The 53,493-nt window shown below is 62.2% G+C and carries 64 protein-coding genes, 3 tRNA genes and 3 pseudogenes (2 of these 70 running past the window's edge); 46 read left to right on the forward strand and 24 right to left on the reverse strand.

What is annotated here, in order from left to right; translation table 11 throughout:
* On the forward strand, window positions 1–53 hold the end of the coding sequence (locus tag K8U54_RS19015; RefSeq protein WP_249907276.1) for a short-chain fatty acid transporter. 1,288 nt of this gene lie to the left of the window's left edge; 53 of the gene's 1,341 nt are visible here — the last part of the coding sequence; the start codon falls outside the window, past its left edge; its stop codon occupies window positions 51–53.
* A gap of 38 nt (window positions 54–91) precedes the next feature.
* Here the strand turns inward: K8U54_RS19015 and K8U54_RS19020 are convergent, their stop codons facing one another.
* From K8U54_RS19020 to K8U54_RS25400, 7 genes and pseudogenes are all read right to left on the reverse strand, one after another.
* A complete protein-coding gene (locus K8U54_RS19020) occupies window positions 92–1,357 on the reverse strand; it encodes a virulence factor family protein (RefSeq protein ID WP_249907277.1) in 1,266 nt (421 codons plus the stop codon).
* Window positions 1,357–3,987: a bifunctional lysylphosphatidylglycerol flippase/synthetase MprF gene (mprF, locus tag K8U54_RS19025; protein ID WP_249907278.1), complete on the reverse strand. Its 2,631-nt coding sequence runs from the start codon at window positions 3,985–3,987 to the stop codon at window positions 1,357–1,359. The genes K8U54_RS19020 and mprF overlap by 1 nt, the downstream gene beginning before the upstream one ends.
* A gap of 293 nt (window positions 3,988–4,280) precedes the next feature.
* Window positions 4,281–4,357: transfer RNA gene (locus K8U54_RS19030), tRNA-Met, on the reverse strand.
* Window positions 4,358–4,478: 121 nt separating this feature from the next.
* Window positions 4,479–4,555, reverse strand: a tRNA-Met gene (locus K8U54_RS19035).
* A gap of 120 nt (window positions 4,556–4,675) precedes the next feature.
* A tRNA-Met gene (locus K8U54_RS19040) sits at window positions 4,676–4,752 on the reverse strand.
* Between the two features lie 221 nt (window positions 4,753–4,973).
* A complete protein-coding gene (locus K8U54_RS25395) occupies window positions 4,974–5,858 on the reverse strand; it encodes a methyl-accepting chemotaxis protein (protein WP_434060034.1) in 885 nt (294 codons plus the stop codon).
* Window positions 5,859–5,876: 18 nt separating this feature from the next.
* Window positions 5,877–6,599: pseudogene (locus K8U54_RS25400) on the reverse strand (MCP four helix bundle domain-containing protein); the annotation flags it as partial.
* A 480-nt stretch (window positions 6,600–7,079) separates the two neighbouring features.
* Between K8U54_RS25400 and K8U54_RS19050 the strand changes: the two are divergent.
* Both K8U54_RS19050 and K8U54_RS19055 read left to right on the forward strand, forming a co-directional pair.
* A complete protein-coding gene (locus K8U54_RS19050; protein WP_249907280.1) occupies window positions 7,080–8,252 on the forward strand; it encodes a tyrosine-type recombinase/integrase in 1,173 nt (390 codons plus the stop codon).
* Window positions 8,219–9,559: a hypothetical protein gene (locus K8U54_RS19055; RefSeq protein WP_249907281.1), complete on the forward strand. Its 1,341-nt coding sequence runs from the start codon at window positions 8,219–8,221 to the stop codon at window positions 9,557–9,559. Before K8U54_RS19050 ends, K8U54_RS19055 begins: the two co-directional genes overlap by 34 nt.
* Before the next feature lie 14 nt (window positions 9,560–9,573).
* Here the strand turns inward: K8U54_RS19055 and K8U54_RS19060 are convergent, their stop codons facing one another.
* From K8U54_RS19060 to K8U54_RS19135, 16 genes are all read right to left on the reverse strand, one after another.
* Complete coding sequence (locus tag K8U54_RS19060) at window positions 9,574–9,771, reverse strand: helix-turn-helix transcriptional regulator (RefSeq protein WP_249907282.1); 198 nt, start codon at window positions 9,769–9,771, stop codon at window positions 9,574–9,576.
* The gene (locus K8U54_RS19065; RefSeq protein WP_249907283.1) at window positions 9,768–10,076 is read right to left on the reverse strand and encodes a hypothetical protein; all 309 of its coding nucleotides are present in this window, start codon (window positions 10,074–10,076) and stop codon (window positions 9,768–9,770) included. Before K8U54_RS19065 ends, K8U54_RS19060 begins: the two co-directional genes overlap by 4 nt.
* Window positions 10,073–10,630: a phage protein NinX family protein gene (locus K8U54_RS19070; RefSeq protein ID WP_249907284.1), complete on the reverse strand. Its 558-nt coding sequence runs from the start codon at window positions 10,628–10,630 to the stop codon at window positions 10,073–10,075. Before K8U54_RS19070 ends, K8U54_RS19065 begins: the two co-directional genes overlap by 4 nt.
* Window positions 10,627–12,369, reverse strand: coding sequence for a DNA cytosine methyltransferase (locus tag K8U54_RS19075; RefSeq protein ID WP_249907285.1), 1,743 nt, complete (start codon window positions 12,367–12,369; stop codon window positions 10,627–10,629). Before K8U54_RS19075 ends, K8U54_RS19070 begins: the two co-directional genes overlap by 4 nt.
* Window positions 12,366–12,890: a hypothetical protein gene (locus tag K8U54_RS19080; RefSeq protein ID WP_249907286.1), complete on the reverse strand. Its 525-nt coding sequence runs from the start codon at window positions 12,888–12,890 to the stop codon at window positions 12,366–12,368. Before K8U54_RS19080 ends, K8U54_RS19075 begins: the two co-directional genes overlap by 4 nt.
* 62 nt (window positions 12,891–12,952) lie before the next feature.
* Window positions 12,953–13,528 (reverse strand): phosphohydrolase, encoded by a 576-nt coding sequence (locus K8U54_RS19085; protein ID WP_249907287.1) that lies wholly within the window; start codon window positions 13,526–13,528, stop codon window positions 12,953–12,955.
* On the reverse strand, window positions 13,525–14,550 hold the full coding sequence (locus tag K8U54_RS19090) for a DHHA1 domain-containing protein (RefSeq protein WP_249907288.1): 1,026 nt from the start codon (window positions 14,548–14,550) through the stop codon (window positions 13,525–13,527). Before K8U54_RS19090 ends, K8U54_RS19085 begins: the two co-directional genes overlap by 4 nt.
* Window positions 14,547–15,263 carry a hypothetical protein gene (locus K8U54_RS19095; RefSeq protein WP_249907289.1) on the reverse strand — a complete coding sequence of 239 codons (717 nt, stop codon included), beginning with the start codon at window positions 15,261–15,263 and terminating at the stop codon, window positions 14,547–14,549. The genes K8U54_RS19090 and K8U54_RS19095 overlap by 4 nt, the downstream gene beginning before the upstream one ends.
* 62 nt (window positions 15,264–15,325) lie before the next feature.
* A complete protein-coding gene (locus K8U54_RS19100; protein ID WP_249907290.1) occupies window positions 15,326–16,156 on the reverse strand; it encodes a YfdQ family protein in 831 nt (276 codons plus the stop codon).
* 41 nt (window positions 16,157–16,197) lie between these two features.
* Window positions 16,198–16,542, reverse strand: coding sequence for a hypothetical protein (locus K8U54_RS19105; protein ID WP_249907291.1), 345 nt, complete (start codon window positions 16,540–16,542; stop codon window positions 16,198–16,200).
* A gap of 37 nt (window positions 16,543–16,579) precedes the next feature.
* A complete protein-coding gene (locus tag K8U54_RS19110) occupies window positions 16,580–16,846 on the reverse strand; it encodes a pyocin activator PrtN family protein (RefSeq protein WP_249907292.1) in 267 nt (88 codons plus the stop codon).
* The gene (locus K8U54_RS19115) at window positions 16,843–17,199 is read right to left on the reverse strand and encodes a hypothetical protein (protein WP_249907293.1); all 357 of its coding nucleotides are present in this window, start codon (window positions 17,197–17,199) and stop codon (window positions 16,843–16,845) included. The genes K8U54_RS19110 and K8U54_RS19115 overlap by 4 nt, the downstream gene beginning before the upstream one ends.
* Window positions 17,196–17,486 carry a hypothetical protein gene (locus K8U54_RS19120; protein WP_249907294.1) on the reverse strand — a complete coding sequence of 97 codons (291 nt, stop codon included), beginning with the start codon at window positions 17,484–17,486 and terminating at the stop codon, window positions 17,196–17,198. Before K8U54_RS19120 ends, K8U54_RS19115 begins: the two co-directional genes overlap by 4 nt.
* 10 nt (window positions 17,487–17,496) lie before the next feature.
* The gene (locus K8U54_RS19125; protein ID WP_249907295.1) at window positions 17,497–18,033 is read right to left on the reverse strand and encodes a hypothetical protein; all 537 of its coding nucleotides are present in this window, start codon (window positions 18,031–18,033) and stop codon (window positions 17,497–17,499) included.
* Window positions 18,030–18,227: a hypothetical protein gene (locus K8U54_RS19130; RefSeq protein WP_249907296.1), complete on the reverse strand. Its 198-nt coding sequence runs from the start codon at window positions 18,225–18,227 to the stop codon at window positions 18,030–18,032. The genes K8U54_RS19125 and K8U54_RS19130 overlap by 4 nt, the downstream gene beginning before the upstream one ends.
* Before the next feature lie 78 nt (window positions 18,228–18,305).
* The gene (locus K8U54_RS19135; protein ID WP_249907297.1) at window positions 18,306–18,989 is read right to left on the reverse strand and encodes a S24 family peptidase; all 684 of its coding nucleotides are present in this window, start codon (window positions 18,987–18,989) and stop codon (window positions 18,306–18,308) included.
* Window positions 18,990–19,086: 97 nt separating this feature from the next.
* Here K8U54_RS19135 and K8U54_RS19140 point away from each other — a divergent pair, with 97 nt between their 5' ends.
* The 42 genes and pseudogenes from K8U54_RS19140 (at window position 19,087) to K8U54_RS19345 (ending at window position 52,425) form a co-directional block, all read left to right on the forward strand.
* Window positions 19,087–19,347 (forward strand): squalene/phytoene synthase family protein, encoded by a 261-nt coding sequence (locus K8U54_RS19140; protein ID WP_249907298.1) that lies wholly within the window; start codon window positions 19,087–19,089, stop codon window positions 19,345–19,347.
* Between the two features lie 484 nt (window positions 19,348–19,831).
* The gene (locus K8U54_RS19145) at window positions 19,832–20,149 is read left to right on the forward strand and encodes a hypothetical protein (RefSeq protein ID WP_249907299.1); all 318 of its coding nucleotides are present in this window, start codon (window positions 19,832–19,834) and stop codon (window positions 20,147–20,149) included.
* On the forward strand, window positions 20,142–20,345 hold the full coding sequence (locus K8U54_RS19150; RefSeq protein WP_249907300.1) for a TraR/DksA C4-type zinc finger protein: 204 nt from the start codon (window positions 20,142–20,144) through the stop codon (window positions 20,343–20,345). The genes K8U54_RS19145 and K8U54_RS19150 overlap by 8 nt, the downstream gene beginning before the upstream one ends.
* Window positions 20,342–21,106 carry a DNA-methyltransferase gene (locus K8U54_RS19155; RefSeq protein WP_249907301.1) on the forward strand — a complete coding sequence of 255 codons (765 nt, stop codon included), beginning with the start codon at window positions 20,342–20,344 and terminating at the stop codon, window positions 21,104–21,106. The genes K8U54_RS19150 and K8U54_RS19155 overlap by 4 nt, the downstream gene beginning before the upstream one ends.
* On the forward strand, window positions 21,099–23,855 hold the full coding sequence (locus K8U54_RS19160) for a bifunctional DNA primase/polymerase (protein WP_249907302.1): 2,757 nt from the start codon (window positions 21,099–21,101) through the stop codon (window positions 23,853–23,855). The genes K8U54_RS19155 and K8U54_RS19160 overlap by 8 nt, the downstream gene beginning before the upstream one ends.
* A gap of 348 nt (window positions 23,856–24,203) precedes the next feature.
* On the forward strand, window positions 24,204–24,779 hold the full coding sequence (locus K8U54_RS19165) for a hypothetical protein (RefSeq protein WP_249907303.1): 576 nt from the start codon (window positions 24,204–24,206) through the stop codon (window positions 24,777–24,779).
* A gap of 283 nt (window positions 24,780–25,062) precedes the next feature.
* Entirely contained in the window at window positions 25,063–25,422 is a 360-nt protein-coding gene (locus tag K8U54_RS19170) for a putative holin (protein WP_249907304.1), read from the forward strand.
* Window positions 25,415–25,744, forward strand: coding sequence for a phage holin family protein (locus K8U54_RS19175; RefSeq protein ID WP_249907305.1), 330 nt, complete (start codon window positions 25,415–25,417; stop codon window positions 25,742–25,744). The genes K8U54_RS19170 and K8U54_RS19175 overlap by 8 nt, the downstream gene beginning before the upstream one ends.
* A 125-nt stretch (window positions 25,745–25,869) precedes the next feature.
* The gene (locus tag K8U54_RS19180; RefSeq protein WP_249907306.1) at window positions 25,870–26,379 is read left to right on the forward strand and encodes a hypothetical protein; all 510 of its coding nucleotides are present in this window, start codon (window positions 25,870–25,872) and stop codon (window positions 26,377–26,379) included.
* Entirely contained in the window at window positions 26,315–28,348 is a 2,034-nt protein-coding gene (locus K8U54_RS19185) for a phage terminase large subunit family protein (protein WP_249907307.1), read from the forward strand. The genes K8U54_RS19180 and K8U54_RS19185 overlap by 65 nt, the downstream gene beginning before the upstream one ends.
* Window positions 28,348–28,560, forward strand: coding sequence for a gpW family head-tail joining protein (gpW, locus tag K8U54_RS19190; protein WP_083652157.1), 213 nt, complete (start codon window positions 28,348–28,350; stop codon window positions 28,558–28,560). The genes K8U54_RS19185 and gpW overlap by 1 nt, the downstream gene beginning before the upstream one ends.
* Complete coding sequence (locus K8U54_RS19195; RefSeq protein ID WP_249907308.1) at window positions 28,557–30,137, forward strand: phage portal protein; 1,581 nt, start codon at window positions 28,557–28,559, stop codon at window positions 30,135–30,137. Before gpW ends, K8U54_RS19195 begins: the two co-directional genes overlap by 4 nt.
* Window positions 30,138–30,145: 8 nt before the next feature.
* Window positions 30,146–31,465, forward strand: coding sequence for a S49 family peptidase (locus K8U54_RS19200; RefSeq protein WP_249907309.1), 1,320 nt, complete (start codon window positions 30,146–30,148; stop codon window positions 31,463–31,465).
* Window positions 31,465–31,815, forward strand: a complete 351-nt coding sequence (locus tag K8U54_RS19205) for a head decoration protein (protein WP_249907310.1) — start codon at window positions 31,465–31,467, stop codon at window positions 31,813–31,815. The genes K8U54_RS19200 and K8U54_RS19205 overlap by 1 nt, the downstream gene beginning before the upstream one ends.
* Window positions 31,816–31,877: 62 nt before the next feature.
* A complete protein-coding gene (locus K8U54_RS19210; RefSeq protein ID WP_249907311.1) occupies window positions 31,878–32,903 on the forward strand; it encodes a major capsid protein in 1,026 nt (341 codons plus the stop codon).
* A 51-nt stretch (window positions 32,904–32,954) separates the two neighbouring features.
* Window positions 32,955–33,212 carry a hypothetical protein gene (locus tag K8U54_RS19215; RefSeq protein ID WP_249907312.1) on the forward strand — a complete coding sequence of 86 codons (258 nt, stop codon included), beginning with the start codon at window positions 32,955–32,957 and terminating at the stop codon, window positions 33,210–33,212.
* A 2-nt stretch (window positions 33,213–33,214) separates the two neighbouring features.
* Window positions 33,215–33,541 carry a hypothetical protein gene (locus K8U54_RS19220; protein WP_249907313.1) on the forward strand — a complete coding sequence of 109 codons (327 nt, stop codon included), beginning with the start codon at window positions 33,215–33,217 and terminating at the stop codon, window positions 33,539–33,541.
* Window positions 33,541–34,110: a phage tail protein gene (locus K8U54_RS19225; protein WP_249907314.1), complete on the forward strand. Its 570-nt coding sequence runs from the start codon at window positions 33,541–33,543 to the stop codon at window positions 34,108–34,110. The genes K8U54_RS19220 and K8U54_RS19225 overlap by 1 nt, the downstream gene beginning before the upstream one ends.
* A complete protein-coding gene (locus K8U54_RS19230; RefSeq protein ID WP_249907315.1) occupies window positions 34,107–34,574 on the forward strand; it encodes a hypothetical protein in 468 nt (155 codons plus the stop codon). Before K8U54_RS19225 ends, K8U54_RS19230 begins: the two co-directional genes overlap by 4 nt.
* A gap of 4 nt (window positions 34,575–34,578) precedes the next feature.
* Window positions 34,579–34,785 (forward strand): DUF7210 family protein, encoded by a 207-nt coding sequence (locus K8U54_RS19235; protein ID WP_249907316.1) that lies wholly within the window; start codon window positions 34,579–34,581, stop codon window positions 34,783–34,785.
* Complete coding sequence (locus tag K8U54_RS19240) at window positions 34,778–35,521, forward strand: hypothetical protein (RefSeq protein WP_249907317.1); 744 nt, start codon at window positions 34,778–34,780, stop codon at window positions 35,519–35,521. Before K8U54_RS19235 ends, K8U54_RS19240 begins: the two co-directional genes overlap by 8 nt.
* A 357-nt stretch (window positions 35,522–35,878) precedes the next feature.
* The gene (locus tag K8U54_RS19245) at window positions 35,879–36,226 is read left to right on the forward strand and encodes a hypothetical protein (RefSeq protein WP_249907318.1); all 348 of its coding nucleotides are present in this window, start codon (window positions 35,879–35,881) and stop codon (window positions 36,224–36,226) included.
* A 101-nt stretch (window positions 36,227–36,327) separates the two neighbouring features.
* A complete protein-coding gene (locus K8U54_RS19250; protein WP_249907319.1) occupies window positions 36,328–39,495 on the forward strand; it encodes a tape measure protein in 3,168 nt (1,055 codons plus the stop codon).
* A 38-nt stretch (window positions 39,496–39,533) separates the two neighbouring features.
* The gene (locus tag K8U54_RS19255; RefSeq protein WP_249907320.1) at window positions 39,534–39,929 is read left to right on the forward strand and encodes a hypothetical protein; all 396 of its coding nucleotides are present in this window, start codon (window positions 39,534–39,536) and stop codon (window positions 39,927–39,929) included.
* Between the two features lie 61 nt (window positions 39,930–39,990).
* A complete protein-coding gene (locus K8U54_RS19260; protein WP_249907321.1) occupies window positions 39,991–40,518 on the forward strand; it encodes a hypothetical protein in 528 nt (175 codons plus the stop codon).
* Between the two features lies 1 nt (window position 40,519).
* The gene (locus K8U54_RS19265) at window positions 40,520–42,256 is read left to right on the forward strand and encodes a hypothetical protein (protein WP_249907322.1); all 1,737 of its coding nucleotides are present in this window, start codon (window positions 40,520–40,522) and stop codon (window positions 42,254–42,256) included.
* Between the two features lie 2 nt (window positions 42,257–42,258).
* A complete protein-coding gene (locus K8U54_RS19270) occupies window positions 42,259–42,738 on the forward strand; it encodes a hypothetical protein (protein WP_249907323.1) in 480 nt (159 codons plus the stop codon).
* Entirely contained in the window at window positions 42,728–44,317 is a 1,590-nt protein-coding gene (locus tag K8U54_RS19275) for a hypothetical protein (protein WP_249907324.1), read from the forward strand. The genes K8U54_RS19270 and K8U54_RS19275 overlap by 11 nt, the downstream gene beginning before the upstream one ends.
* Window positions 44,314–45,180, forward strand: coding sequence for a hypothetical protein (locus K8U54_RS19280; RefSeq protein ID WP_249907325.1), 867 nt, complete (start codon window positions 44,314–44,316; stop codon window positions 45,178–45,180). Before K8U54_RS19275 ends, K8U54_RS19280 begins: the two co-directional genes overlap by 4 nt.
* Before the next feature lie 6 nt (window positions 45,181–45,186).
* A complete protein-coding gene (locus K8U54_RS19285; protein WP_249907326.1) occupies window positions 45,187–45,765 on the forward strand; it encodes a hypothetical protein in 579 nt (192 codons plus the stop codon).
* Window positions 45,758–45,979, forward strand: a complete 222-nt coding sequence (locus K8U54_RS19290) for a hypothetical protein (RefSeq protein ID WP_249907327.1) — start codon at window positions 45,758–45,760, stop codon at window positions 45,977–45,979. Before K8U54_RS19285 ends, K8U54_RS19290 begins: the two co-directional genes overlap by 8 nt.
* An 11-nt stretch (window positions 45,980–45,990) precedes the next feature.
* Window positions 45,991–46,590 (forward strand): hypothetical protein, encoded by a 600-nt coding sequence (locus tag K8U54_RS19295; RefSeq protein WP_249907328.1) that lies wholly within the window; start codon window positions 45,991–45,993, stop codon window positions 46,588–46,590.
* Between the two features lie 10 nt (window positions 46,591–46,600).
* On the forward strand, window positions 46,601–47,632 hold the full coding sequence (locus K8U54_RS19300) for a hypothetical protein (RefSeq protein WP_249907329.1): 1,032 nt from the start codon (window positions 46,601–46,603) through the stop codon (window positions 47,630–47,632).
* Complete coding sequence (locus tag K8U54_RS19305; RefSeq protein WP_249907330.1) at window positions 47,629–47,976, forward strand: hypothetical protein; 348 nt, start codon at window positions 47,629–47,631, stop codon at window positions 47,974–47,976. The genes K8U54_RS19300 and K8U54_RS19305 overlap by 4 nt, the downstream gene beginning before the upstream one ends.
* Window positions 47,966–48,298, forward strand: coding sequence for a hypothetical protein (locus K8U54_RS19310; RefSeq protein WP_249907331.1), 333 nt, complete (start codon window positions 47,966–47,968; stop codon window positions 48,296–48,298). The genes K8U54_RS19305 and K8U54_RS19310 overlap by 11 nt, the downstream gene beginning before the upstream one ends.
* Window positions 48,299–48,360: 62 nt before the next feature.
* The gene (locus K8U54_RS19315) at window positions 48,361–48,903 is read left to right on the forward strand and encodes a glycoside hydrolase family 24 protein (RefSeq protein WP_249907332.1); all 543 of its coding nucleotides are present in this window, start codon (window positions 48,361–48,363) and stop codon (window positions 48,901–48,903) included.
* Window positions 48,900–49,370, forward strand: a complete 471-nt coding sequence (locus K8U54_RS19320) for a hypothetical protein (protein WP_249907333.1) — start codon at window positions 48,900–48,902, stop codon at window positions 49,368–49,370. The genes K8U54_RS19315 and K8U54_RS19320 overlap by 4 nt, the downstream gene beginning before the upstream one ends.
* Window positions 49,294–49,473, forward strand: a pseudogene (locus K8U54_RS19325) (hypothetical protein); the annotation flags it as partial. The gene K8U54_RS19320 and the pseudogene K8U54_RS19325, both read left to right, overlap by 77 nt.
* A 150-nt stretch (window positions 49,474–49,623) precedes the next feature.
* Window positions 49,624–50,417: pseudogene (locus K8U54_RS19330) on the forward strand (DNA adenine methylase).
* Between the two features lie 123 nt (window positions 50,418–50,540).
* The gene (locus K8U54_RS19335; protein WP_249907334.1) at window positions 50,541–51,623 is read left to right on the forward strand and encodes a hypothetical protein; all 1,083 of its coding nucleotides are present in this window, start codon (window positions 50,541–50,543) and stop codon (window positions 51,621–51,623) included.
* Complete coding sequence (locus K8U54_RS19340) at window positions 51,620–51,940, forward strand: STAS-like domain-containing protein (protein ID WP_249907335.1); 321 nt, start codon at window positions 51,620–51,622, stop codon at window positions 51,938–51,940. Before K8U54_RS19335 ends, K8U54_RS19340 begins: the two co-directional genes overlap by 4 nt.
* Window positions 51,941–51,942: 2 nt before the next feature.
* On the forward strand, window positions 51,943–52,425 hold the full coding sequence (locus tag K8U54_RS19345; protein WP_249907336.1) for a hypothetical protein: 483 nt from the start codon (window positions 51,943–51,945) through the stop codon (window positions 52,423–52,425).
* A 49-nt stretch (window positions 52,426–52,474) separates the two neighbouring features.
* Here the strand turns inward: K8U54_RS19345 and K8U54_RS19350 are convergent, their stop codons facing one another.
* The gene (locus K8U54_RS19350) at window positions 52,475–53,170 is read right to left on the reverse strand and encodes an SOS response-associated peptidase family protein (protein ID WP_249907337.1); all 696 of its coding nucleotides are present in this window, start codon (window positions 53,168–53,170) and stop codon (window positions 52,475–52,477) included.
* Between the two features lie 100 nt (window positions 53,171–53,270).
* Here K8U54_RS19350 and K8U54_RS19355 point away from each other — a divergent pair, with 100 nt between their 5' ends.
* On the forward strand, window positions 53,271–53,493 hold the 5' portion of the coding sequence (locus K8U54_RS19355) for a LexA family protein (protein ID WP_027904501.1). The gene runs 215 nt beyond the window's last position; the window shows 223 of its 438 coding nt (coding positions 1–223); it begins with the start codon at window positions 53,271–53,273; its stop codon lies off the right edge, out of view.

Here is a 53,493-nt window from a genome sequence, read left to right on the forward strand (position 1 = left end):
TGCTGCTGTATTCAGGCGTGGTGATCGGCGGGGCGTTCTACTTTCTGGTATGAGCGAGGCGTGCTGCCGGCGGGCGCCGGCAGCACCGGAGTCACTGCGCCGCAGGCTGGCGCTTCTTGATCGCAGCGATGAGGCGTTCGGCAAGCGCCGGGTAATCCTTGTCGTAGTGGTGGCCGCCCGGCAGCTCCAGCTTCTCGCCGACGTTCTGCGGCTGGGTACAACCGCTCTCCGGCGCCTCTTCGCTGCCGTACACGCACAGCACCTTCGCGGCGGGCAGCCTGACCAGCTCGGGGCCGGTAGCGGCTTCGTCGGCGTCCTTGCCCAGCCAGCCTTCTACCTGGATCTCGAAGGCGCCACTGCGCGCCAGCGCCAGCAGCAGCACGGCATCGACCTGCTGCTTGTCGCTGTCGGGCAGGCGGTTGTAGAGCGCCGGCATCACGTCGGCGCCGAAGGAGTAGCCGATCAGCACGAACCGCTTGGCGTGCCACTTCTCGCGGTACTGGCGCATCATCTCGGACAGGTCGCTGGCGGCCTGATCCGGGCTCTTGCGCTGCCAGAAGTAACGCAGGGTATCGACGCCGACCACCGGGTAGCCACGCTCGGCCATCTGCTCGGCCACGGCCTTGTCCAGGTCGCGCCAGCCGCCGTCGCCGGAGTAGAACAGGCTCACCGTATCGCCCGGCGGCGTGGACGGCACCTCGACCACCGGCAGGTCGTCGCTGGCGCCTTGCAGCAGGCGGCGCAACTGGGCGATCAGCAGCACCTTGGGCGCGGTGTCGTAGTCACCGATCAGGGTCTCGGCCTTGGCCTGCTCGCGCACGAAGCGGGCGCTGGCGTCGTCCGGGTTGTCGTTCCAGGCGGCCAGCCAGTGCCCATGGCCGCTGCTCGTCGGCGGCGGGGCATCGCAGTCGGGTTTTTCCAGCGAGAAACCGACCGACAGCGCCTGGGCCTTGTCGTCTTGCTGGGTGGCGAGCCAGCGCCAGGCGAGCATGGCGGTGTTCTCGCTGCCGGCGACCAGGTTCAGCTTGCCGTCCAGTTGTGCGGCGGCGTCCTGCAGGTTCTTGCCTTGCGCCTCGCAGCTTTGCGCGGTGGCCGGGTACTGGCCGATCAGCGCGTGGTTGGATTGGGCCAGTTCCAGCAGCTCTTCATCACCGAGCAGTTGATCCTTCGGCAGCACCAGCAGCACGCGACGCTGGACCTTGCCGCCCGGGGTGGCGATCTGCAGGTCGCCGCCGGAGGCCAGCGCGTGGTGCGCCAGGCTCGCGGCAGCCGGTGGGCGCAGCCACAGGTAGAGGCCACCGGCAATCACCAGCAGCAGGACGAGGATCGGTAGCAGACGTTTGGCAGTACGGGTCATCAGCGTTTCACCAGTCCGGTAAAGCCGCCAGCAATCAGCGCGGCGGTATCGGTCAGCGCCACCAGCGGGTCGAGCCCGGCGGGTACGGCCATGTAGCGCGGCTCCCAGTCGGGCTGGAACTTGTCCTTGAAGCGGCGCAGGCCCTGGAAGTTGTAGAACGCTTCGCCACGCTTGAATACCAGCGCGCCAAGGCGCTGTGCCAGCGGCGCGCCGCGGCGTGGTTGCAGGCCGGAGAGCGGCACCATGCCCAGGCTGAAGCGGGCGAAGCCGGCGGCCTTGAAGTGCAGGATCAGGCCAAGCATGAGGAATTCCATGGTCAGCTTCGGCGCATCGGGCAGCACCCGCATCAGGTCCAGGGTGGCCAGGCCGCGGCTGTCGGTTTCCAGCAGGTTGGCGAAGGCCACGGCACGGCCCTCGACCCGGGCGATGACGATGCGAAAACGGTTCAGGTAGGCCGGATCGAAACGGCCCAGGGAGAAGCCTTTCTCGCGCATCTGCTTGCCGCCCAGCCAGGCATCGGAGATGGCGCGCAGCTCGTCGAACGGCGCCTGACCGGGTTCGTGGAACTCCAGCACCAGGCCGTCACGCTGGCCGCGGTTCCAGGTGTAGCGCAAGTCCTTCATGGCCTTGCCGGTGCTCTCCAGGTCGAAGCGGTTGAGGTCCACCCGCGCTTCTTCGCCAAGCTTGATGGCGGTCAGGCCGATGTCCATGTACAGCGGCAGGTTTTCGGCGCGCACCTGGTAGAACACCGGGCGGGTGTGATGACGGTCGCACAGGTCGCGGAACTGCCAGACCAGTTCGGCGCGGCGCTGGGCGGTGCCGATGGGGTCGAACAGCGCGACCATGCTGCGGGCGCGCCGCGAATACATCAGAAAGGCGTCGCCCTCCGGGTGCACCAGCAGGGCCTTGTCGCCGGTCAGGGCGAGGCCGCCATCGGCCTGGTCGGAGGCCTTGATGATCTGCGCGGCACGGTCCAGCTCCTCGCTGCTTGGCAAGGTGATGGCCGGCGGTGCGGCGCGCAGCAGCCAGGCCAGGAACACCACGCCAAGCACCAGCACGCAGCCCAGCGCGGCGCGCAGGCCCCGTGGCGCATCGGCGTTCACCGCGAATTGCCACCATAGCTGGTTTTCGTAAGGCACGTCCTGGTAGGCGAAGAACAGCAGCCAGATCGACGCACCGAGCACGCAGGCGCTGGCCGCCAGGTGCCAGGGTGAGAGGGGCAGCTCCATCAGCCGGCTGGGGCGATAGAAGTAGGGGCGAAACAGGGCCAGCAGCCCAGCCGTGATGCTCAGCAGCAGCGCCTCTTCCCAGTCGAAGCCCTTGAGCAGCGACAGGATTGCGCCGGTCACCAGCAGGCCCAGGGTCATCGCCCAGGCCGCGGACAGGCGCCGACGCAGCCCCTGGGCGAGCAGCAGGCAGAGCAGGCCGATCAGGCTGGCGCCAAAGTGCGAAGCGTCGATCAGCCGGTGGGGGATGAGGAAGTCGAGAATCTCCAGGCGCTCGTCCAGGCTCGGCGTCGCGCCGGAGAACAGCAGCACCATGCCGGAAATGAACACCAGCAGCGCGAGGATCGGCGCGGCCAGGCCGCTGGCTGCGCGGATGGCCTGGCGGGCGTTGACCAGCCGGCGCAGCTCCATGCCGAGCAGCAGCAGGCAGGCCACCAGCAGCGGCAGCACGATATAGATGAGGCGATAGAGCAGCAGCGCCGCCGCCAGGGGGGCGGCGCCCAGCTCGCTGGCGAAGGCGGCCAGCAGCACCGCCTCGAACACCCCGACGCCGCCCGGCACGTGGCTGAGCACACCGGCGGCCAGGGCCAGCAGGTAGACGAGCAGGAAGGTGGTGAAGGGCGGAGCTTCGGGCAGCAGCAGATACAACACGCCGGCCGCGGCACTGACGTCGACCAGGGTGATCAGCACCTGCAGCAGGGTCAGGCGGGCACCCGGCATGCGCAGCAGGTGGCGGCTCACGCGAACGGTCACGCAATCGGCGTTCGGCCGTTCGGCCAGACGCGCGCGGTGCAGCACCAGCAGCAAGGCCGCGCCCAGTGCCAGCAGCGCCATGGCGATGACTATCAATAACGCTTGTGGCAAGCGTAGCGCAGCGGCCGCGGCAGTCGGGTCGGCCAGTGCGGCGAGGGCGGCGAGAATGGGCAACGCGCAGCCCAGGGACAGGCTGGCGAACACCGTCATGCGGGCGATTTCGACGCCGCCGATACCATGGCGGGCATACAGCCGGTAGCGGATCGAGCCGCCGGAGAGCATCGACAGGCCCACCGCGTTGCCGATCGCGAACGCGCAGAAGCCACCGGTGGCCAGGGTACGGCCAGGCAGGCTGACACCGGCATAGCGGCTGGCCGACCACTCGTAGCCGAGCAGGGCGATGAAGCCAATGACGGTCAGGCCGAGGGCGCCGAACAGGTTGAGCGTGGGCACCGCCAGAATGGAGGCGTGCAGGGCGCTGGGGTCCAGCTCATCGAGCAAGTGCCGACAGGCCAGCAGGGCGATGACGAACAGTGCCAGGGCGACACTCAGCCCCAGCGGCTGACGGTATCGATCCAGGCGTTGGCGCCAGAGCAGCAGTTTGGATTTGGGCAGAGAAGGTGGGGCAGTAGCGTCGGAGCTGGCGCGCATCGGATACCTCTTGGGCAGTGCGGCTCAGATTGAAGGGTGGAAGCCAAGTTCCATTTTGTATCAAGCAATGTATGAGCTTGAGCGAAGCGCTTCAAGGTGTCTACGGCAGACGCCTGGAAGATTAGTCGATCAGCGTGGAGCGTGTGCGGGAGCGAGTTTTTTACGGCCCGGCATCCCTGGCGGCCGCCCTTCGGGCCGTCGGCTGCGCCGACGTCAAAAAACGCTCCGGGCGTTTTTTGGCGCCCATAAACAAAAGCCCCGACAGCGAACTGTCGGGGCTTTTGTTTCGAAGGTGGTTGCGGGAGCCGGATTTGAACCGACGACCTTCGGGTTATGAGCCCGACGAGCTACCAGACTGCTCCATCCCGCGGCGGCCATTATATGGATAGAGCGAATACTGTCAACCGACTTTTGCGTTTTCAATCAATCGGTTAAATCAGCGGGGCGGAAAAACAAAAAGGCCACTCGATTGAGTGGCCTTTTTGAGTATCTGGTTGCGGGAGCCGGATTTGAACCGACGACCTTCGGGTTATGAGCCCGACGAGCTACCAGACTGCTCCATCCCGCGGCCGCCATTCTATCCAAGATGAGGCTTCTGTCAATCGATTTCTGCTTTTTAATCAATTGGTTAAATCGAAGATGCAGAAAAACAGAAAGGCCACTCGATTGAGTGGCCTTTCTGGGTATCTGGTTGCGGGAGCCGGATTTGAACCGACGACCTTCGGGTTATGAGCCCGACGAGCTACCAGACTGCTCCATCCCGCGGTCGCCATTCTATTCATCTGAGGGCTGTTGTCAACGCTAATCGAGGAAAAATCTGTTTTCCGTTCAAATGGTTAGCGCAGGGAAGGGCATATCCATGCGGCTCAAGAGCGCGTCTTGCGGGCGATCCAGGCGTGCTGTTCGTGGACCGTAGAGGACGCCGTGCAGCCCAGGGAATGCGGCCTGGCACCGATTCCTCGATGCCAGGTTGCAGATCCAGTCGGTCAAATCACGAACTCGCCTACCACCCGGTTCAACCCGACCGCCAGTTTCGAGACTTCCCCACTGGCCATGGCGGTCTGGCTGGCGCCATCGGCGCTTTGCGTCGACAGCTCCCTGATACTGATGATGTTGCGATCGATTTCGCGAGCCACCTGGGCTTGTTCTTCGGCTGCGGTGGCAATGAGGATGTTGCGCTCGTTGATCAGGGTGATGGCCTCGGCAATCTGTTGCAGCGAGCTGTCGGCGTTCTGCGCGACCGCGGTGGAGTCGCTGGCCATCTGCTGGCTGTGCTCCATGGCGCGGACGGCCTGCACCGAATCGTTCTGTATGCCGCCGATCATCTGCTCGATTTCCTGGGTGGACTGCTGAGTGCGATGGGCCAGTGCACGTACCTCATCGGCGACCACGGCGAAGCCACGGCCTTGTTCGCCGGCGCGAGCCGCTTCGATGGCGGCGTTGAGGGCCAGCAGATTGGTCTGTTCGGCAATGGCGCGAATCACCTCGACCACCTTGCTGATGTCCTGGGCGCGTGCCGACAGTTGCTGCACCTGGCCGCTGGTATTGCCCACGTTCTGAGTCAGGTCCTGAATGGCCTTGAGCGTGCGTGCCACGTTGTCGATGCCGGCGCTGGCGAGTGCATGGGTGCGCTGCGAGGCATCGGCGGCTTCGGCCGCATTGCGGGCGACCTCATCGACGGCGGCGCTCATTTCGGTTACCGCCGTCGCGGCCTGGTTGACCTCGTCGTTCTGGCGAACCAGGCCGCGGCTGGATTCTTCGGTCACCGAGGCCATTTCTTCCGCGGCCGAGGCCAGTTGGTTCGAACTGTCGGCAATATGGCCGATGGTCTGGCGAAGATTCTCCTGCATCTGGTGCAGGGCGCTCAACATGGCAGCCGCTTCGTCCTTGCCGATCACCACGATTCTTTCCGTCAAGTCCTTCTTGGCGATGCGCTGGGCGATCTGCACCGCTTCGCCGATCGGCACGGTAATGCTGCGGGTCAACAGGTAGGCCAGCAGAATGGTGGCACCGATGGCGATGGCGATCAGGGTGCCGACCAGCGTCAACCCGGTGGAATAGGCTTGGCTGGCGCGAGCGCCCGCCGCTTCGGCGCCCCGGTCGTTGTAGTCGCGCAAGGCGTTGATCTGTTCCTGCATGGCATTGGTCACCGGCCTGATCGTGGTGTTGATCAATGCCACGGCCGCAGCGCTGTCGCCGCTGCGCATCATGGGTTCGAACTGATCCAGAAGCCGAGCGTAGGCCTGGGCACTGGTACGGACATCAGCGTAGAGCTTGCGCTCGTCCTCGCTTGCCACCAGCTTCTCGTAGCTGTTCACCGCATCGAAGAAGGCCGCCCGGTATCCCGCGAAATCATCAAGGGTTTGCTGGCGAATCTGTGGGTCCGTGGTGGTGGTGCCCCGCAGGCTTTCCAGTCTTAGCCGCAACACGCCAGCATTCATCAACCCGGCCATGCGCACGCTGGCCATCCAGTTGGTTTCCACGTCCTGCTCGACCTCGCGCAAGGTCTTCATCTGGGTGATCGCCACTGCGCCCAGCAACACGACGATCAATACGATCAAGGAGAAAAACAAAGCTGCTCGCGGAGCCACGTTTATACGTCGTAGAAGCATGATGATCGCCTTTCGCTGGATGGACGCAGATACTCAGGCTATCGGCCATGGCTGTAGCGGCTTCACCCCATATCCGACGTGAGGTCGGCAACTTCCTGGGATGGCAGGGAACTTTCCGATGGCCGGTATCAAGGCAATGGAACCCCTGCCGCCCGGTGCATTCAGCTTAGCCAAGCCCGCGCAATCCGCTGGCCGTGTTGGCATGGAGGGAGGACAATGACGGCCCTGGGGCGTCGCCTGAATGGCCGTAAACCCCTTTAATCTGGGAGCACTCGATAGATCTACATGGATAGGCGGCAGAGAAAGATCATCCACATTGAATGTGATGGTCGTTCGCGGGGCTTTTTTTGCGTTCGCTTGAGGCGCTAAACCCGCGCTGCGTGGGGCTTTAGCGTTCGCCACCGGTCGCTGACGTGCTGTCAAACGCGCCCAATATGCGGGTATTAAAGCGGGGTTTTTACTCGGAAGAGCGATACCCGCATGCCTTTGACAGACCTTTCCATTCGCCAGGCGAAGCCAGGGGACAAACCCCGCAAGCTATCGGACTCCCGAGGCTTGTACATCGAGATCCGGCCGACCGGGGCGAAGCTCTGGCGTTATCGGTACCGCATCGATGGCAAGGAAAACGTGTTCGCGATCGGCGAATACCCAGAGCTCAGCTTGGCCGATGCACGTATCGAGCATGACAAGGCTCGTGCCTTGGTCAAGCAAGGTAAGCACCCAGCCCGGGAGCGCAGCCTGGCGCGGGCGGAGCAGATTCTGAGTGATCAGCAGACTTTCAAGTCGGTTTCGCTGGAGTGGTTGGCGACCAAGCGACATGCCAGCGAGTCCTACCAAGCCCAAGTGCTGCGCGCCTTCACCAAGAACCTGTTCCCTTATATAGGCAAGATGCCGATCCGCGACGTCACGTCAGCCCAGCTGCTGGAGTGTATGAGGCGGATGGAAGCTCGTGGCGCCATCTACTTCGCTATCTCTTTGCGCAACTGGATCTCGCAGATGTACCGGTTCGCGATCCGCACTCTGCGCGCTGATTCAGACCCGGCCGCCGCGTTGGTTGGTGCGTTTGATCGAGAGCCGGTCGAGCACAGCCGGGCCATGACCCTTGAGGAGATCGCTGATTTTCGCCGGCGGCTTGCCGCCTACAGAGGTTTTCGTAGCAATGCGATCGGCCTCGAGCTGCTGCAGTTGCTGTTCCTTCGCACCGTAGAGCTGCGACGAGGACGCTGGGAGGATGTCGACCTCGATGCCGCGCTGTGGGATATTCCGCCGGAAATGATGAAAAAGAAGCGGCGTCACTTGGTGCCTCTGCCTCCTCGAGCGGTGGAGTTGCTGCGCGAGCTGCATACCATCACTGGCGGCAGGGAGCTTATGTTTCCTGGCCTCAAGCACGCGCACCAGCCGGTTGATGGCTCTACTTTTAACCGTGCGCTGATGTACATGGGCATGCGGGGCTGGACATGCCACGATTTCAGGGCGACGGCGTCAACCCATCTCTACGAATCTGGCTTGTTTCGTAGCGAGGTGATTGAAATGCAGCTTGCTCACAAAGAGCCTAACCAAACGAAAGCTGCCTACAACCACGCCCAATATTTTGATGAGCGTAAGAATATGATGGCGTGGTGGGAAAAAATCTGCTTGGATCAGCAGATATAGGAAGCTCGAGAATTGGTGCGGCAATGGAAATACATGATGTATTTGGGATTCGTCCTGAGCTTAGTGATCATTCGTACGTAGACCGTGGAGAGCTCGACGAAATTTTTGGACGGCTTATTCGTCGGAAGCAGCAGCATATAGCAATTCGTGGGGCTTCGAAGTCTGGCAAATCATGGCTGCGCCAGAAGGTGCTGAACAATCCAATCATCGTTCAGTGCCGCTGGGGGTACGATGTAAATAATATTTATACCGATGCTTTAGCCCGGCTGGATATCGAACTTACTGTTGAGAAAACCACCGGGCGTGGGTTCTCCGGAAGCGTGAAAGCTACAGGAGAGGCTGGTTTCAAACTAATAGCAAAGGTGTGTGGAGAACTCGAAGTTGAAGGTGAATTCTCTCAAGAAATCGTACGTCAATCAGTTGGCAAGGATATTAAAGACTTAGAGTTCGTTGCGACACTCATTCGAGAGTCTGGCCGTACATTGGTGATTGAAGACTTTCACTATATGGGTGTTGAAGAGCAGAGAAAGTTTGCTTTCGACTTGAAGACTCTATGGGATTACCGCACCTTAGTGGTTGTGGTTGGAGTATGGACTAGCGAAAACATGCTCATTTCGCTAAATACAGACCTGGCGGATCGTATTCAAGAGATTAAAATTTCTTGGTCCAAGAACGATCTTAAAAGCGTTTTGGCAAAAGGCTGTGGCAATTTAAATTTTAGGTTGAAAGATTCAAATGCCGAGAAGTTGGCTGTCAATTCTTATGAGAGCGTTGGACTACTGCAATCGCTGGCTTTGCGCTTTTTGGAAGATGAACTGAAGTTGGACTCAGCCGCGCCTCGTGGTGAGGAATTGTTGATCGATGACTTGGCCGCGATTGATGCGGCGGCTATGCATGTGGCTGATCAACTTAATGAGGTTTATCAAACTTTCGCTAAGCGTGTATGTGAGGGAATTCGCACCAGGCAGAATGCGACGGGCATTTATGCCCATGCCATGGCAGCTGTGATGGAATCGTCTGAGGACGAACTCAATTCAGGTGTTTCTGCGCGAAAGATACATGAGGTTGCACACGCTCGTGAGTCAAGGATAGTTCTCGGGAACTTGAAGCGCGCGTTGGTAAAATTTCCAGAGCTACAAGTCGATGAAGATGGTCGCGGCTTGGTTTTAGCTTACGACTCGCGAAATGAGATGGTTTCCGTTGTTGATAAACGACTGTTGCTGTACCGCAAATATTTAACTGTAAAGTGGCCTTGGGAAGATTTGATCGCAGAAGTCTCGAGTAAGGCGCAGGCCTTTGAAGAATGATAAGTGAGGGCGGCCTAGGCCGCCCGCTTTGATTTTTGTATATCGATCCATTCTTGGATTTCGATCTGTGACCAGCGCGAGAAGCGGCCCAGCTTCACAGGTTGCGGAAACTCCTCAAACTGTAGCAGTTCGTAGATTTTGGTTTTTCCCATGCCTACTTGCTGCATGACTTCTTCGATCTTGATCAGGCGGTCCAGGGGCTTGGTGGTCACTTGCGTTTACCTCCCTTATTGCGATTCTTGCGGGTGCCGCCGTGGGCGGTGGCTCGCCAACTGACGAAGGTGGCCAGGTTGCCGGCCTCGTCGCCGAGGTTGTCGATGGTCTGATCCATGATCGCGTACAGCTCGTCGAGGTCGGCCTTCTGGATGATCTTGGTGCTTTCGATAAGCACGCGGCCGTCAGGCGTCTTGATCACATACTCGACCAGCCAGCGCATGGGCTTGCGTGGGATGCTGCCGGTATGTCGAGCCCCGCGGCCTTCGGGCATTTCGGTGCTGTGGAAGATGGTGCAGGTCATGCTGCACCGCCTTCCGGCATCGCCAGTAACGTGCCCACAGGGTAGTAATCGTGTGGGCCCATGTTTGGATGCGCCTCTGCATTGAGGTCGCGAATCTCCTTCCAGCGCTTCTCGTCCTTGAGCTCGCGCATCGCTATGCCCATCACGGACTCGCCCGGGTTGGTGGTGTACGAGCGATGCGGCAGTAACTCTGCTGGGATCACGGCGACCGGGCCGAGCTTGATGCTGACAATCGCACGCATGGCTGCCGTGAGCATGTCGCGGGCTGTGTGCCCGCAACGGATGCCCGCCTCGAGGTAGCTTGCGCCGTTGCATTGGAAGTCCAAGTGCAAGCGCACGCGGCGTCCGTGTTTCTCCAGCAGCGGCCAGGCTTGTGCTGCATCTCGTTCTGGCCACCAGCGAGTGGCGCGGCCGTTGATGTTGGCGAACAGGCCTGCGCCGCTGCCGTACTGCCCGGGCTTGATATACAGATCGAGGCCTTCGGCGGTGCCGACCGCCCATGCGAGAGCTGCGCCGGTGAGAGTGGAGGTTGGCAGCTCGGTTGTCGGAGTCATGCTGCCTCCTTTCGATACAGCTCGATCATGTCGGCGTCGTTGGCAGCGATAAGGGCTTCGGCTTCTGTCGGGCAGACGCTGTTGCCGATCAACTTGATCTGCTGGGCAATGGTGAGTGGTTTCCACTCGAGCCGGCCGGTGGCGTGGTTGATGAACAGGCCGCGGTCGATGATGTAATCCGGCGTGAAGCCCTGGGCGAGCTTGAGTTCCTGCGGTTTGAGCATGCGCAGGCTGATATCCACCAGCACGTAATCGCCCAGCACCACCAGGTCCAGCAGTTCGGGGAAATGCTCAGGCAGGTACTTGTGCAGGAAGCGGGCACAAAGCTTGGCCTTCTCCATCAGGTGCGGCGGGAGCAGGTCGGCGGGCACCTGGTGCACGGTGACCAAGCCAAGACGGGCCTTGGTCGGTAGGGTGTGAGCGGGTTCATTGCAGCTCTGCCACTGTCCGCCGGTGCCGTAGTACTTGATCAGGTACGCGGTGGCCAGGCGCTGGTTGCTCTTGCCGCAAATGGTGCTAATCGGCGCCGATGCTGCGCGCCCGTCGCCCTGGTAGAAGCCGCCGTTGGCCTGTTCGAAGTGGCAGGCCGCCACTGCGTGGTGACCGCTGCTGGTGGTGGCGGTGCTAAGCGGTGAGAACATCGCAGAGCCAACACTGCCCTTGCGCAGGGTGACCATGGCGGCAGTGACTTGCTGCTGTGGCTTGGCTAGGTGCGCTGAGGCCATGGCGAAGTGACCGCCTTTGATGTTGGCGACCTGGGTGCGCAGCGGCTCATCAGCTGCGAAGGTGCGCTGACTGCTGGCGTTGGCGAACTCGGTGAGGTGGGCGGCCGCAAGGGCGTGGTCATCCAGCGGGACGGTGAACGGCTGCTCGGCCATGACGGTGTGACGCCAGAAACCCTTGGCCACTCGCACGTTGGTGTTATGCACCAGGCGTTCGTCGATGATCGATGTGCCAAGGTTGCTGAAGTCGATGCACTCGGAGGCTTGGCGCCAGGCATGCTGGCCGCGCTTGGGCTGTTCGTGGTGAGTAGGTACCGGCCAGACGATTGGCCTGCCGTCCGTGCGGCCGATCCCGAACCACCGGGTGCGGATGGTGGGTGCGCCGGTATTCGAGGCTCGCCGGATGCGGTGCTCGAAGTTGACGCCGAGGCCGCGCACCAGCGCCTCTTTGGGTACCCATTGGCCGACCGCGTCCATGATCTCGGTGAAGTCGGGATGGTCGGCTGCCAGGCCGGTGCTGAGGCAGGCCACGAAGGCATCGAAGGTTCTCCCGGCTAGTTCCTTGATAGGCCTGCCGGTGTCGTCGAGCGGCCCCCATGTGGTGAACTCGGGCACGTTCTCCATGAAAAGCAGGCGCGGGCGAGTGACGTAGACCCAGTGCACGATCACCCATGCGAGCATGCGCACGCGCTTGCTGCGAGGGGCGGCGCCCTTGGCGCGGCTGAAGTGGCGGCAGTCCGGCGAGGCCCAAAGGATGCCGACCGGTTGCCCGCCAGTTGCCTGGAGCGGGTCCACCTCGAACACGTCGCTGATGTAGTGGCGCGTGTTCGGGTGGTTGGCGCGGTGCACGGCGATAGCCAGCGCGTTATGGTTGATCGCTACGTCCGGGTCACGGTAGACCCGGGCGCCGCCACTACTCGCGCCGCCAGCTCCTGCGAAGAGGTCGACGTATAGCTCGTGATTGAACGGCAGAGGCTTCTGTGCGACCTGGTGAAGGTGTGGGTTGAAAGCGGTCATGCAGCACCGCCTGGCTTTCTGCTGCAATCTGCACACTGCACCGATCCGGTTTGGCGAATGCCGATGAAGGTTTCGCAACCGCCCTTGCAAGCTGCTGCATGGGCTTGATCAATCTGAGCGGGCGTCAGCTCGGCGTGCTGCTCGATGCCAAGCAAGCGGCGAATCGGTTGGCCGACCTCGCTTTTGCCGCCTTGTTGGTGGTAGAGCGACCACAGCAACAGGCCTTCCATCTTCGTCGCCCGGTCAGCCATCTGCTGAAAGCGCGGGTGCAGGTCGATGCAATCTGACTCAGGGTCGAGGATCTGGTTGGCCTCGTTCATGATCACCCACACCATGCCGCCGATTACTCGGCCGTAGAAGCTGGGATCTGTGCGTAGCAGGCGGGCCAGGTGGTTGTAGAGAGTGAGCAGGTGCTGGGGGTTCTCGCTGTCGAACTCGTCGAGGCCGTCGTGCAGCAGTTTGCCCAGGTCTGCGCCCGCTTCGTGGTTCTGGAACGGCCCACCGAAGCGGGCGTCGAGCAACTGCAGTACCTGATGCAGTTCTTCAGCGGCTTTGACGTCGCTGGCCGAAGGCTTGGCCATTTTCATTGAGTAGCCCTCGCACGGTGAGTGGTGGTGAGCAGACTCATCAGCCGCTGGAAGTAGCGGTCGCGGGCTTCCTCTGCACTCCATGGTTTGATGCGCCACGCCGGCAGTTCGATGCCCTGGATGCAGTCCCAGGCGTCGGGGTGGTCGGGCATGAGGTCACGGCGCTCGACGGCGAGCATGTACATGTCGGCCTCTTTCACCTGGTCGGGTAGCTCGGGCTCGAGGTCGAAGCGTTCGCAGATGGCGAGCCAGATGCGCTGCTCGACCTGGCCGTATACGTCATCGACGGCCATGTCCTGGGCGTAGCCGCGCATGGCCAGCTTGAGCGGGCGCGTCATGTCGCCGATGTAGGCTTCGGTGGCGTCGTGGAGCAGGGCGTGCAGCTGGTGTTCGGCGTCGACCAGCTCGTGTACGCGGAAGCTGTGCTCGGCGACCGAGTAGTGCTTGCTGGTGTGGCCGTTGAAGCGGCAGAGCCGGGCCAGGCTGAATGCGATGTCTGCCGGGTGGATCATGGCGGCTGTGGGCTCGAGCAGCTCGAAGCGGATGCCTTGGTTGGTGAGGATCCAAGTCATAGCGGATCCTCCATGTCGAGCAGTTGACTCGCTGTCACGAGTGCTCGGCCTGCCCGTGCTGCAGAAACCTGACCGCCGGTGAGCGCCTGGCTCAGGCACTCGGTAACTTCGCGAAGGGCATTCAGAAGCTGGGCTTCTTGCTCGCTGCTCTCCAGTGTTGCCGGCAAGAAGCCCGTCACCAGCTCGTGGTCGAAGGGCACGGTGAAGCCGGCCGCGTTGCGGTGGCCGCCGCCGCCGTATTGTTTGGCGACCTCGGCCACGTCGAGGCCTTCGGGCTGGCTGCGCAGGGAGAAGACGCGGCCCTTGGGGGTGTCGCTGTAGCAGGCAGCGAAGGGTTCGCCCTGGGCCTGGATGTGGCCGGCGTCGCTGGCCATGAAGTGGGGGCAGTTCAAGGTCGGGACGTCATGGCCGCCGATGGTGAGGCGGCGCGCGCTCGGCAGCAGGTCGGCCAGGTTCTTGGCGTTTGCTCTCAAGATGGCATGGCCGTCCCCACGAAGGCCAGAAAGGTGCTGCTTCATCAGGCTGTCCCAAAGGTGGAAGTCCTGGGCGTGACTGAACAGCGCCGCCGTGACCACCTCGGTCCCGGGCAGGTCGAAGCGCCAAAGGTCGCGATCCTCGATGTGGTTGATCAAGCGTGGGCGTGGCTCGTCCGGGATGAGGTAGTCCCAGGTCAGGCCGGCGCCGCTGCGCTGCATATCGAACACCGTGCCGACGCGCTGCTCTGAGGTGCGCCATTCCGCGAACGTCGGTGGTGCTGGCTGTAGGCGTACCAGTGCTTCGGCTGCCGTCTTATGGTGGTCGATGATGAGGATCGAGCGGGCCTGATGGCCGAGCAGCACGAGCAGCTCGTAGGGGTAGGAGAAGTCGACGATGATCACGTCGCGGCCTTCAACGTCCGGTGCGGGCTGGCCGTAGTGGCCTGCCACGAAGTCGACGTTATCGGCGCCCAGCGCCTTGCGAACGACCCAGGCGGCGCCGAAGCCATCGGCGCAATTGGCGTGGTAGATGCACAGGGTCTTCATGCTGCGGCCTCCTGCTTGGCGACGCGCTGCATGGCGGTCTCGTAACTCATAAGCAACCGGGGGCCTGGGCTTTCGGCGAAGTCGTGATGGGTCAGGTACAGGGTGTGCTGTTTGTCCAGCGCGGCGCCGGGCTGCCAGTCGTCGACGATCTTGGTGAGCCCCAGGGCTTTGGCGATACGGGCGGCGTTGAGAGTTTTGCCACAACCCTGCGGGCCTTGGACGATCACGCTGCGCCCTGCTGGGATAGGCTTTGGTGCCAGGTCAGCCAGGCGGCCAACTGTGGCATTGAGCTTGTCCCTGACCGCCAGGGCGTCACGTTCGCCCTGGGCATTGCCGAGGGTACCGTGAGCAATTGCGGCGGCCCTGAGTTGAGTGATCGCGCGCTTCACCCACAACAGCTCGTGGTCACTCAGGCAGCGCTGGGCGAACAGTTTCACCCGGGCGTCTGCGTCTTGGGTGATCGAGTCCAGGGCTATCCGGTGATTGGCCGCCTGGTTCGCTCGCTGAGCTTTTAAGCGTATGACTTCGCGAGCCTGTCCGTCGAGGCTGTACTGTAGCTCGTCGATCATAGGCTGACGGGCCTGGCTGCCGGCGCTGTAGCCCTGGGCGCGAATGCGTGCTTTGGTGGTGCGGCTGATCACCAGGTGAATGGCGATGCCGATAGCCAGGCCGGCGATCAGGCCGATGGCGAGTAGTTGAATGGTCGGGTGCATGTGCTGTGCCTCGAAGGTGGTAAGAGGCCGGCGTGGTAGGCGCCGGCCGGTTGGTGCGGTGGTTACTTGCCGAGCTGGAAGGTGCCGATGGTCAGCGGCACCAGGCCGCCGATCTCGCTGCTCAGCACGTTCTTGAACTCTTCGGCGAACTCTTCGCGCTGGGCTTCCTCACCCACCCAGCGCAGCTTGAGCACTGGGGCGTCGTTGCCGGTGATGACCGACAGGCGCAGCACGATCAGCGCCGGCTGCAGGCCCTCGTAGGGCACGGTGGTGAAGTGGAAGCTGGTGGGCAGGGTTTCCTGGCTCTTGGCTTCGATTTCATCCATGGCGCTGCGGCTGGCAGAGAGGTCGCCCACCGAGCTGTCACGCTGGCTGGTGGCCTTGATGGTCATGCGGCGAATGCCGTTGATGGCGGCAACGATGTTGAGCTTGGCTTCGCCTGCACTCGCCTCGATGTTGCGTGCCCAGTCTTCCAGCCACTCGGCCAGGGCCTGCTGGCTTAGCTTCTGGCCCACGATGGCCTCTACTGCCTTGAAGGCAGCGGTGGGCTTGAGCGTGAGGGTGGCGGTGTCGTCGGCGTGGCCGGCGGTGTCCGGGTTGCCGAGGTTGAACAGCACCTGAGCGCTCATGTTGTCCTGGTTGATGAAGCCGGACGGGCCGGCTGCGCTGAGGTCGTCGACGTGATTGGTAACGTAGTTGCAGAAGTCGCGCAGGGAGTGGGTTTTGAGATCGCCGCGGAAGCGGTTGCGCAGTTCCTGATACTGCTCGAGGTTGAGCGTACGCGCGGCTTCCGGGAGCACCGCCAGGGTCGTGCCGCCGGGGACTTCAATGCGGGTGCCGGAAGCGATCAGGGCCTGGGCTTCGATGTGCTGCAGGGTTTCTTTGTTGAACATGGAGCAGGTTCCTTCTTGGTAAGTGGGAGGTGTGCGGTGAATCAGTCGCGTGCTACGACCGGGGCGTCTTCACGCTTGAAGAGCTGGTCGGTGGGGTTGGTCTGGAACAGCTGCAGGCCGTCCGGCGTGACGAACAGCGGCGTGTCGAGGGCGAGGTCTTCGCCTTTCTTGCCGCGCTTGGTGGGCTGCACGTAGGCCAGCTTGTGGTTCACGCTCACCTGGTTGCTTTGGGCGATCTGCTTGAGGCTGAAGGTGAGGGTGACCGAGCCGGCTTTGCCGGTGTCGATGACGCCCGCGGCCACGTCGCTCAGGGCGCGGCCTACCTGCTCGGCGAACACGCCGGCGTTGAGTGAGCCGATGAAGTCGGCGGTATCGGTTGCTTTCATGTGCTGTGCCTCTTGGTGATGGCCTTGGTGGGGCCGGTTATGCCGCTTGTTTGGCGGCGTGTTCTTGCTGGCGGTCGAGCCATTTGGCGAGGGTAGGCAGGTAGATGACCCAGGGCGACCGCTTGGAATTGGGGTCCAGCCTCCAGAGCTGAAGCTGCAGCCCGCCGGCGGCGATCTTGCGGCGCAGGTAGGCCACGCTTTTGATGTGCGGCAGGTGGTCGGCCAGCAGCTGTTCGGCGGTGATGTAGTTGGCCGAGTAGCGTTGGCGCAGCTGCTCGAGCGTGGTTTGCGGTGCCTCCGTCATGGCTTGGCCTGCGGCTCGAAGCGCGTGGCGGCGAGCTGGACCAGCCCCTCGATGGATTTGGCGCGCTGGCGGTACACCGGCTCGCCGCTGGCGTTGACGATCAGGGCGAGGTAGGGCGCCTGGGCTTTCGGCTCCAGCGATACATAAGGCAGGTGGCCGAGCGGCGTTACGCGCACCAGTTCGGCGTACAGCCGGCCCAGCTCTTCGCGGTGCGGGTAGGCAGCGTTGAGGCGTTCGATGGCCTCGGCGCTGGTGTCGGCCAGGGTTTTGCCGCTGAGCGCAGTAGGGTGCTCAACGTGCACGCTGGCCAGCTTGAGGGCGCCGATGGCGTGGCTGATTGGGCTGTTGCTCATGCTTGGCTCCCTGCCTGACGTGGCGGCATGTGGCGGATATGGATGCCCAGCTGTTCAGCCAGCCAGGCGACGCCGTCTTCCGTGGTCATCACCACCGGGTAGTGCGATATCTTGCCGATGCGTGGATTCCAGCGGCCGCGGGTTTCGACGAACAGCCGGCCCTCCACTCGCGGCGATGGGATCAGCTGGCTTTCGGCGTTCAGGATCTTCAGCTCGCGGAGTTTCGTGCGTAGCTTGCGGTCGCCCATGCCCAGCACAACTGCGGTGGCTTTCAGGTCGCGGTTCATGGCGGTCACCTCAGGCGGCGAGCTGCTGGATGTGCTCGGCGAGCGAGAGGTAAACGTCTTGCGAGCTGCCCATGGCCAAGTGCGTGTTGGTGCCTTGGGCGGCGACGGCTACGAACCGCGAGCCATCGGGGCTGGCGTGCACGTTGACGATGGTCCCGGTGGTGAGCGTGGTGCTGCCTCCCTGGCGGCACACCGTGCGCAGGGTACGTTCGTCGTCGGTGCCCAGGGTGGCCGTTGGGCTGAGGCCGGCATCGCTTTCAGGGCGGGGAATGCCGGTGTCGAGCCGGCCGTTGGCCAGGTCTTCGATGAACAGCTTGGCCTGGTTGAAGAAGCCGGCCTCGTGTGGGTCGAGCGTCAGCTCGCCAGTAATGTCCGCCAGGGCGGCGCGCAGGCGGATGCGGTGCTCGCTGCATTCGGCGTCGATGTGCACGCGGATGGCCTGGCTGCTGTCGCCTGGGCGGGCCAGCTTGAGGATGACGCTGCCGCCGTGGATAAGCGCGGCGCGCAACAGGTCTTGCGACGCGAGGGTGAGGATGAGGTACATCACGCTGCACCTCCTTGGAAGCCACTGAAGTCTTCGAAGGCGGGCAGGGTAGTGCTGCGCAGTTGGGGGCGGCCGCGGACGATCATCACCAGCTGGCCGGTGGCCTGCTGGATGCTGCGAACGATGGTGGGGTTAGAGGCCGCTGCCGGGTGGATCACCACCGGGCAGCGGGTTTTGCTGTGCTGTGCCTGTTTCATTGCCGTAAACCCTTGGTAAGTGGGTACGGCAGAGATTATCCCTGTTGGGTATTGGAGTAAATACCTATCGGGTATTTTTCAGAGTTGGTCGAACCGCCATGTGGCTTTGCCGACTATCGCCCAGGTATCGTCGATTTCTTGGATGCGCGGTTTGAAATCTTCATTCAGGGCGAATAGGAAGAGGCGGCCGTCTTCTTCGATCAGCTTCTTGAACGTGCCGGCTGTGTGATCTGCTTTTTTGGCGAACACGAAATCACCCGGCTTCCACTCCAGAGAGGGCTCGATTAGCACCTTGTCACCGCTCCAGAATTTTGGCTGCATTGAGAAGCCGTCTAGCTTGAGGATGAAGGCGTTAGGCGTGGGATTGCCTGGTGCGTCCAGCCATTCTTCGGCAGTGCCGGGCTGGTAAAGATCGATGATTTCCATTGCTGCTCCCGCGGCAGTAACGCCGACAACCGGTAGCTTCCCTTTAGGCGCTCCCACAGGCCACGCATCTGACTTATAGGTGCCTTCGCTGTCCGCAAGCATGAGTGCTGTTGCGGGTATGTCCAGATCGTAGGGGCTCAGTCCGAGCACCTGCTCGATTTGGCGTGCCATATCGTCGCCGATGCCCTTGTGACGTGTAGGGCCCGCGAATTGGCCGACCTGACTGGTTTCTTTATCCAGCTGCCGAGCCAGCTCGGCAACAGACAGCGGGCGGCTTGCCATCTCGCGGCGCAAGTTGGCGTGTCGAATCTCGGGGATGGTGGGGAGTTTTTTCATCCTTGAATTTTCGCTTATCCGTTACCTAGTGGGTAAGTGCCCATTGGCTATTGCAAAGCAATACCCGATGGGTAAGAATCTGCGCCAGAGGTGACCCATGAAACTCAGTGACTACATCCGTTCACTCGATAAACCCAAAGCGCCGGAGGGCAATCCGCTCTGCGACTACGCGCGGCGGTGCAACGTGACCATCGGATACATGAAGGTTCATGTGTTGTACGCCAGGAAGGAGCCGCGCTTTCGCCTACTGCTCGCGCTTGCTCATGAAAGCAACGGCGCTGTCAGCATTCCCGAGGTACTTCAGCATTTCGGTGTGGCCGAGGAGCAACTGCTCTACTCAGGCTCGCAAGCCGCTTGAATCACCCGCCACCACTTACCACCGCATTGCGGGGTGGCGTTGCCGGCACCGTGGCCTTACCAGCAGAGCGGGGCCGGCAGTAACCAGAGCAACAAACCTGACGCTACAGCGGCAGGTGCAATAGAGGCCGGAATCAGGATCCCACTTACCAATGATCTCCTGACCCGGCGTTCCGGTGACGCGGTTACCAGCCGCTTCACCTCAATAACCGTTTCCCCTGAGGCACAGCACGTACATAAGGGGTTTCGGCTGCTGTGGCCATAGGATAGGGCGCTGCCCGACCTGTGGCTATGGTAGTTAGCGGGGTTTACTACCAATGAGCACCAGTACAGCAATGACGGGCGGGCCAGTGCGCTCGCTCGCGGCGGCGATCGATCTGGATTGCCGCGAGTTCAAAGGCGGACACACGGCGGTGTGCGCCATCCTCGAGGAGCCTTACGGCCCTTTCCAGAAACGCCTTTCCAGTTCCTACCCTGAGCATCACTTGAACACCCTGCAGCTGGCCCGCGTGGTGGAGCTGACGCGGGGCCCGATGGTGCGTGAGTGGTTCGAGCAGGTGTTCGGCGTAGTGACCTACCAGCCCAAGCCGGTGCAGGCCAGCCAGGACGCGCTGAAGCAACTGAGCCGCCTGCTGGAGAAAGAGGGCAAGTTCGTTGGCAGCCTGGTGGGCGGCGCTGCGGACAACCAGTGGAACGCTGACGAAGTGGCTGCGCTCGAGGAGCACGGCTATGCGCTGATCGGCAAGCTGCTGGGCATCATGGCCGGCGCGCGTGAAGCGATGGAGGGCCGCCAGGATGGATGAGCACCAATTCGAACTTGCGCAGAAGGCTGAGGAAGCTCGCGTGGCGCAGGCTATTGCCAATCGTGTGCAGTACCAAGGCGAGAGCGCAGAAGAATGCGAGAGCTGCGGAACCGACATCCCCTTGGCACGGCGCCTGGCGGTACCGGGTTGCCAGACGTGTGTTGATTGCCAGAGTCTGCGGGAGCGTCGCGGATGACTGACGTCGACCTTCACTTCGGCGACTGCCTCGATGTAATGCCGGCGCTGCCGGATGGTCACTTCGACATGATCCTGGCTGACCTACCGTACGGCACGACCCAGTGCCCTTGGGATGTCGTCATACCCTTCGAGCCAATGTGGGAGCAGTACCTGCGCTTGGCCAAGCCGAATGCCGCAATCGTGCTGTGTGCAGCTCAGCCGTTCGCCTCGCTGCTGATCGCCAGCCAGATAAAGCTCTACCGATACGAATGGATCTGGGAGAAGGGAAACGCGACTGGCTTTCTTAACGCTAACAAGCAGCCACTTCGGGCCCACGAGAGCGCCCAGGTTTTCTACCGTGAGTTACCGGTCTACAAGCCACAGATGGAGCGCGGCTATCCGCGCAGCACCGCCAAGCGCGGTGCGTTCTTTTCCGAGTGCTATGGCAAGGCCATGACGCCTACTGAGTATGAGTCGACTGAGCGATTCCCGCGGTCGGTCCAGTTCTTCAGCAGTGACAAGCAGCACGCCAACTTCCATCCGACGCAGAAACCAGTCAGCTTCATGGAATATTTAGTGAGGACGTACACCGAGCCGGGTATGCGGGTGCTCGACAACAGCATGGGCAGCGGAACAACAGGCGTGGCGTGCGTACGTGCCGGCTGCCATTTCACTGGGATCGAAAAGAAGCTGAAGTACTTCGAGATCGCCCAGAAGCGCATACAGGCCGAGGTGAGTCGCCCGATGCTGGACTTGGTGGTAGGAGGCTCGCGTGGTTGATAAAGCCCCTATCGCAGCCTGGGCCCGGCGGTATATCGAGAACTTCAAACTTGCCCTGGTGCCGATACCCGAGGGCGAGAAAGGCCCGACTGGACGGGGCTGGAACAAGCCAGGCGGCTATATCACTGACGCGGCGAAGGCCGAGGCGCACTGGACGAAGCACCCGAAACAGAACATGGGTGTGTTGCTCGGTGCGAGCGGCGTTTGCTCGCTCGATGTCGACCACGTGGAGTGGACGCGCCAGGTGTTGGGCGACCTGCTGGGCATGAGCCTGGACGATGTGGCCGCCGAGCACGCGACCAGCGTGGGCAACCCTGAGCGCTTCCGCATCATGTTCGCGGTGCCGGCCGGCTGCGAGTTCAGCCGGCATTCGCTTGTGTGGCCCAACCCTGACGACCCGGACGGCTCCAAGCACAAGCTGGCCATGAGGGCGATGAAGCGCGCCCAGGAGATCGGCGACAAGGATTCGGAAGCGGAGATGCGCGCCAAGGCCAAGGCGCTCGCACCTGTGACGGTGTTCGAGCTGCGCGGCGGCGATGTGCAGGACGTGCTGCCGCCCTCGATCCACCCAGGTACTGGCCAGCCTTACACCTGGCGCACGGCGCCGGGCGCCGAAGGGTTCGGCGATCTGCCGCGCGACCTGGTGAACATCTGGACCAACTGGGAGGTGTTCAAGCGCATGGCGCTGGATGCTTGCCCATGGGCGCCGAAAGCGCCGGAGCCAGCTGCCAAGAAGGGCGCAGCGGCGAAGCCCTCGCCGGCCGGTGCGGGCGGGAAGGGCGAGTCGGTGGTGGATGCCTACAACCGCGCCTATGACGCCGCGGGCCTGCTGCAGGCCGCCGGTTACATGAGGCGTGGCAAGAAGTGGCTCTACCCGGGCAGCTCGACGGGCCTGCCGGGTATCTCGGTCAACGATGAAGGCCGGGTGTATTCGCACCACGGCGCAGACCCGTTGGCGAACGGCCACTGGAATGACCCGTTCGATGTGTTCTGCCTCCTCGAGCACGACGGCGACCAGAAAGCAGCGGTGAAGGCTGCGGCGAAGTTGCTCGGGGTGGATCACGCGAGCAAGCGCAAGCAGGTGGTGAAGCAGAGCGGCCCGAAGGCGGATGCACCCCCGGCCGCTGACGCGCCTGAGCTGCCGCCGCAGGCTGATGATCTTCCCCCGGCCCCATCTGACGCAGAGGCCGCCAGCGAGGCCGGCACCAACAGCACCGGGGGTGCGGGGGGAGGCTTCTCGCTGGCCTGGCTGCTACGGCGGTACGCGCTGATCGAGGGCACCACCCACGTATGGGATATCGATGCGGCGAAGAAGATCAAGAAGTCGGGCTTCATCGCGCATATCGGCAAAGAGTCGTTCAAGGAATGGGAGGCGGTCACCGACAAGCGCAAGAAGCGGGTGAGCGAGGAGTGGGTCAAGGATAACGAGCGCACTCAGGCGCTGGCCGGCAAGGCCCTGGGCGACTTCTCGATGCCGATGATGACGCGGTACGTGTACATCGACGGGACTAAGGACGCCTGGGACTACGCGAAGAAGCGGCGCATTGCTGAGGGCGCGGTGAAGATGGCCCTGGGCGATGCGTACAGCCTGTGGCTGAACAGCCCGGATCGGCGCGTAGTGGACATGAACCACATCGTGTTCGACCCGACGATGACGCATGACCCCGAGGTGTACATCAACACCTTCGAGGGCCTGCCGCTGCAGCCTGAGCGCAACGATGCAGCGTGCGAGAACCTGATCTGGCTGGTGTCGTTCCTGTGCAACCACGCCGAGGACGCGGCGCAGTGGCTGTCGCGCTTTCTGGCGTACCCGCTGCAGCATACGGGCGCCAAGCTGGATACGGCGGTGCTGATGCATTCGACTACCGAGGGTTCGGGCAAGAGCCTGTTGTTCTCGGTGGTGATGGGGCGCATCTACGGGCAGTACTCGGCGACGGTGGGGCAGACGCAGCTGGAAGGGTCGTTCAACGCCTGGCAGAGCGGGAAGATGTGGGCGGTGTTCGAGGAGGTTGTGAGCCGCGACCAGAAGTACAACCAGGTGGGAAAGATCAAGCAGCTGATCACCGGCCAGACGGTGCGCATCGAGTCGAAATTCGTCAATGGGTGGGAGGAGGCGTCGCACATGAATGCGGTGTTCCTCTCGAACGAGATCGTGCCGTGGCCGATCAGCGACAGCGACCGGCGATTCCTGGTGATGTGGCCCGAGGCGAAGCTGCCGGAGGAACGGCAGAAGGCGATCAAGCACGAGCTGGATAACGGTGGGGTCGAGGCGTTCTACGCCTGGCTGCTGGCCTATGACCTGGGCAACTTCGACAAGCAGACCAAGCCGCCCGTTACGCCGGCGCGCGATCGCCTGGTGGCGTTGAGCCGGGCGCCTTGGCAGACGTTCATGCATCTGTGGCGCCTGGGCGAGCTGGGCGCGAACCTGTGGGGCGCCTGCCTGAGCAGCGACCTGTACTCGTTGTTCCTCGAGTGGTGTCAGCGGGGCAAAGAGCACTCGATGAGCCAGACGAAGTTCTCGCTGTTCATCACGACGATGGACGTCGACAAGACTCGCGCCATCCCCTGGACGGATCGCAACACCAGGCGATTCGCGGCGTTCTTCTTCCCGAAGGATGAGGAGTCCTTCCTGCCACCATCCACCACGGCGGCCGTGCTGGGCAAGCATGTGGTCGAGTGGCGCGACCGTGCCCGCAAGGCCGGCTGGAACGTGGACAAATGGGACCACGTGCAGCAGGTGGCAGCATGACTACGACCAAAAGTGTGTTGGGTGTGTTGGGTATGTGTTGGGTTGGTTTTGGCAACCTTACACACATTGCGCCCAGTAATTCCGGGCGTTGCGGCGGTGTGTGTTGGGTGTGTTGGGTTTACGCGCCCGCGCGCGTGCGTATGCGAAAAAAATCACTCTCCCTCCCTTGGCGTAACTCATCCCTCCGCTGCGTTTTTTCTCCACGCGAGACCCTGAAAAACCTTACCAACCCAACACACCCAACACACATTGCTTTAAAGCTTTGTTTTGAAAGGGTTTTGGTTGTGTTGGGTGTGTGTTGGGTTGAGCAATTTTGTGTTGGGTTGGGTTTTGAGCGGGGGAATGGCGATGAATGAGGTGATCGAGGCGCTGTTGGTGGCGTGGGGCGAGGAGGTGGTCAGCCCGGCCCTGGATGTGAGCATCCGTTCGCCGCTGGGCACGATGGATGAGGAGGGGGGGCGTGGGGTTGGTGGGTCGCGCTGCTTGTCGAGCGTTGAGTGCGAGGTGGCGGTGAGCCGTGCTTCGGCTGCCGTCGACCGGGGCATCACGCTACTGGCCGCCGATGAGGCGGACGGCGGCCTGGGGTCGAAGGGCAGGGCGCTGCGGTACCTGGCCCATGTGCGATACACGTCGCGCCCGAAGCTGGCGGTTGCCGCGCAGTGCCACACGCTGGGCATCAGCATGCGGACGTATCGCACGCGCGTCGGCGAGCTGCACCAGGAGCTGGCCAAGGTGCTGCCGGGCGTAGCGGCCGAGCGGGATGTGGAAGAGCGTGGTACCGATGCGGCGGCAGCTGCTCGCTCGCGGGCACGTGCAGTGCGGTCGGCTGCCAAGGCTGAGGCGAAGCGCCTGGAGCTGTTGAAGGCAACCGGCAGGGCGAATCGGGATGCCTATCGAGCGGCAGTGAAAGCCAATGGCCTATGACCGTTCGTCGGGGTGGTTTGTCGTGAACCGTGCGCGAACCGTGCGTGAACCCTGCGTGAATCGTTCAAGCCAAAACAGCCCGTTGCGGGCGTTGCATGTCGGGGGGTAAAAGGTGCCCAGGCTTTATTGCGGTGCCCGCGATAAACACCCTGCACGGTGCTGTGCAACTCGACGGTCGCTCCCCCGCGCCGTCACCGCCCCCTCGGGGGCAACCATTCCGAAGCCCTGCCGACCTGGCGGGGCTTCTTCGTTTCTGGCCCTTGGCCGCTTGGGAGTGTTCACGATGGGCGAGCCAACAGTCGCTGCGATTGGTGTCGCCGGGGCAGTAGGTGCCGGACTGTCGGGCTTTTTCGTGGGCGTCGATGGCAACGCGGCTACCGGTGCGCTCTGCGGTGCGCTGGTGTTCGTGACGACTCGCCCCGACCTCGGGTTGCTTGAGAGGATCGTGTACTTCTTCGTCAGCTTGGTGATGGGCTACCTATTCAGCCCCGCGCTTTCTGAGTTGGAGTTCATGGGCATTCGGCCGTTCGCCTATTCGGGGCCGGCTGCATTCGCGGCGGCTGCGCTGGTTGTGACCGTCACCGTGGTGGCGATCAAGAAGCGCGGGCCACCGCCGCCCGTATCGGGAGACGCTGATGGCTAGTTTGATCATGACCCAGGCCACCTTCTGGTTGTGCGTGGTGCTCTTCGTTCGTCTCTTCACGTTTCAACGTGGCGCCCTTCGCTTTCGGCGCGGTATGTCGTGCCTGGCGTACGTGGCGATGGCCAGCGCTGGTGCGGCGGTGATCCACATACTGCAGGGCGATTTGGTGTTGCCCGGGCATGCGTGGCCGCTGGTTGTGCTGCTCACGATCTTCACCGGGCTGGTCGTACGGGCGCGCGGCAACCTGGCCGCCGTGCTGCGGCCCAGCGCCTCGGGCTGGAATGGCCTCGAGCGCCGGCGCCGTGGCGAACCTCGGCCCTGACAGAAAAAGGTACTCCCGGCGGGGGTCGCCTCATGCGGCGACGTAGACCGCGGAAAATTCTCAGATAGACGGACATATAGGGGGTTCCGCTTCCGGTTGTCTGTCTCGGGCCTTTGGAGTGGTTCATGCCTTCGCAGAAAGAGATCGCTGAGCACCTCGATATGAGCGAGCGCAACTGCCGCGATGTGCTCAAGACGCTCGACCTCGACTGGACCGTCGAGACCATCGACAGGATCCGCGTCGCCTATATCCGAGACCTGCGCGAGAAAGCTGCCGGTCGCGGCGGCAGCCAGGTTGAAGCGCTCAACTCAGCGCGCATCGAAGAATCCACGGTTAAGGCCGCCAACGGCCGCCTGACCTATCACGAAAAATTGGGGACGCTGGTACCGGCTGCTGATGCGGCGTCGGCTTTACGTGACTGGGCAGGCTTCGCCAACCGCGAGTATCAGAGCGGCGTGGAGAAGATCGTCCAGCAGTTGGAGGCCGAGCATCAGATCAGCATCGACCGCGACGGGGTGAGCCGCATTGCTGGATCTACAGTCAGCCGAATTGGAGGCTATGCGGATAAACTTGGCCGTCGTATTGCTGGACGCGGCCCTGCAATTCAACCCGCCGAAGGATCAGCCGACAGCTGAGTACATCGAGAACGAGTTCTACCTGCCGGCCGAGGCGGGCGTGCTCCACGGTCTCTACGAGTTCTACTACACCCCGTATTTCCTTGGCGTTGCCGCGGCACTCGATGACCCGGAGGTGAAGGAAGTCGATCTGATGAAGGCCGCCCAGATCGGCTGGACCTACTTCCTGATCGCCTTCATCTTCAAGCGCATCACCGGGCGGCCCATGCCGATCATGGTGCTGTTCGCCAAAGAAGGCGACGGCAAGTCGTTCCATGACGAGAAGCTGGTGCCCGCCATCAGGGCAAACGAGGCGGTCGGGCGTCTGGTCGATGTTGAGACCGCGAAGAAATCCGGTAACCGCTGGAACCACAAAGGCTTCCCGGGCGGCTTCCTGAAACTGGTCGCGTCCAACTCGCCCGGTAACGTCAAGTCGACATCTAGCGTCGGCCTGGCCGTGGTCGAGGAACCCGACGACACCAGCGATGACGTGAAGGGGCAGGGGGATGCCATCGGCCTGCTCGAGGAGAGGGTCAAGCGCTACCCAGGTTCCAAAACCGTGGTCGGCGGCACTCCGTCACTCAAGGGCCTTTCGAAGACGGAGCAGCGCCTCAAGCAGACCGACCAGCGCGTGCTGCCAATCGTCTGTCACGAATGCGGCGAAAGCCACGTGCTGGACTTCGCACACATCACCTACCTCACCGGCGACCCTGAGGCCGGCGATGTACCGCATGAAGTGTATGGCTACGCCAAGCCCGATACGGCCAAGTACGTTTGTCCGCACTGCGCCTGCATGTGGGACGACTACCAGCGCAAAGACAACATCCGCCGCACCTGCTTTGACGCGCTCGAGCGTGGCGACCCAATGCGCGGCTGGGTGGCCACGGCGCCGTTTTATGGCAAGGCTGGCTTCATGGAGCTCAGCGAGCTATACGCCTGCCTTCCTGGCACCACGCTGGCAGATCTGGTTCGCGAGAAGTTGGCAGCCGAGAAGCTGGCCGACGCCGGCGACCCGAAGCAGCTGATCAAGTTCGTCAACCAGAAGCAGGGTCGGGCCTACGAGTACCGCACCGACCTGCCTGAGGCGGACAAGCTGCGCGAGCGCTGCGAGGACTACCGCGAGCTGGTCATTCCGGCCGGCGGGCTGATGCTGTTCCTCACTGTCGACGTGCAGCACGACCGGATCGCACTGATCCTACGTGCCTGGGGCCGCGGTGAGGAAAGCTGGCTGGTGCTGTGGACGGAGATTGCCGCGCAGAGCGGCACCTCGGACAAGACCGACCCCGTATGGGCCGAGCTGGACCGCATACTGTTCGGCACCTACGCCCACGCCAAGGGCTACCGCCTGCGGGTCAGCGCGGCCAGCATCGACTCCTCGGACGGCCAGACCAACGACGCGGTTTACAACTACGTGCGCACCCGCAAGAAGCGCTTCGCCAAGTTGCTGGCCATCAAGGGCAGCACCAACGTGGACGCCGAGATCCTCACCGCGCCGCGCAAGATCGACCTCAACACGCAGAGCACCAAGGCCTCGCGCTACGGCCTGCAGGTCTACCAGGTCGGTGTCACCAAGGCCAAGGATCTGCTGTTCGAGCGGTTGAAGGTCACTGGCCACGGGCCGGGGCGCATGCACTTCTATCAGGGCGTGCGCGCCGACTACTTCGACCAGCTGCTGGCAGAGGTCAAGGCGCCCAGCCGCAAGCACGGCGGCAAGAAGGTGTACCAGAAGAAGGCCGGCGCCGCGAACGAAGCACTGGACTGCGAGGGTTACCAGATCCACCTGGCCCGGTACATGCGCCTGCACCTGAAATCACCGAGCGACTGGGACGACATCGAAGCCGGCCTGATGCAGGTCGACCTGCTGGCCGAAGCAGACGAGCAGGCACCGCTGGTGGCTGAAGACGGCAAACCAACAGCTCCGCCGCCGGCCGCCAAGCCTGCTGGCATGAGCCTGGCCGACCTCGGCCGGATGATGAACGGAGACGACTGATGATCACCCAGCAGCACCAGCTGCAGGAGGCGCGGAATGCGCTGCACCTGCTGCTCACTGGGCAAAGCACCGTGAGCATTCAGCGCGACGGCAAGAAGGTGGATTTCTCACCGGCCAACCGCCGCGACCTCGAAAACTACATCAGCCAACTGGAGGGCCAGCTGGGTGTCGGCGGCCCGCGCCGTCGTGGCCCAGCTGGTGTGATCGCATGAAGACAGTCGAGATCCTTGCCCCCAACGGTCTACCCGCGCGCGAGCAGCTCAGTACTTGGCAGGGCGCCGCCGGCGGCTTCGGTGGCCAGCTGGAGCGTTGGCTACCGTCGATGAAGAGCATGGACGCCGCGCTGCTGCCAAACCTCAAGCTCGGCAATGCGCGCGCCGAGGACGTCACGCGCAACAACGCGTTCGCCGCCAACGGCGTGCAGCTGCACATCGATAACATCGTTGGCCACCTGTTCCGCCTCAGCTACAAGCCACGCTGGAAGCGCCTGGGCATCAGCGATGCGGACGCCCGCGCGTTCGCCGAGGATGTCGAGGCTTGGTGGTTCGAGTTCGCCGAGGATCCCGTAGGCTGCTGGCTCGACGTGGAGCGCAAACGCACGGCCACCATGATGGTGCGCGAGGCGGTCGGCACCCACACCCGCCTGGGTGAAGTGTCCGCCGCCGCTGAATGGGTGGAGCGCCGTGGCACGCCCATGCGTACCGCTGTTCGCTTGGTCAGCCCCAAGCGCATCGGTAACCCCGGTGATCGGTCGGACACCGCCACTATTCGCGGCGGTGTTGAGTTCGACCGCAACGGCGTGGCGATCGCGTACCACGTACGGCAGCTGGCCTCGGGCGGCATGGGCCTCGGCAATGGTTATGGTCGCGAGTGGCGCCGCGTCGAGCGAGAGGCGGCCAACGGGCGCCTGAAGTTCATCCACGTGTTCGAGCCCACCGAGGACGGCCAGGCCCGCGGCGCCAATCAGTTTCTGAGCGTGCTCGAGCAGAGCCACATGCTGCCCAAGTTGCAGCACACCAAGCTGCAGAACGCGATCGTCAACGCCATGTACGCGGCGACCATCGAGAGTGAAATGGGCACCGATGCAGCACTGGAGATCATCGGCGCTGGTGATGAGGGCGTGAACAACATCACCAAGTACATGATGGCGGTGAACAGCTTCAACACCGGAAGCAAGCTGTCGCTGAACGGCGTGAAGATCCCGCATCTGTTCCCAGGCGAGAAGCTACACCTGCAGACCAGCGGCAACGTCGACAACGGCTATGCCGACTTCGAGTCGAGCATCCTGCGTTGGATGTCGGCGGGGCTCAACGTGCCTTATGAGCCGTTCGCCCGCGACTACCGGCAAAGCACCTACAGCAGCGCCCGTGCCTCGATGATGGAAGGCTGGCGTTACTACATGGGCCGCCGCAAGGTCATCGCCTCGCGCTTTGCAACGCACCTGTTCGTGCTGGCGTTCGAGGAGGCGCTGCAGCGGCGCCTCCTCACGCTACCGCGTAATGCCACCCGAGGCTTCTACGAAGCGCGCGCCTCCTGGTGCAACTGCGACTGGATCGGCGCCGGCCGCCTGGCCATCGATGGCCTCAAGGAAGTGAAGGAATCCGTGCTGCGCATCCAGGAAGGCCTCAGCACCTACGAAAAGGAGCTGGCCATTCTCGGCGAGGACTACCAGGAAACTTTCGCCCAGCAGGTGCGTGAAATGAACGAACGCCGGGAGGCTGGCCTGCCGCCTCCGAGTTGGATGCGCACGCAGGAACTTTCGCCGGAAGTCGCCGAGCCCACCGAATAGGACAGGCCATGAACCAATATCCACATATCGCCAGCCGGGTGCTGAACACGCCCTTGTTGCTGGAGCCTGGCTACGCCCGGGTGTTTTTCAGTGCCCTGAGCAGCCGCCTTGGCATTGCCTCGCTTAGCGACGAGCAGGGCGCCGTCGACATGAGCCAGAAGCTGCGGGTGGATGCTCGCAGCTACAGCAAAACGGCCACCAACCGCTGGGGCGAAGAGGAAGTGCTGTTCCAGGTCGTGGACGGCGTGGCGCTGCTCGACGTGAAAGGCTCTCTTGCCCACAAGACCGGCAACCTCAAGCCCTACAGCGGCATGACCGGCTACGACGGCATCATCAACCGCGCCGCCATGATGTTCGCCGAGCCGGATGTGAAGGGCGTGCTGATGGACATGCACACGCCCGGCGGTGAGGTGTTTGGCTGCTTCGATACGGCCGACCGCCTGCGGCAGCTGTCGCAACAGGCCGGCAAGCCGATCTGGTCCCTTGCTTGCGACTCGTCCTGCTCGGCGGGCATGGCGCTCTCCAGCGCGGCCAGCCGTCGGCTGATCACACAGACCGGCTACGTCGGCTCGGTGGGCGTGGTCATGGCTCACGCCAGTTATGAAGACTACCTGGAGCAGGAGGGCATCAAAGTCACGCTCATCCACTCCGGGGCGCACAAGGTGGAGGGTAATCCTTACGAGGATCTGCCTGCCGAGGTGCTGAGCCGCTTCCAGGCCGACACCGACGCCTTGCGCCAACAATTCGCCGAGCTGGTGGCCCGCAACCTGGGGCTTTCCGTCGAGGCGGTACTGGCCACCGAAGCCGCGGTGTTCCGTGGCCAGGCGGCAATCGATGTCGGCTTCGCTGATGGCCTGGTCAACGGGCATGAAGCGGTGGCCGAGTTCTCTGAGTATCTGTCCACGCAGGGCAGGACAACCACCATAGGAGCCACACGCATGACCGGGACAACCCCCGCGCCATCTGCCGAAGCTGCCCCACCTGCGCAGGCAGGTAGCCAGCCGGCAGCACCCTTTGATGCTGCTGCAACCGCCAGCGCCGAGCGCGCTCGCGTACAGGGCATTCAGCAGCACGCCGAGGCCGAAGGCCGCAGCAAGCTCGCCAGCCACCTGGCCTTCAACACGGAAATGAGCGTCGACCAGGCCGCTGCCCTCTTGGCCGCAGCGCCAAAAGAGCAGGGCGCCGCCCTCGATGCCAGTACCGCGCTGGACAAGATGATGGCCACTGAAGAACAGCCGAACCTCACCGCAGGTGCAGGCGACGCCAAACCCACCCAGGCCCAAGGCATCGCAGCCAGCTGGGCCAAAGCCACGGGAGCGAAAGTCTGATGGCCATCGTTCAACAGCCCGTCGACAACTGGGTCACCGGTTCCGACTCGTACCAGACCACCCTCGTCACCATCCTGCAGGGCCAGAACCTGCTGGAAAAAACGCCCCTCGGCGTCGTCGAGGCCAGCGGCAAGGTGGTCGCCTGGGATCCTGCAGCCAGCGATGGTCGCGAAAAGGCCGTGTACATCACCGCCTATGCCGTTGACGCCACCGGCGCCGACCAGCAGGCCCAGGTGATCAAAACCGGCACCTTCAACCCCGAGCAGGTCGTCTGGCCGGCCGGTACCACCGACGCGCAGAAACGTGCAGCCTTCGTGGGCTCGCCGATCAGCCTGCAACTGCCCGTATAAGGGCGCCACACCACACCCAAGGGGCCGCTACAGCGGCCTTTTTCATTTCAGGAGACTGAACAATGGCCGCTGGCTACGATACGACCACCCTCTTGGGTGTGAAGGAAATCCTTCCCAAGTTCACCCCGCTGTTCCTGCAGATGTTCTTCCCGGAAGCCGCAACCTTTCCCACCGTGGAAGTGGCTTTCGACAAGATCAAGAAGGACCGCCGCCTGGCGCCCTTCGTGTCGCCGCTCGTTTCCGGGCGCCCGCGCCGCGAGCGCGGTGGCTTTCTCACTACGCTCGAGCCGGCCTACATCAAGGAAACCGATGTGGTGCGCCCCACGCGCTTGCTCAAGCGCCGCCTGGGCGAGGCGCTCAACGGCGAGATGAGCGCTGCCGAGCGCCATGACGCCGTGGTGGCGGACATTTTGGTCGAGCAGGAAGAGAACATCGTCGCCCGCGAAGAGTGGATGGCGGTGCAGGCGGTGCTCTACGGCAAGGTCATCATGGAAGGCCCCGACCACCCGCCGGTCGAGGTCGACTACGGCCGCAGCCCCGAGAACCAGATCGTGCTGGCAGGCGCTGCCAAATGGGACGCCGTGGACGTCGAAACCTACGACCCCACCGACGACCTGGAAGAGTGGAGCGCCGAGACCACTGGTGCCGTTGGCCTGGTGATCATGGGCAAGGGCGCCTGGAAGCTGTTCAGCCGCTTCAAGCCCGTGAAGGATCTGCTCGAAACGCGCCGCGGCAGCACCAGCCAGCTGGAGCTCGGCCCGCAGCTCGAGAAGGAAGTGATGCGCAAGGGCTTCATCGGGGAGTTCGAGATCGTCGTCTACACCGGCAAGTACACCGACGATGAAGGCGCGAAGACCAACTTCATGCCGGACTACGGCGTGCTGATCGCCCCGGCCAGCGCTGACAACGTGATGGCCTATGGCGGTATTCAGGACGCCAAGGCCAACGCCAATGGCATCGCCGAAGCCACGCGCTACCCGTCGAACTGGTTCACCGACAACCCCAGCGTCGAGTGGCTGCAAACGCAGACCGCGCCGGTGCCGGCGCTGTTCGATGCCGACGAGTTCGTGTTCGTCACCGTAGCCTGATCGGCTCCCTTTCGCTGAGGCGCGCAGCCGCGCGCCTTCAGGAGATATCCCATGGCAAAGCTCTACATCGTGAAAACCACCGTGCACGCTATCCCGAAAAAGGGTGGCAAGAAAGTGATCATCAAGTCCTCGAAAGACCCGCAGCCGGTTCCCGGCGAGTTCGTCAAAGAGCTGCTGGCCAGTAATGCCATCGAGGAAGCTGGCAGCGACAACACGGCGACCGCCGATACCACCGCTGCTCCTGCAGGCGGTGCTGCTGGTGGCGGCGCTGGTGCTGGCGGCAGCGGCGACGACGCGACAGGCGACTGACCATGCCCAGCGACTTCGACCGACTCATGCGCCGCGCTGACGACAGCCTGTTCCGTGTGTTCGGCGAGGATCGCGAGGCGTGCAGGCCCACCTACATGGCTCCCGGCGGTATGCAGGTGCCTTGTGAGGTGATCCTGGCGCGCAACGTCACCGTTGCCGGCGCCGATGGCATGTTCCGCCCCGTGCGTGTGCTGGCCGAACTGCGCTGCCACCAGGTGCAAGGGCGTCGTGGTGGCATCCTCACGGTGCCCGAAGGGCGCTTCAAGCTGGCCGAGCCGATCGATAACGACGGCCTGGTCGAGCGCTGGGAGCTCCTGGAGGTGACCTGATGGCCGGCTACGACAGCTTCCGCGTCGAGGTCAAAGGCGGCGAGGCAGCACTGGCGCGCTTCGACGCCGCACCCAACAAGCTACGGCGGGCCATTCAATTGGCCCTCAACACGGTAGGGCGCGGCACCCGCACGCAGAGCTGGCGGGAGATTCGCGACGAAATCAACCTCAAGCCTAGCTACATCCGCAACGAGGTGAACTTCATTCCCGCCACGCCCGATGAGCTGCGCGTGATCATCTTCGCGCGGCGCCGCGGCGTCACCCTCAGCCAGTTCCCGAACCGCCAGCTATGGCGGCAAGGTAAGAACGGCAAGCGGGTGAAGGCTGGTGTTCGCGTCGAGGTGGGCAAGGGCTGGACGGAGCTGGTCGAAACCGCCTTTATCGCGCCCATTGGCCCGGCCGGCGGTCTGATCGCCGAGCGTACGAGCAAGCCTCGCTTGCCGATCGAAGTGCTGCACGGCCCGTCGCCGTCGCAGGTGCTCAGCACCAAGCTGGACGATATCGGCGCCGATGCCCAGCGCAAACTCGAACCCGAGATCGAACGCCAACTGAGGCGCAGCAACCTATGACCAACCCCATCAAGCAGGCGCACGACGCAATGGTCCAGCGCCTCGGGCAGATCATGCCCGCTAACGGCTACCTGACTGATGCCGGTACCCGCATCCGCGAAGGCTGGCTCAGTGAACTGCTGCAGGCGCCTGACCTGGTGTTCCCCTTCATCGCCCTACAGCCTGGCCTGTACGTGCCGGGCAGCTGGGGGCCTGGCGCGACGCTCACGCGCGTGGGGCGCCGGGTGGTCGGCGCGGTCAATGGCGCGGCGGACAACTACCTCGAACAGCTTGAGGAGCTGTATTGCGACCTCGTCGCCTGCTTGCAGGTGCCTGAGGGCGTACCCAACCCCTGGGGCCGGCCTGGGCCGTACCAGGTCACGCTGGAGCCCGGCCAGATGTTCCCGCCGGGTGACGGGCTCAACGCTGGCACGGTGCTCATGCCGCTCCAGCTTCACATCATCATTCAGCAGAACGGAGCATGACCCCATGACCAGCAAGACCGCTGCCGATCAGGCAGCCGCTGCGCAGGCTGACAAGCCAAAGCGCAACCTTGTTGAGGTCACCCTCAGCAAGCCCCATACCCACGCCGGCAAACCCTGCCAGGCGAAGGACAAAATCAAGGTGACGGCTGCTCAGAAAGAGTGGCTCGTTCGCCAGGGCAAGATCGAAGGCCAGGAGGTGAGCAATGGCTGATATCCGTGGCGCCTTCCTTGGCGTAGGCAAGCTTTACCTCGAAGACCTGGACGAGCCAAAGGGCCTGATCTTCATCGGCAACGTCAGCTCTCTGACTTACGAGGCGACCCCGCAGGAGATCGAGGAGCAGGACTACACCAGCCCTGGCGGCGGCCTTGATGCTTCCGTGCAGCGCATCAGCTCGCTGAACGTGAACTACAACGCCCGCCATTTCAAAAAGGACAACATGGCACGTGCGCTCTACGGCAGCGCGGCGGATGTGGAAGCCGGTACCGTAACTGGTGAGGAACACAAGGCATACCCGGGCGCGCTGCTCTTGCTGGGTAACCCAGGCGCTACCAGCGTCGTGGTCACCCCGACCGCCGGCGGGGATCCTTTGGTGTTGGACACCGATTACACCCTCGACCCGGCTGGCTTCCCAGTCATCGCCGAGGGTGGTGCCGTGCCGGCCGCCGGCATGGATGTCGAAGTCGACTACGCGTTCGCCAAGCACGCCACCATCCAGGCGCTGGTCAAGTCCGGCAAGCGATTCCGCCAGGTGTTCGTCGGCCTCAACGAGGCGCGCAGCGGCAAGCCGGTGGTGATCGAAGTGTTCCGCGTGAACCACTCGCCGGCCACGCTCGGCTTCATTGGCGATGAGTTCCAAGGTATGGAGTTCACCGCCAAGGTCGAGAAGGATCCCACCAAGGTCGGTACCGGCCTGTCGCAGTACATGGTGATCAAGGACGTGGAGTGATGCTGCGGGGCCAGGGATGGCCCGACCTATCGTCTGGTGGTAGATTCCCGGCAGTGAATGGGAGGGAAGCCACGTGAAATGCCCGAAGTGCAAAACCAACCCGGCGACCAATGCGCTGAGCAATTGCCCGAATTGCGGTGAAAAATACCCCGAACGAGATGAGCGAAAATTCCCTTTTCCTCAAGGGCTCATATGGGTGGCTGTAGTGCTGCCTATCACCTTTATTTTGTTAATTTTCGCCTTCTCTCAGGATGCGCAAAAGCGTAACCAAGTGCCCGCCTACCAGGGCCAGAGCAAATAGGTTTTGAAAACGCATATGACCCGCTTCGGCGGGTTTTTTATTACCTGGAGAAAAGCATGAGTGATTCAGCAGCGAAGGGCGTCGTGTCCGTCGGCTCCGAAGACAACAGGCGTGACATCGTTGTTTCTGAGCTGACGGTTGCGCAGATGCGACAAGTGATTATGCATGACAGCTGGCCAGGGACCGATGCAACCCCCGAGGATCTTGCCCACTACCAGCTGGATAACCTGCTTCTTGAGGGTTGCCGTCTCAGCGACTTAGGAGTGATGGCCAACCTGACCAAGGCGGATATTGGCGGCTTGACCGGAGGTGAGCTGCGCAAGGTGCTCGCCAAAGCAAAGGAGCTGAATCCAGATTTTTTCAGCGCTCTGGCTCGAGCGGCATCGGCCCGGAGCAGTTCTTGAAGGATCTCGAGTCCTGTATCGCCGCGCTTGGCCGCCTCGGCCACCCCAACGCAATTCATTACCCCTGGCGTCTGTTCGAGCGCTGCTTGAAGGAGTGATCTATGGCTGACGTTGAGCTTCGGCTGACGGCCGACACCGATGGTGCCGAGAAGGGCATCGCTGGCTTCCGCAAGGAATATCAGGAGTTGGTCAAGGCTATCCAGAAACCGCTGCGCCAGATCGAGGCGCTGGAGAAAACCACCGAATCGGCCAAGAAAGCGACTACGGAATTCTTCGCGGCTAAACGACGTGTTGATGAGCTGAAAACAGCCATCGCCGCCGCCGGTCAGCCGGTCAAATCGTTGGATCGCGACCTGGCCCGTGCCGAAAAGACGCTTAGCAGCGCAACCCGCGCCTTCGAGTTGCAGAAGACGCGCGTGCGTGAGCAGCGCGCTGAGCTGAAGGCGGCCGGCGTGGACTACCGCAACCTGGCCACCGAGCAGCAGCGCCTGCAGGGCGCGTTGGCGGGTGCCATTGGCGAGGGCCAGGGTGATGCTGCAATCAGCAGGGCCATGGATACGTTCGGCGTCACCAAGCTGCGCGAGCTGCGTGCCCAACTGGTCACTCTGCGTTCAGACTACGCCCGCCTGACCCAGGCCGGGCAGATGTCCGCTCAGGAGCGTATCGGCGCCGAAATCCAGTACCAAGCCAGCCTGCGCCGTACTCAGCAGCAGATTGCTGCGCTGGGCTCTGAGTCCGGCGAGGGCGGCGGCGGTTCAGGCATTGCTGCTATCACCGCACGAATTGCGGCGATCACTGCAGCGGCCTACACGGTTCAACGGGTGGCGGGGTTCTATTTCAACGCCGCTGATGCGGTTGGCGAGCTGGAAGACCGCATGCGCAATGCGCTGCCAGTGCAGGAGGATTACGAACGCTCGCAAGCGCGGCTGGAGGATATCTCCCGGCGAGTGCGCATCCCCATTGAGCAGACCAGTCAGCTATTCCTGCGTTCAGTTGGCCCGCTACAGGAAATGGGATTCTCGGTGGCGCAGACCACTGACCTCGTTGGTGCGCTGTCGGCCGGCTTGGTGGCGAACAGCGTCAAAGGCGAACAGGCCGCTGCCGTTATCAACCAGTTCAGCAAGGGGCTTCAACAGGGCGTAATTCGAGGGGATTCATTCAACGCTATCTTGGACAACTCGACGGCTCTTACCAAGGCATTGATGGACGGCCTCGGTGTAACGCGCGAAGAGCTGATCCGCATGGCTAACGCCGGGGAGCTGACTTCAGAGAAGGTAATCACAGCGTTTTCATCGCAAGCTGACGCGCTTCTTAAGTTGGCCGACGCGATGCGTGTTACCGGCGCAGATGCGGCCGGCACCTTCAGCGGTTCTGTGACCAAGCTGATTGGTGCCATCGACAAGTTGACTGGTGCTTCCGCTAAAGCGGTGAAAGAGCTTGATCGTGTATCCGACGCAATCAACGATATTGCCAAAGGCAAATTTGACAAGGCAGTTGAGCTGCAGGCCCAGAGCATTGGCAACGTGGCATCGTCTCTATTCCCCGGGGCGCGGGGCATCGTCGAGAGCTACCGCGTTTGGAAGGAGCAAACCACCGAGGCGCTGGAAGATGTAACTGACGCCGAGAAGATTGCGAGGAGCGAGTCGGAAAAGGTTCAGGAGGAGCGTTACGCCCAGCAGCGCGCCTGGGCTACCAAATTCAACGAGTCTATCCAAAACGACCTGGTCAACCCGTTCAAGACGGCGCTCAACGATCAGGTCGCAGCCCAGAACAGGGCGAACTCGAAGCTGCGCAAAGCTCAGGATGAACAGGTCGCAACGCAGAAGCGATACAGCGATGCACTGAAAAAGCTGCGCGATGGTGCCACTGGCCCCGCGTCGTTCGGCAATGCGCAGGATCTGCGTGTAGCTGCCAACCGAGCGCTTACCGACGGGGACTTCAAGCGCGCCAAGCAGTACGCCCAGGAATCCCTGGACATGCTGATGAAAATCGCCGAAGAGGGTGGCAACACCTACGGTTTTGCTGGTCTGATCAAGGGGCTGCAGGCCATCGAGCAGCAGGCTGATAAGTCGCTTATCGCTGCTGCGGATGCGGAGCGCACCGCCCAGATCGAGAAAGTCCGGGCGATGAAAAAGGAGTTCGAGGAACTCAAGAACTTCAAGATTTCGCCAACTATCGACGACGAAGCACTGGCTGCTGCTACCGCGAAGATGAAGCGTTGGTCCGAGATGATGGGCAAGTCGCTGAAGATTGACCCGCGCTCACCAGAAACGGCAACGAAGCCCCCGGCCGGCTGGCGTGCGCCGATGGCACTGCCAAAGGCTGGTGCTTCGCCCGCTGGCAAGCCGGCGACATCGCCAAGTGTCACGAAGCCGGCCACAACCCCAACGGTGCAGGCAGTAATCGAACCGGTGGCGATCCAAAAGCCGAAGTCGCCGACTCTGGTCGCGCTTGAAGTGCCAGCGAACCCGAACTGGATCCGTGAGGGAAATTCCTTCCGGCAGAAGCCACTGGATGTGGACGCAAAGCCGAAATGGGTGCAGGACGGCAACTCGTTCACGAACAAGCCTGTTGAGGTCGAGGCGAAACCGAAGTGGGTGCGGAACGGTAATAGCTTCAGCGATGCGCCGGTAGAGGTGGATGTGGTCGCCAAGAAGGTAGCCACCCCGGAGGGTGAGCCGCTGAAGGTTCCAGCACTGCTGCAGCCTTTGCCCCTGCCAGGGGATGCACCGCCGGTTGAGGTTAAGAGCGCCATCGACGAGGCATCAAAGGCGACGGTGGCGCAGCAGTTCGGCGCTTTCATCCAAGAGCTGAGCAACAGTGCCTTGATCACCCTGCGACTGCAGGTGCCGAGCTCACTGACTGCCGAGCCAACCCCTGGCCTGGCCACCGGCGGCATCATCCGCGGCCCTGGCACCGGTACCAGCGACAGCATCGTGGCCAGGCTCTCGAACGGTGAGGGTGTGCTGAACGCCCGGGCCGTGCGTCACTTCGGCCCGGACTTCGTGCACCAGCTGAACCGCCTGCAGATGCCGGCGTTCGCCGAGGGTGGCGTGTTCCGCGCACCGCCGATCAGCGCGCCAAGCATTCCGCAGCCCAGCCAGGCGCTGCTCGCCCGTGCGGCCGGTCCGGATTACCCGGATCTCGGCTCGGTCAACTTCAACCTGCCCGGCGGCGACTCGTTTACCGCTTACATGCCATCGAATGAAGCGAGAAGAATTCAGCGACTAGCGTCGAAGTTTGGTGGCTCCAGCCGAGGTAAAGGGTAGTAATCTGTGGTGGCCATTAACCATCGAGGAACTTCAGAATGGATGAATCAAAGCCAAGTTATAACGACGCTCCGATTGAAGGCATGGATTGGATGCTCCAGAACCTGATCAAACTAGCTGAGCAGGGTGCTGAGATAGGTGTGACCCTCACTACCACCGGCGGTACGGTCTGCGGAAACGTAATTAGCGGAAAACGTTACCTGGAAATTGTCGAGGGAAAGTTTCAGCGGGCAGAAGGTCCGGTCGCGGGAGCTATGGCTGAATGGGCTAAGGCGTTCATCCCTGTAGTTTCTGAGTGGAACGAAGGTGGTCCGTATTTTATTCACCTCAGCAACGTGCGTATGGATATGGCCGGGCAGCTTGCTAAAACCGAGTCCGTTTGGCGCGGTAATCTGACACACGTCACCGGGCTCATGTTTGGCCTCCCAAGCTGAACGCCAGCTCATCTAACTAAGCCCGCCAACCGGCGGGCTTCTTATTTCTGGAGCCTCACCCATGGCATTGCCACCCCTCATGCTCGGCGGCGTGCCGATCGTGCTGCACGCCGGCGCGCCTGAAGAAAGCATCGAGCCTATCGGCGGCAACAGCCTGTTGCGCATGAGCGGCGGTGCAGCGGTGAAGCAGCAACACTGGAGCCGTTCAGCCGGCAGTATCAACGGCGCAGGCTGGATGCCGCCGGGGCTGGATGGGCTGGATTACACGGGGCCGCTGGAGCTGCGCAGCACCAAGGTGCAGAACCAGGCAGGCGATGGCCCCATCTTCAACCTCGCCGGCACGCCGCGCCCAGACTACGCCCCGTGGGGCATGGCGATGATTGGCCGGGACTGGGTGGATGTGCCGAGCAGCTATGAGCCCGGCGAAGACGGCGGGCCTGGTGTGCTGACTATCCCGCCCGTGGCGGGCGCCACGCTGTACATCGCGAGCTGGCTGCCCGTGTTCTCGGTGTTCGCCAACAAGCCCGGCGGCTCGCAAAGCGCGGCCACGGCGAACCACAGCTGGACCTTCACCTGGGAAGAGGCCTGACATGATCAACGGATCCCCGCTAAACAGCGGCCCGCTGAACACGCTTCGGGCCGGGGTGGCGCCGCAGCCTGAGCCGGAGTACCGGGTGCACGGCACCTCGTACGTATGGCGGGTGCGGCTGCTGATCGGCGGGGTGGACATGACGGCCATCCTCACCGGCCAGCTGGACGTCGACCGGGAAGAGGGCGCCGCCGCTGTGGCGGGCTTCAGCCTGTACCTGGCGCCCGGGCAGCCGGTGGTGCCCACGCAGTGGATCGGCAAGGCCGTGACGCTCGACTACATCAGCCGCGACCGCTACGGCGTGGTGACCGAAGCCCGCCTGTACACCGGCCTGCTGGAGCTGCCCACATGGGACGCCACCACCCGCGTGCTTGGCTGCGAGTGCAGCGATCAGCTGCAGCAGCGCATCGAAGGCCTGACCCTGGAACAGATCGACACGCTGTGCGGCGGCTACTGGTCGGCGGATGTGTTTGAGCCCGTTGAGGGCCGCAGCCGCTGGGACTACGCCGGCGAGCGCATGAGCACCAGCCCGGCCAGCCTGGATGCCGACACCTACGGCAACCTGCGCACCACCAGCTGGTACGCGGCCGCCACGCCGCACTTCGTGTTCGGCCCAGGCCAGACGCTGGACGGCAGCGTGCAGCTCGAGCTGCAGGCGCACGGCGGCACCACCAACTATGTGGAGATCACGCTGGACTACCGGTACAGCCGGTTGTGGCAGGCGAACCAGTCGTTCGGCTGGACGCACCCGGAGACGAATGGGGCCTCGGGCATCCAGGGTTTCTGCAACTGGCGAACCTACTCGTCCGAGCTGCCAACCACTGACGACATCGAAAATGCCATCACCGGCAGTGGCCTGGCCCTGATCGGTGGCGTTGGCGGCACGCAGTTGCCGATGAGCATGCCGAACCCTTGCGGTGACGGTAGCCCGTGGCAGAACACCTTTCCCGGGCTTTGGCTGATCGCTACGGCCACTGGCGCCCGGCGCTGGGTGCAAACCGTCACCGAGAAATACAGCCTGGTGCTGCAAACGCCGCTCGGCGAAAGCGAAGCTACGCGGGTAATCAGCCGCGACTCCGCCAGCTTCGAGATCGAGAACAGCCGCACCGACGACTGGGAGAACGATGAACCGAGCGGGCAGGGCCGCCATGAAGATCTCACCGACAACGCCCGCCGGGTTGCAGCGCTTGAGTGCCTGCTGCACCGAGGTAGCACGACGCTGGTGAGCGCCCACCGCGGCACCACACTGAGCTTCCAGGTACCGACCGACATGGCGCTGGATATCGACCTGCTGCACACGCTGCAGGTCGCCGACAAGGCATTGGCCACCGGCAAGTGTCGACGCATCCAGCACGTGCTGGATCTGGCCGGTGGTACTGCCATCACCACGCTGGACGTGGCGGTGATGAACGGCGGTGGTGTGAGTGACCCGCTGACGGTTCCAGGATCGCCCGACACGTCGCTGCCGAACCCCTCAGGTTCTGGCGCGCCGCTGGGCACGCAGTTGGGCGGGCGCATAAACCACCCCGTAACCGGCCAGCGAATACCCCCATACGACGACAACCGCCTCGGATTCAGCGGCAACTGGGATGTGACCGACGACCTGACCGCCGAGCAGTTCCCGCGGCGCTTCGATGTAGAGGCGCGGGAAATCCCCGAGCAATACCGCGACGAGCGCACCGCTACCGCCTCGGCGACATATCGCGTGGGCATCCCGAATGATCCGTTGGAGCTTTGAGCATGTCACCAGGTGAACGAGAGCGCCGGGCCATTCAGCCGCGCAACACCGCCGAACGGCGTGCGTCCGATAACGCTGCCGCCCGCCGGTCAGGCGGCCAGGCCATGGTCGAGCGCCGCACAGGCAAGAGCCAGGCCGACGACATCAATGCCCTGGTGACCCCGCCTCGACAGCAGCGCAGCTTGAGAACGCTCGAGGCGCGCGGCGGGCTTCCCGCTCAGCGCGGGCGCGGCACGTACGTGGCGCCGCCGGCCACGCCCGGCGGTGGTGGGGTGGCCAGCCCACTGACCGTGCAGCAGATCGTTTACGCGGAAGAGCCCAGCTACATCGCGACGTTCGACGCGAGCGGCTACTTCGCAGTGAAGAAGATCGCCCGCATGGTGATGGTCGACGCCGAGGGCCGGCAGATCATCGTCGAGGGCTTTGCCGCTCTCGACGAAAACGGCAACCCGAAACCACCGGAGAACCCGAATGGAGAGTAACTGGCCGCCGAGCGCGATCACGGGTATCGACCCGCTGCCGTACCACGGCCTTGTGTACACCATGCAGGGCAACCCGCAAATCATGCTCGACCCCCTGGACGGCCGGGCGTCGCTGCCTATGCCGGCGTTCTACTCGAGGTATCTGGGCGAGAACCACAGGATGGCGGACTACGCCGCGCAACAGGACGGCTACCTGTGGGACATCGGCATGCCGGACCCGCCGCCGAACCCTGAGATCGAAGCAGCAGGAGGCAAACTGCTCGGCCGTCGGATAGTGGGCGGCGGGTTGTTCCTGCCGGTGCGCCTGGGCGAGCTGACCCGCCATCTGTTCATTTCCGGCAGTGTATTCGACGGGCAGGTGCTCTTCTCGGCGCAGCCGCGCGGTGGCGTGGGCCGTACGCTTGCGCAGCTGCCGCTGGCCGACGTGCAACTCGACTGGTCGAAGGCCGCGATCGAATACGACGGTTCGCTGGCCTCAAGAATAATGCCGGAGCCATCCTACGGGCTGACTAAGTTGGACATCAGCCCGGACGGCACGCGCCACCTGTTTGGGGTAAGCCTGGCCGGCCTAGCAGATACAGCAGGCTGGGCCACCACCATGGTGGCGATCATCGAGCTGGTGCTGAGCCTGAATGACCAAGGCGAGGTAAAGGGCACGGCGACTATCCGGCGCACCGCCGCCGAGCTGATGGGCAGTTACAGCTTCACCGTGAACAGCAGCCTGGGCCGCCTCACCAGCGTGGCGGATGGTTACCCGAGCTGTACCTCGCATCCCGTAGTGCAGGACAGGCCAAACGAAACCAGCGGCGACAATGGCTCGCGTGGGTGGGAGAGTAAGCGCACGGGTGTGGTAATCGGCGCGGTGTATTCAGGTGATGACATTGACTTCATCACCGCCAGCTACGCCGACCAGCGAAGCGAGACGATCAGCACCACAACCGATTCGTACCAGTGGGGCAAGCCCAATGCCGAATCCGGCACTTGCGAGCCTTGGCAGCCTGGTGAAGAGCCGCCCAGGCCACCCGCGCGGCAGCGCTACACCTCGAGCTATCACTATGAACTGGTGTTCAGCTTCAAGGGCGCGAGCATCAGCACCAGCATGGATTCTGATCGGCTGGTTATGCTCACGCAGCCTTCGGGTGGTCGGGCTACCGGCACTTCGGTAACCAATGACTCGGCATCCGCGGGCCTGCAGCGCACGCTTGAAGAGGAGGTTGCGCCCGGCACGTTGCAATCGCTGGACAAGCTCAACCCTAGAAATGATGCGGGCCTGATCTACCTGCCCGCGGCGCTGTGGGCCACGAACTACTACACCGTGAGCGCGGTGGTCCGGCGCAACTGGGTGTCGCTCGCCACGTTCGAGAGCTACACCCTGACTGGCCAGCCCGGCTACAAAACCTTCTGGGGGCCGCTGCTTACGCCGCTGGGGGTGGTGGGTGAAACCACCGAATACCCGATCCGCACTTCTGGCAGCGGCCTGGTACCGAACTTCATCTACAACGCCGCCTATAACCCCATCACCGGCCAGGCCGTGCGCGAGTGCGACATGCCCGGGCGAACCATCGCAGGCTTCATATGAAATTCGTGAACAACTGGATGCGGCCTGTAACTCTCGCCGCAGGCGTGACCGCGCTCGACCTTGATCTGGCGGATGGTGAATACCGCCTAACGCTGGCTGACGACGCCGCCGCCGCCACCCGCTGGGAGGTTGTGCAGGCAAATGTTGTCGGTGGTAGCGCGACGCTCCAGCGTGCTCAGGAAGGCACAACTGATCAGGACTGGCCCGAGGGCAGCGTGATTTACAACGCGATCACTGCGGGTTGGCTAACCGGCATCGACACACGCGTTACAGATCTGGAGCAGTCCGGCGGCGGTGGCGGAGGCCCGGTGGTTACCCCCGACAGGCCGCAGGACGCACCGGCCTACACCGGGCAGATTCATGTTTGGGAAGGCGTGGCCAGTTACGTCGCGCTCGCCAACAACACCCCTGAAGACTGGGCGCTTTTTGCCGGCGCCGATGGGGGGTACGGATATTCCTTAAACCCTGGTTCGCCCGGCGTTGTTTATCAGCTGCCGCGCCATGCACGAAGGATCCAGGTAACGGCAGAATTGGGAGCGCTACCTGAAGGCTTTCCATTAACGCTGGTTGTGCCCGCGTGGGAAGGGACGCCGCATGGTTGGTCGCTTGACGTCGAAGCAACTGATATCGGGCTGAGCCTGGACTTCAGCGCGCTCGGCTCGATGTTGCAATGCAGCATCTTGGACTTCGGAACCGGTACGACAGCCACTGTCGCCGGAACCGTGCTGATCCTCCGAAACAGCCAGCCGATTTCGATCTCGATAAGGGAAGCCGCATCTTACGTGGAAGGCGCTTACTGCAGCCTTGAACTCCGTTCCCACACCATCCCTACCATCAGCTTTCTACCTGTGCCTGAGGAGTAGCCAGCCATGCAGCCGGCCTGCCTAGACCTGCCCGTGACAAAAGGCGCCACGCTGCGCAAACCGCTGCTGCTGATGCAGCCCACCTACACCTACCGGCCGATCACGGCCATTGCACAGAGCGCACCGCTGCGCCTCACGGTGCCAGAGCACGGCCTGCCGGGTGACTGGCCGACATGGATTGAAGGCAGCAACTGGTCTGCCCTGAATCGCGACAAGGGCCGCGAGGGTTTCCGGATCGCCAAGCGCGTGGACGCGGACACCCTCGACTACAACGACCTCAACGGCCTGGGCCAGCGCGCCCAGGGCGGCACGCTGGTGTATCAGCTGCCCGTTGACCTGGCCGGATGCCGCGCCGTGCTGCTGATCACGCCTGATGCTGGCCAGCCGATCGAGCTGACCACCGAGAACGGCGGCCTGGCCATCGCCGGCCTGGGCCGCCTGCTGCTGGAGATGACAGCCGCGCAAACCGCTGCCATCGACTGGGCAGAGGCGCGCTACAACCTGGACATCACCTTCACCGACGGCAGCGTGCAGCGGTGGCTCCAGGGCAAGGTGACCGTTAACGGAGGCTGCTGCCATGGCTGACGCACCGACTGTGCTGGTCGACGCCGCGCCGTTCGTGCTGGTGGTCGAGCCGCAGCAGGTGGCGGGCGTGGTGGTGGCCAGTGGGGAGCAGGGGCCGCCGGGGCGTGACGGCTTGGACGGCGCGGAGGTCAGCGCTTCAGCAGATAACCAAATACAGAAATTGCCCGACGGGCTATACGTCCAGCCTTTGAGCTGGGAAACCGCTGATTGGTAGGAGAGAGAACCATGGCTCAGCTGAAGTTTTTCAAGGTAACCGCGCTGCCCGGCGAGGGGCAATGGGAGCCGAACGCACTCTACTTCCTCGAGCGCGATGTGCAGGGGATGCTCATCGCTGAAAGCATCATCACAAACCAGGCGGGTGAACCGCGCGGTATGGGAAATTCCGATATCACGAGCATGCTGATTTCGGCAGCCCTACAGGATTTTGCACAAAGCTCCCAGGCTCTGCGCATGGCCGCCGACATCGCACAGCGTGACGCGATTGCCCGTTCTGATCCGCAAATCAACAAGCTGATCCTCGTGGCCGATGCCATCGCAGATGAATCGGTGGAGCGGGGCGCTGCCCTGTACTTCTACGATGTGTCCGAAGACACCTTCACAAAGGTGGCCGAGTACGAGTCGATTGACATCGAGTTCACCTGGTCCAGCATCAAAGGCGGGCCAACCAGCACGCCCGCGCAATTGGACGATGCGGCAGACAAGGCGCATGTCCACGCCAACAAGGGCGTGCTCGACCAACTCAGCGAGAACGCCAGCCAGCAGCTGACCTTCCGCGGTGCAGCCATCGGCGGCGGCTCCATGGAATGGGCGACGGTGAACTGGTAAGGGGAACGGCATGGCCGAGTTGAAGCTTTACAAAGTCGTATCAGCTCTGCCTCAGACCCTGGAGGCGGACTCGATCTATCTGGTCCGCGCCGGGGATGGCTTCGATCTGTACACCACCAACCATGGCGGCACGATCATCAGCTACAAGGCCAACTACCAACCGAAGCACGCCAACCTGACCTCGCTGGCGGGGCTGACGGGGTCGGCGAACAAGATGTTCTACTTCACGGCCGAGAGCGCTATGGCGCTTGCCGACCTCACGGTGTTCGGGCGGCTGCTCAACGCGGCGGCGGATGCGCCGGCTGCACGCTCCACCCTGGGCCTGGGAACGGCTGCAATTCGAAACGTGGGCACCGGTGGTTTTGATCTGGTAGAGCGCCAGGCCCTAGGAACCGCAGCGTACTTGCCTGTACAGGCAGGTAGATTCGTTTCCAGCCTCACTCAAACTGCCGTCGCGTTGGAGGGCTCTTTCGGCTTCGGAGGCCAGCCCGGCTTCATGGGTACCAACCCAACCATGGAGACCATCTTAGAGAACCACGGTATCTCGAAGATGCTCAGGATCGAAGACAACACCGTCGGGTATTACTCCTACTGCCCACTGTTACATGCCGGCGGCTCTGATACCTGGTGGCAGTTGCAAGTGCACTATCTCACCGGCGCTGTGCAAGTTGCTTACGGGATCAACAAGACCCGCAATGGCCGTGTGCAGGTGATCACTGAAATCAGCGAGGAGTTTGGAACCAACGCCAACGGCGATTTCTGGCGCTTCACTGATGGCCGCCTGGAGATGATCAGGCCCGTGACCATTTCCGCGACTGCAGGAGCCTATGGTGAGACTAACGTCCAGCTCCCTGCGGTGAGGTCGTCGGCCTACCGGGCGGTCATCCTTGCCACGGTGGCGGGCGTCGGCAGCAGCGAAAGCTATGACGTGCTGAAGCTGCAGGCTGACTTCCTCGCTGGGGATACCGTCAAGTTGCGTTGGAAGTTCTCGGTAACCCAGAGCTATGTCGTCTGGATCTCAGTAAAAGGACGCTGGAAATGATTATCCACCTATCACCTGTCCGCAGTGATGAGGCGTTGCCGACCCTGTCGGTGGCCGGGGACGTGCTGACGTTGAACGGGGAGGCCTTTGACTTCAGCCCGCTGCCCGAGGGTGCGAGCTTGCCTGCAGTCGCAGTGGGCTCTGGCTGGTTTGTTGGTGAGGTTGAGCGGCATGCTGGAGAGCTGCACGTCACGCTGAAGCTTCCGCATGGGCGCAGTCCGTCGCGGGCGGTGGCTTTTCCCGACGCGCTGGTGGCCTCTGATGGAGGTCCGATCGCGCTGCCGTTCGACCCGGCCGTCGATGACGAGCAGGGCAGCACTCAGGAGGTTGCCAATGGGCATTGATTTTTCACAGGTGGTCACCTCCGAGGATAAGGCTTATGCCGCTGCTGAGGCTGAGCGTTCTGCATTCAAAGTCGAGCGCGCGGCGCAGGTGCGTCGTATCTCTGTGACGACTGAAGCTGGGCGGTGCTTCGATGGTGACGAGATCAGCCAGGGCCGTATGGCTCGCGCCATTCTTGCGCTCGATGCAACAGGGCCTGGGGCGACTGTGCGCTGGGTGCTGCACGACAACACTGCCGTCGACGTCGGTGCGCCTGAGCTGCGAGAAGCGCTCGCGCTCGCCGGCCAGGCGCAGGCCGATCTATGGGTGCAGCCGCAAGGCTGATCACCGTCCATTTCAAAGCAGCCCGCCACCGTGCGGGCTTTTTCATGCCTGGAGAAAACCCTATGGCTCGACTCACTGCAAAAGAAGCGGGCGGCGCGAACGTGCTCGCCTTTCTGGATATGCTCGCCTGGAGCGAGGGCACTGACCACCCTAATCAGCGCAGTAACGATGACGGTTACGATGTACTCGTCGGCGGCCAGCTGTTCACAGACTACAGCAAGCACCCGCGCATCTCGGTATCGCTGCCGCGCTACGGCATCAAGTCCACCGCTGCCGGCCGCTACCAGTTCCTGGCCCGCACCTGGGACGCGATCGTCACGAACTACGGCTTTATCGGCCGCTTCATCCCGCGCGCCCAGGATCTGGCTGCCGTGAAGCTGCTCACCGAATGCGGCGCGCTGCCACACATCAAGGCCGGCCGCATCAAGGAAGCCATCGCCGCTGCGGCGCCGATCTGGGCCAGCCTACCTGGCGCTGGCTACGGCCAGCGCGAGCACAAACTGGCCAGCTTGCTGAAGATCTATGCCGACGAACGCACCGCTGAGCCCTGCGACCAGGGCGACCTGCTGGCCATGTTCACCGCGTGTGGTGGGGTGGTCGCATGATCCCGGTCCAGTACCAGCTGGTCGCCAAGACGGTCGGCGTGCTGCTGCTCATGGCCGCCGCTGCCGGTGTCGTGTGGTGGGGCATGGCTCCGCGTATCGCTATCGAGGATCAGCGAGCGGGCAGGGCAGAGCAGCAGCTGGCCGATGCCCAGGCCATGATCGAGCTGCAGGCCGGCGTTCTCGCCCAGCAGCACCACCAGCTCGGCCAGCTCGCCGACGTCGACCGCCGCATCCAGCAGCTTGGCCAGACCATCAACCGCAACCAGGCCGCGCAGTCGGCTGCCCTCGAGGAGCTCAAACGCAATGATCAAGCCGTGGCTGTATATCTGTCTGGTGCTGTCCCTGGCGCTGTTGGCCAGCTGTACGCGCGACCCGAAACCACCGACCCCGCCGCCTACCGCGGCACGCATGGAGTGCAGCCTGGTACCGTGCCGGCTGCCGGGCCGCCAGGCGCTGGTGGTGAATGACGACTGGCGGCGCGCCGTCGACGAGCTGGAGTACGAGCTGGGGCAATGCAGCACCCAGGTGATTGCGTGCATCGAGCGTCAGGCCGCGCAGCGGCCTAAGTGAAAGAGAGGCGCCGAGCCCAGGTGCGTCAACACCCAGGCTCGACACCTGACCCGCAGAACGTCCCTGCAAGCCAAGCCATGGCCTCCGCCTCGTGCACGAAGCGCGGCGAGCCTAGCACCTGTTTATCTATACAGTAAAGGTTTGCACCTAATGACCAGCCCTATCATCCCTTGGATGGGCGGCAAGCGCCGTCTTGCCGATCGCCTTATCCCTCTGTTCCCGCCCCACGAATGCTACGTCGAAGTGTTCGCCGGTGGCGCGGCCTTGTTCTTCATGCGCCCTCAACCGGCCCCGGTCGAGGTGCTGAACGACATCAATGGCGACCTGGTGTCGCTGTATCGCGTTGTCCAAAACCACCTCGAGGAATTCGTACGCCAGTTCAAATGGGCGCTGACCAGTCGCCAGCTATTCGAGTGGCACAAGCTCGCCCGGCCGGAGACGCTGACCGACATCCAGCGCGCCGCGCGCTTCTTCTACCTGCAGCACAACGCCTTCGGCGGCAAGGTGTCCGGGCAGACGTTCGGCACGGCCACCACCGCCCCAGGCTTCAGCGTGATGCGCATCGAGGAGAATCTCACGGCGGCCTGGCAGCGCCTGGCCGGCACCTACGTCGAGAACCTGGGCTGGCTTGAATGCGCCGAGCGCTACGACCGCGCTCACACCTTTCACTACATGGATCCGCCGTACTGGAAAACCGAGGGCTACGGCGTGGCTTCCCGTTCGAGGAGTACGAGCGGATGGCCGACTTCATGCGGCGCTGCAAGGGGAAGGTGATGGTGAGCATCAACGATCATCCCGACATCCGCCGGGCGTTCGAGGGCTTTCACATGGAGCAGCTGGATATTCGGTATAGCTGTACGAACCAGCGGCAGGGGCTGGCCGAGAAGACCGGCGAGCTGGTGATCATGAACTGGGAGCCGGCGGCCTTGCAGGGGTTGTTCTAGATTGAAAATCAGCGGCCACTACTCAAGGGGCAGAGGCTCGGGTCATGCCTGAATCGCTTAGGTTCATCGACCTTTTTGTAATCCAATAAACCATTTATCATGAATGCTTCGTAAGGAGGCGTTATGAGAAAGGTTTCTAAGGCGTCACTGGATTGGGCGCGTCGAGCGATTCGCTCGGATAGAGCCCGCCGCTCTCGGCAAGCGGGGGTTAGGCGTAGTAGACGTTACAGGAAGCAAAGGTATCGAAAGTTTTCGAGCATCCGGCTTCGTCTCCCATCCATTATCAGTCTTTCTGAGGGGGAGTTCCGTAGCCAAGTTATCCAATTCATTCGCAAAATGAAAGATCGGGTAGCATCTCCCGAAGTTTCCAATGTGATCATCGATTTTTCAAGAATAACTATGCTGCATCCTTGCGGTACGCTTTTATTTGTTGCTGAGCTAGAAAGGCTTTTCGAATCGCCTTTTGCTCAAAAAAAACTGAGCGCTATTTATCCTGTTGATCGCAACGTTGAACAAATGTTTCAGCACATAAAGTTGCTTGAGCGATTAGGGTTGCCACCGAGGATAAGTGAGATTAATGCGAGTAATGTTTTGCCCTGGCTGTACGCGTCTGGGCACGAAGGCGATTTAGATTCAATTGCTGAAAAACTGCCGAAGATATTGACCGAAGGCGGGAATATGGAGATACGGCTCGCTCTAATGAGCGGAATGGCAGAGGCGGTTGCGAACTCCTCAGAGCATGCTTATTTGAAGCAGTCGAAAACTCCAGTGCCAGGATCTGTTCCTCTGAAATGGTGGCTGTTTGCACGGCAATCAGGCGATGACGTTTCTGTTGTGATCTGTGACCTTGGCTTAGGAATACCTGGAACATTAGAGGCTAACTGGCGTGAGGAGTTAGGATCCTTATTGAAAACTAGGTCAGGTTTAAAGCGTAAAGATCATAAAATGATTGAGCTTGCCCTTACGGTAGGTAAAACCAGCACAAATAAAGTAAATCGCGGTAAAGGTCTCAAGGATATCTTGAAGGTTGTGAGAGATAAAAAGGTAGGGGAGATATGTATTTTCAGTAATCGAGGCGTCTACTCTCTAGATAGCCCTAATGATTCCCTGGTTTCGCGTGACGAGCGAAACAGTATTAATGGAACTATTGTTCAGTGGAAGATTCCAATCGAAGCCCTTGGGTTCGAGGTCTCTGAGAGATTATGACCAGCATGACAATACATGTAGCAAAAGAATTTACGAAGCTGCCCTGCGTTCGTCTTCGAGATGATGGTAAAAAGTCGGGTGAGGAGTTTCGTGAGGATATATTGCTTCCTGCTCTAAAGCGGAACGATAAGGTTGTGGTCGATCTGAACGGCGTATTAACCTTGGGTTCTTCTTTTTTGGAAGAGACTTTTGGAGGCTTAGTTCGTAAAGGCTACTTTACAGCCAAAGAGCTTAAATCTAGGTTGGAGATAAAGTTTCAGGTCGATAGTTATGTTAAAGAATGCTGGGACTATGTCGGCGCCGCTCGCAAGGAATAAATATGGAGTTCAAGGATTGGGCAGAGTTGGCGCGTTGGGTTGTGCCACTGTTGGTATTAATATTGGGTTGGTCGGTAGTTTCGCGTGGTAATGATCGGCGCGAGACCCGGAAAGAAATCAGGCAATTCATTGATCGTACAATTGTCTCTGTAGAGAACATTCGAAATAATACAATCGAATGTCTGACTCAAGCCGATGGGCCTAAGTCTAAACGCTTAGAGCTTTCGATTGATCCGGAGTTGCTGCAGATGGAAAAGTCTCTATCTCTGCTTAATTTGAAGTGTGCGGGAAAAGCTGTCGATGGACGTGCTTTGAGGCAAGCTGTTTCCGATAATGGTGTTTATCGAGTTGCTAATCGCGACAAGCTAAGTATGGATCATCGCGTTTTAGCTAATATTAATCTTAACGCTGCCGAGTTAATTGCAAGTCTGGAAGAGGCTTACCGAGATACATATCAAAAGGAGCGATTCTTTCGAATTGGCTGATCGGTTTAACTGTTCGCTCGTTTGTTGTAAGGTGCTCGGCCATTGTGAGCTACAATAGCGGGCCGTCAATCTGCACTATCAGTTCCGGCCCTTTGTTACTCACGTTGCCTACCGCCTTGTCCACTGGATACCACACAAAATGATCAGCCGGAGTGTCGTGGTGCCTGGCCAGATCCTCCGCCCGCTCGGACAGCAAGCCCGGCTCCAGCCATTCTCTTGCCACATCTGGCGGCAGCACGACAGGTCGCCTGTCGTGTATGTCGACCATCCCCTGATCGCTGGCTGCGGTGATGATAGCGAAGCCGCCAGCGCCTTCCTCTCCGTCCTGCGGCACGTCGGCAATGCCGGCGAAGAACGCCGGGGCGCCGCCTTTCAGCCGGATGAAATACGGCTGCTTGACCTTGGGATTGTCCGGGTCTTTCTTCCATTCGTACCAGCCATCCGCCGGAATGATCACGCGCCCCTTCTTCCAGATCGCGCCCCAGAACCGACTGGTGGCGGCGGTCTCGATGCGCGCGTTGATCGCGGGCGGCCGCTTGCCGTCCGCCCAGTGCGGGGCGTAGCCCCATTGGGTTCGGGTCGCATGCGTGCCCAAATCATCTTGATGCAACAGCAGGACGCGGGACTGTGGCGCCACGTTGTAGCGGGCCAGGGGCTCGTTCGACCAATCGCCCTCGAGCAGACCCAGCTGTAGAGCCTTCGCGTACTCGTCGACAGTTCGGTACTGCGTGAATCGTCCGCACATGAAACCCTCCGGTCGTCAGTTGGCCATCATGAGTCTTTGACCGCGGCTCGGGTCATTTGGTATCTGTATATGCATACAGTATTATTCTCAGGTCTCTCTTATGGGCAACGCAACCATCCTCGGCCCAGTGGGCAGCTCATCCTCCGAGCTGCCTTTTTTTTCCTACCGGGTGCCGGCCGGCTTCCCCAGTCCCGCGCAGGATCACCTCGAGCAGAAAATCTCTCTGGACGAAGTGCTGGGCATCCACGCGCCTCAGACATACCTGGTGCGGGTTGATGGCGACAGCATGACCGGGGTGGGTATCTTCGACGGTGACGTGGTGG

Source organism: Pseudomonas fulva (assembly GCF_023517795.1).
Taxonomy (GTDB): domain Bacteria; phylum Pseudomonadota; class Gammaproteobacteria; order Pseudomonadales; family Pseudomonadaceae; genus Aquipseudomonas; species Aquipseudomonas fulva_D.

Bases quoted from the DNA above. Each gene is read 5' to 3' on its own strand.
- K8U54_RS19100 (WP_249907290.1), bottom strand. From the start codon at position 16,156: ATGTTCAACAAAGAAACCCTGCAGCACATCGAAGCCCAGGCCCTGATC.
- K8U54_RS25395 (WP_434060034.1), bottom strand. From the start codon at position 5,858: ATGTTGAGCGCCCTGCACCAGATGCAGGAGAATCTTCGCCAGACCATC.
- K8U54_RS19265 (WP_249907322.1), top strand. From the start codon at position 40,520: ATGATCAACGGATCCCCGCTAAACAGCGGCCCGCTGAACACGCTTCGG.
- mprF (WP_249907278.1), bottom strand. From the start codon at position 3,987: ATGCGCGCCAGCTCCGACGCTACTGCCCCACCTTCTCTGCCCAAATCC.
- K8U54_RS19350 (WP_249907337.1), bottom strand. From the start codon at position 53,170: ATGTGCGGACGATTCACGCAGTACCGAACTGTCGACGAGTACGCGAAG.
- K8U54_RS19225 (WP_249907314.1), top strand. From the start codon at position 33,541: ATGGCCGGCTACGACAGCTTCCGCGTCGAGGTCAAAGGCGGCGAGGCA.
- gpW (WP_083652157.1), top strand. From the start codon at position 28,348: ATGATCACCCAGCAGCACCAGCTGCAGGAGGCGCGGAATGCGCTGCAC.
- K8U54_RS19280 (WP_249907325.1), top strand. From the start codon at position 44,314: ATGAAATTCGTGAACAACTGGATGCGGCCTGTAACTCTCGCCGCAGGC.
- K8U54_RS19090 (WP_249907288.1), bottom strand. From the start codon at position 14,550: ATGAAGACCCTGTGCATCTACCACGCCAATTGCGCCGATGGCTTCGGC.
- K8U54_RS19130 (WP_249907296.1), bottom strand. From the start codon at position 18,227: ATGAAACAGGCACAGCACAGCAAAACCCGCTGCCCGGTGGTGATCCAC.
- K8U54_RS19335 (WP_249907334.1), top strand. From the start codon at position 50,541: ATGAGAAAGGTTTCTAAGGCGTCACTGGATTGGGCGCGTCGAGCGATT.
- K8U54_RS19115 (WP_249907293.1), bottom strand. From the start codon at position 17,199: ATGAGCAACAGCCCAATCAGCCACGCCATCGGCGCCCTCAAGCTGGCC.
- K8U54_RS19315 (WP_249907332.1), top strand. From the start codon at position 48,361: ATGGCTCGACTCACTGCAAAAGAAGCGGGCGGCGCGAACGTGCTCGCC.
- K8U54_RS19220 (WP_249907313.1), top strand. From the start codon at position 33,215: ATGCCCAGCGACTTCGACCGACTCATGCGCCGCGCTGACGACAGCCTG.
- K8U54_RS19300 (WP_249907329.1), top strand. From the start codon at position 46,601: ATGGCCGAGTTGAAGCTTTACAAAGTCGTATCAGCTCTGCCTCAGACC.
- K8U54_RS19275 (WP_249907324.1), top strand. From the start codon at position 42,728: ATGGAGAGTAACTGGCCGCCGAGCGCGATCACGGGTATCGACCCGCTG.
- K8U54_RS19295 (WP_249907328.1), top strand. From the start codon at position 45,991: ATGGCTCAGCTGAAGTTTTTCAAGGTAACCGCGCTGCCCGGCGAGGGG.
- K8U54_RS19170 (WP_249907304.1), top strand. From the start codon at position 25,063: ATGGGCGAGCCAACAGTCGCTGCGATTGGTGTCGCCGGGGCAGTAGGT.
- K8U54_RS19110 (WP_249907292.1), bottom strand. From the start codon at position 16,846: ATGACGGAGGCACCGCAAACCACGCTCGAGCAGCTGCGCCAACGCTAC.
- K8U54_RS19175 (WP_249907305.1), top strand. From the start codon at position 25,415: ATGGCTAGTTTGATCATGACCCAGGCCACCTTCTGGTTGTGCGTGGTG.
- K8U54_RS19240 (WP_249907317.1), top strand. From the start codon at position 34,778: ATGGCTGATATCCGTGGCGCCTTCCTTGGCGTAGGCAAGCTTTACCTC.
- K8U54_RS19020 (WP_249907277.1), bottom strand. From the start codon at position 1,357: ATGACCCGTACTGCCAAACGTCTGCTACCGATCCTCGTCCTGCTGCTG.
- K8U54_RS19085 (WP_249907287.1), bottom strand. From the start codon at position 13,528: ATGACTTGGATCCTCACCAACCAAGGCATCCGCTTCGAGCTGCTCGAG.
- K8U54_RS19070 (WP_249907284.1), bottom strand. From the start codon at position 10,630: ATGACTCCGACAACCGAGCTGCCAACCTCCACTCTCACCGGCGCAGCT.
- K8U54_RS19095 (WP_249907289.1), bottom strand. From the start codon at position 15,263: ATGCACCCGACCATTCAACTACTCGCCATCGGCCTGATCGCCGGCCTG.
- K8U54_RS19140 (WP_249907298.1), top strand. From the start codon at position 19,087: ATGAAACTCAGTGACTACATCCGTTCACTCGATAAACCCAAAGCGCCG.
- K8U54_RS19255 (WP_249907320.1), top strand. From the start codon at position 39,534: ATGGATGAATCAAAGCCAAGTTATAACGACGCTCCGATTGAAGGCATG.
- K8U54_RS19180 (WP_249907306.1), top strand. From the start codon at position 25,870: ATGCCTTCGCAGAAAGAGATCGCTGAGCACCTCGATATGAGCGAGCGC.
- K8U54_RS19285 (WP_249907326.1), top strand. From the start codon at position 45,187: ATGCAGCCGGCCTGCCTAGACCTGCCCGTGACAAAAGGCGCCACGCTG.
- K8U54_RS19165 (WP_249907303.1), top strand. From the start codon at position 24,204: ATGAATGAGGTGATCGAGGCGCTGTTGGTGGCGTGGGGCGAGGAGGTG.
- K8U54_RS19050 (WP_249907280.1), top strand. From the start codon at position 7,080: ATGCCTTTGACAGACCTTTCCATTCGCCAGGCGAAGCCAGGGGACAAA.
- K8U54_RS19320 (WP_249907333.1), top strand. From the start codon at position 48,900: ATGATCCCGGTCCAGTACCAGCTGGTCGCCAAGACGGTCGGCGTGCTG.
- K8U54_RS19210 (WP_249907311.1), top strand. From the start codon at position 31,878: ATGGCCGCTGGCTACGATACGACCACCCTCTTGGGTGTGAAGGAAATC.
- K8U54_RS19235 (WP_249907316.1), top strand. From the start codon at position 34,579: ATGACCAGCAAGACCGCTGCCGATCAGGCAGCCGCTGCGCAGGCTGAC.
- K8U54_RS19230 (WP_249907315.1), top strand. From the start codon at position 34,107: ATGACCAACCCCATCAAGCAGGCGCACGACGCAATGGTCCAGCGCCTC.
- K8U54_RS19340 (WP_249907335.1), top strand. From the start codon at position 51,620: ATGACCAGCATGACAATACATGTAGCAAAAGAATTTACGAAGCTGCCC.
- K8U54_RS19195 (WP_249907308.1), top strand. From the start codon at position 28,557: ATGAAGACAGTCGAGATCCTTGCCCCCAACGGTCTACCCGCGCGCGAG.
- K8U54_RS19250 (WP_249907319.1), top strand. From the start codon at position 36,328: ATGGCTGACGTTGAGCTTCGGCTGACGGCCGACACCGATGGTGCCGAG.
- K8U54_RS19120 (WP_249907294.1), bottom strand. From the start codon at position 17,486: ATGAACCGCGACCTGAAAGCCACCGCAGTTGTGCTGGGCATGGGCGAC.
- K8U54_RS19270 (WP_249907323.1), top strand. From the start codon at position 42,259: ATGTCACCAGGTGAACGAGAGCGCCGGGCCATTCAGCCGCGCAACACC.
- K8U54_RS19065 (WP_249907283.1), bottom strand. From the start codon at position 10,076: ATGACCTGCACCATCTTCCACAGCACCGAAATGCCCGAAGGCCGCGGG.
- K8U54_RS19310 (WP_249907331.1), top strand. From the start codon at position 47,966: ATGGGCATTGATTTTTCACAGGTGGTCACCTCCGAGGATAAGGCTTAT.
- K8U54_RS19260 (WP_249907321.1), top strand. From the start codon at position 39,991: ATGGCATTGCCACCCCTCATGCTCGGCGGCGTGCCGATCGTGCTGCAC.
- K8U54_RS19345 (WP_249907336.1), top strand. From the start codon at position 51,943: ATGGAGTTCAAGGATTGGGCAGAGTTGGCGCGTTGGGTTGTGCCACTG.
- K8U54_RS19215 (WP_249907312.1), top strand. From the start codon at position 32,955: ATGGCAAAGCTCTACATCGTGAAAACCACCGTGCACGCTATCCCGAAA.
- K8U54_RS19200 (WP_249907309.1), top strand. From the start codon at position 30,146: ATGAACCAATATCCACATATCGCCAGCCGGGTGCTGAACACGCCCTTG.
- K8U54_RS19305 (WP_249907330.1), top strand. From the start codon at position 47,629: ATGATTATCCACCTATCACCTGTCCGCAGTGATGAGGCGTTGCCGACC.
- K8U54_RS19245 (WP_249907318.1), top strand. From the start codon at position 35,879: ATGAGTGATTCAGCAGCGAAGGGCGTCGTGTCCGTCGGCTCCGAAGAC.
- K8U54_RS19105 (WP_249907291.1), bottom strand. From the start codon at position 16,542: ATGAAAGCAACCGATACCGCCGACTTCATCGGCTCACTCAACGCCGGC.
- K8U54_RS19205 (WP_249907310.1), top strand. From the start codon at position 31,465: ATGGCCATCGTTCAACAGCCCGTCGACAACTGGGTCACCGGTTCCGAC.
- K8U54_RS19155 (WP_249907301.1), top strand. From the start codon at position 20,342: ATGACTGACGTCGACCTTCACTTCGGCGACTGCCTCGATGTAATGCCG.
- K8U54_RS19075 (WP_249907285.1), bottom strand. From the start codon at position 12,369: ATGACCGCTTTCAACCCACACCTTCACCAGGTCGCACAGAAGCCTCTG.
- K8U54_RS19150 (WP_249907300.1), top strand. From the start codon at position 20,142: ATGGATGAGCACCAATTCGAACTTGCGCAGAAGGCTGAGGAAGCTCGC.
- K8U54_RS19135 (WP_249907297.1), bottom strand. From the start codon at position 18,989: ATGAAAAAACTCCCCACCATCCCCGAGATTCGACACGCCAACTTGCGC.
- K8U54_RS19290 (WP_249907327.1), top strand. From the start codon at position 45,758: ATGGCTGACGCACCGACTGTGCTGGTCGACGCCGCGCCGTTCGTGCTG.